Genomic DNA, 57,671 nt, shown 5'->3' on the forward strand with positions numbered 1-57,671 from the left:
TTGAATCACTGCTGGTGCTGAAGAACAACCGCGGTGTCGACGACAACCGTATCCGTCACTTGGACTACGGCGTACAAATCAACAAGCTGATGTATCAACGTTTGATCAAAGGCGAAAACATCACCCTGTTTAGCCCATCAGACGTACCCGGTTTGTACGACGCGTTCTTTGCTGATCAAGCTGAATTTGAACGTTTGTACGTGCAATATGAGCAAGACCCTGCGATTCGCAAACGTACACTGCGTGCGGTGGAACTGTTTTCACTGATGATGCAGGAGCGTGCGTCTACCGGTCGTATCTATATTCAAAACGTCGACCATTGTAATACCCACAGTCCGTTCAACCCACAGGTTGCACCTGTTCGCCAGTCAAACCTGTGCTTGGAAATCGCGCTGCCAACTAAGCCGCTCAATGATGTCAACGACCCTAACGGCGAAATTGCATTGTGTACCTTGTCCGCACTGAACTTAGGTGCAATTTCAGACTTGAATGAAATTGAAGGCTTGTCGGACTTAGCCGTACGCGCATTAGACAGTTTGTTGGATTATCAAGATTATCCAATCCCTGCAGCGCAAACAGCGTCGATGAACCGCCGCACACTGGGGATTGGTGTGATTAACTTTGCTAACTATTTAGCGAAGCATGGTGTGAAATATTCTGATGGCAGTGGCAATAACCTGACCCACAAGACGTTTGAAGCTATTCAGTACTATCTACTGAAAGCGTCAATGAAGTTGGCTAAAGAACAAGGCGCTTGTCCACTATTTAACGAGACCACATACGCGCAGGGTATTTTGCCAATCGACACCTACAAACGCGATTTGGACAAAATCTGTTCTGAACCATTGCACATGGATTGGGAGCAACTGCGTAGCGACATTAAAGAATACGGTCTGCGTAACTCTACGCTGTCAGCGTTGATGCCATCTGAGACTTCGTCGCAGATTTCGAACGCAACCAATGGTATTGAACCACCACGTGGTCTTATCAGCGTTAAAGCGTCAAAAGATGGCCAACTGAAACAAGTGGTACCGGATTTTGAACAGCTACGTGAAAACTACGAACTGCTGTGGCAGATGCCAACGAATGACGGCTATCTGCAATTAGTGGGCATTATGCAGAAATTTATCGACCAGTCGATCTCTGCGAACACCAACTATGACCCTTCTAAGCATGAAAGTGGCAAAGTACCGATGCAGCTGTTGCTGAAAGATCTGTTAACTGCCTACAAGCTTGGCGTGAAGACGCTGTATTACCATAACACCCGCGACGGTGCGTCAGACAAACATGATGACTTTGCCGCAGTCGAGAAAGAAGACGACGGCTGTGCCGGCGGTGCATGTAAGATTTAATTAGTAAGTAACTCATCGGGGCCAAATTGGCCCCGACTGTTTGGATGAATGGACTATGGCTTATTCGATTTTCTGTCAAACGCCGAACGATGCTACCCGCGAACCAATGTTTTTTGGTCAGGCGGTTAACGTAGCGCGTTACGACCAACAAAAATATGAAGTGTTTGAAAAGCTGATTGAAAAACAGCTGTCTTTCTTCTGGCGCCCAGAAGAAGTGGATGTTTCCCGCGATAAAATTGACTTTGCATCGTTACCTGAGCACGAAAAGCACATCTTTTTATCGAACCTCAAGTACCAAACACTTTTGGATTCGATTCAAGGTCGCTCACCTAACGTGGCGTTCCTGCCGCTGGTATCGTTGCCGGAGCTGGAAACCTGGATCGAAACCTGGTCGTTCTCAGAAACCATCCACAGTCGCTCATACACGCACATCATTCGCAATATCGTGAATAATCCATCTGAAGTGTTCGACGATATCGTGGTGAATACTGAGATCCTCAAGCGTGCTGGTGATATCGCCAACTACTACGACCGTTTGATTAATATGACGCAGTATTATCACCTGCATGGTGAAGGTACGCTGTCGTTCAACGGCGAAGAGGTCACGGTAACATTGCGTGAACTGAAAAAGGCACTGTACCTGTGCATGATGTCGGTAAACGCGCTGGAAGCAATTCGCTTTTATGTCAGTTTTGCCTGTTCATTTGCCTTTGCCGAACGCAAGCTGATGGAAGGCAACGCGAAAATCATCCGCTTAATTGCCCGCGATGAAGCGCTGCATTTGAATTCAACCCAGCACATTATCAACTTAATGCAAGCTGGCCGTGATGATCCTGAGATGGGCGAAATCACCAAAGAATGCGAGCAAGAAGCTTACGATATTTTCTATCGCGCCGCCGAACAGGAAAAAGCGTGGGCTCAATATCTGTTCAGAGATGGTTCAATGATCGGCTTGAACGAAGCAATTCTGTGCCACTACGTTGAGTACATCACTAATGAACGGATGAAATCGGTCAACTTAGCGGTTCCATATCAAGAGCGCAGTAACCCGTTACCGTGGATGAAGAACTGGCTGGAAAGTGATTCAGTCCAAGTCGCACCACAGGAAGTGGAAGTGTCTTCTTATCTGGTAGGCCAAATTGATTCGGCCGTTGATGAAAATGAGTTCTCCGACTTTGATCTTTAAAAAGCGCCCGATTGTTTATCTGCAAGGTGAACCGCTGCTGCTATGGAATTGGCAGCAGGAGCAACGCACGTTGCTAGAGATCCTTGAAGATAAAAAAGTGCGTATTTTCTCCGAGTGCCGCAGTGGTTTCTGCGGCGCTTGCCGCACCAAAATTCGTAGTGGCTCGGTACGTTATGTTACCGAACCGTTGGCTGCGTTAGCTGCCGACGAATGCTTGCCCTGCTGTTGTGTTCCAAATGAAGATCTCGATCTGGAACTCTCCAGTGACGGCGCAAACATGCCGCCAGTTTACCAACACAGCTACGGTTGATTAGCTCGCACACATCGTCGGTCTAGACGGTCGCTGCGATAACAAGGAATGTTATTTTTGCTCGTTGTATGAAGGATTCAATAACACCGTTTACCAGTTTATACGCGGCATTCGATCGGTTTCCCCTGCCCAAAGGTGCCTCAACTCATATTCAACAAATGGCAACCACCCTGTTTCAATACAGCGGTGATGGCTTGTTATATGTCGCAGGAGATGATGGTGTTGCCCCTTTCGCCCAAGAAGTCCTTGGCGACGTCGTTGTCACCTTGTTACGCAGCAACACCGCAGGACTGCCGCAAAATGTGTTACTCCGCGCCATGGCTTACGCAGATCAATTGCGCGTATTGCTACATCGCTATGGCCACCAGCTCAATATCGCGCATTTCCGCGATCCATGGGCTGGAGTGCCCCTTATCGATTTTAAACAATCGCAGCGCACGTCACTAAAACTGGTTTATGAAGTCAACGCTTTACCGAGTATCGAACTGCCAATCCATCTGTCGCTTTCCGCTAGCACCTTAGCGCGCATAAAACACTGGGAACAACGCTGTTTAGACAGTGCCGATATTATAGTGACGCCATCTCGACTGACCAAAGCACGACTTGAACGTCTCACGAACACTCCGGTGTACTATCTACCAAATGGCGCCACTGTTGCTTCAGCACAAGAGCTCAGTAACCATCCACAAAGCAACATCCCGTCACTCATCTACTTTGGCGGCGCACAACGCTGGCAGGGACTACACACGTTGCTGCAAGCGCTCGTTATTGTTCGACGGCAGCTGCCGATGAAGTTAGTCATGTGCTTGTCGTTAGATAATCGCCATGCAAAGCAACTTAAACAACAAATTAGGGCTTTGCAGCTTGACGATTGTATTGAACTTTACTTTGGATTATCGCAAGCACAACTAAGAAGCAAAATTATTCAAGCAACCGCATCCATAGCGCCACTTGCCGCCTGTGAACGCAACATGCTGCAAGGTTGTTGCCCTTTGAAAATAATTGAATCAATGGCCTGTGGTACAGCGGTAATTGCATCGGACATTCCGGTCGTACATGAATTGCTCCGCCACAATCAACATGGCCTGTTAGTGCCGCCAGCTCGTCCATCGGTTTTAGCACGCGCTTGCATCGAGCTACTGACACAACCTGATTTTGCGGCCCAACTTGGACGAGCGGGCAAACAGCATATCGCGCAGTATTTTCAATGGCACTCCATTAACCAGCAACTACAACAGCTCTATCAACAATTAGCTTCACCTCATTCATCTTTAACAAGGACTCAAAATGAATGCCTCCTCAGTGAACCTGTTTAACGTTGAGGGACGTTACCGCGCCTTAAAAAAGTTACATGCCAGCCTTACAGATGAGGAGCGACGCTTTGTCCGCACTCAACAGCTTGATGCGGGCCATTCGGCCGCCTACTGGCAAAAATTCTTCCAGCGGTTAATTCAGCTCGATGTATTGGGCTCTGAATTGCGGCGCTTTTATCGCAAGCAGCGTACATGGCTGATTGTGCTCAATATCCTCGGAGTATTTTTTCTGGCTGGCCTAGGTTATACGTCGTTAATGTTGCTGTTATTTGTCGCACTACTCTATAGCTGGATACGCCTGAAATACTGTCGCCTTATGGATGTTGATAACAGTGTGCGTACTGGCCTAGTGAAACTATTTCAGGTGTTGGCGCTGGAAACCCGCTTTATTAAGCTAAAGCTCGATCTTCGCCCCACTACTGCGCGTCAGGTAAGCCGCAGACGCCAACCTGACAGTCGTACTACGCTCGAATTTTTTGATATTCCACTGTTACAACTAAGAGCACAATTTAAAGATGGCAATCAGGTATCCATGCGCATCGATGATGTGCTCTGCAAGCGCACCTGCAAGAAGATTAGTCGTAGTGGTCGACGCAAGACCAAGATTAAATACAAAGGCAGACGCAATATTCGTGTCAGCCTGAATTTAAATGATGCTCGATACATTAAACGCAACGGCAAGCTGGCAGCAGATAGCAAATGTGTCACTCAACATGGACAGCAAAAAATCGTGACCCAATTCAAACTGAAATATGACGGCGAGACTAAGTATGTTGACGCAGAAAACCTACTCAAAACTGTCGCTAAAGCTTATCAACAAACCAAAGTTAAGACATTCGGAGCAGCTGCATGAGCCACTGTGAATTGAAGTATGGTTTTTTCACTATGGCTGATTGCCAAAACCCGGCTATTGCCACCTGCTCAGAATGTCAAAAGTCGGTCTGTCGCGAGCATTGGAATGAACAGCAATCAATATGTTTGTCTTGCGCGGCACAACACATTGCTCCCGAAAGCACGAATGCACTTTCCCAAGGTGCGGATAACTACAACGGATTTGGTATGAAACAATTCTATTTTACTCAGGATTGGTATCAAACCCATAGAACCCATGGCAGCTATACCGGTGAGTTCACTGATGCTGATTACGCCGCGTTTGATTTACCTTTAGTCGATGAAGAAGAGATGAGTGCGGAAGACTATCAATACCGGGATATCTATGACAGCTAAACTAAGGTTGCTGTGGCTCACTCAACATTATCCTCCCGCATCGGGAGGCATGGCGCTTTCTTGTGATCGCATCGTGTCACATCTGCGCCATTTAGGAATCAGTATTACGCTGTACCACTTAAAACGTGACGGTCCGAACAAGCAAACTTACTTTAGTCCTGAACGAGGCACCGACCAACGTTTTGCTCTTGGCGACAATGCAGCGCATAGTCTTAACCTGTTGTGGCTACGAGTGCAACCGCAGCAGTTTGATGCAGTAGTGGGCTATGGTTTTCCATGGGCAATGCACGGCGCTTATGTATTTGCGAAATGGTTACAGCGTCCGCTTGTGACCTTAATCCGTGGCAACGACTTCGACATCAATATTCTCGACCCACGTCGCAGTACGATGCTCATGACCGTACTGCAAGCCAGTAACGCCATTTTGACCGTCAGCCAAGATAAAGCGCTTCGAATTAATGCCCTGCTACCAACTGCTTATACACAAAATATCGGCAATGGAATCGATTTACAGCAATGGCGCATATTGCCTTTTGATCAACAGCAAGCTACAAAATGGCGCCGCGACAAAGGATTGCCCCCCTCTTGCCGGGTAATAGGCCTTATTGGCCATCTCAAAGCCAAGAAAGGTATTCCCTTTTTCATTGAAACGTTAGCGAGACAACAACACCTTCAACACCAGGTGCATTTATTATTAGTTGGAGAGTTAGATAACGACACGCAACAGCTACTCGCCACCTTGCCCGCCGGCTGCTGGAGCCATGAAGTAATGCTAGACCGCTATGAATTGCCAGCGCGTTATCTCGCCTGCGATCTGGTGGCGATCACTTCATTTTACGATGGTACGCCCAATGTGCTGCTCGAGGCAGCAAGTCTTGGACGTCCGGTGCTGGGAGCGCATTGTGGTGGAATGGCCGATCTGCTGAACGAGAATACAGGCTGGGTTTTCGATGCCGCGGATAACGCATCATTGACGGCCAATTTACAACACTGGTTAAATAGCAACGAGGAACTCGTTGCAGAGCGAGCGCAACGTCTGCAACAACTCGTCGTCAATGAATATAACGCTGAACAGGAAGCGCAGCGGTACTTAGGCGCTATTGAACAAACCGTATTGCAGTCTCGCAAGGAGCAGCGCTGAATTGACCATTCTTTATTACGCCCCCGGCGGCGGTTTAGGGCATCTTAGCCGCGCACTTAAAGTCATGCGTTATATCGGTGCTTCGGGCATAGTCGTTACCAGTCCCCTCACCTTAACACCGCCATTACCAGACCATATTCAGCACCTGCCAATTGAAGATAACTGCACAGATCTTGGATCTTTGGCCGGCTGGCTGACTAAAGTACTGCGAAACTACGCTGTCAGTAGTCTCATTGTCGACAGTTTTCCCGCTGGCATTATGGGCGAACTGGGACATATTAGCCTACCCGCCAATCGCGTTTATGTATCGAGATTACTTAACTGGCAGGTGTATCAACGAGGTATTAACGCGATACCGAGTTATCGTCAGACTTGGTATTGTGAATGGCCGGCAGAAGATCAGGAATTCGCCCTTGCTCATCTCACCGGCGTACGCTACTGGTTGCCTTTGCTTGGTACACCGCCGGAGGCGAGTACCGCTGTTACTGAGCCGGGGGTGTTGATCATTCATTCAGATATCGGTGAGCTTGCTGAGCTTATGCCAAGCAATACAGATATACCAATCACCTTAATCACGGCGCCGTTGACTGATATTGAACAGCAGCGACTTCAACAGCAATGGCCACAAGTTACGCTGAAACATCAGTTTCCCGCATATGCGATCGGCTGGCAGTATCAACAGCTACGCTGTGCTGGCGGTTTTAACCTTGTCAGTGAATACCTGCAGCATCCCGGCGTAAAATTTACGCCGCTGGCACGGACGCTGGATTTACAACAACTGCGATTAAGCCGAGGCATACGAGGCATGTTGCCACCATCCGGCATGCCATTGTTGGCAGCCGGACAGCAAAGCGAGCATGATAAATAGCGCACCTTATATTTTTGCGGCTAATAAGGCAGCGTCTCTTATCGCGCGTTTGGCATCGAGCTCCGCTGCGACTTTGACACCGCCAATCAGGTGCACAGGCTTGCGGCAATGTTGCAATTCATCGACTAACTGACGGTTCGACTCCTGCCCGGCACAAATCACCACACTATCCACCTCAAGGCATTTGCTTTGTCCATCGTGTTGAATATGGAACCCCGCATCATCAATAGCCTGATACTCGACACCAGAGAACATCTTTACCTGATGCAATTTAAGCATCGCCCGATGGATCCATCCCGTTGTTTTCCCGAGACCTTTTCCGATAGCCGAAGTTTTACGTTGCAACAGATAGAGTGTGCGTTGCTCATCCTCCGCTTCGCATTTTGATTGAGCGTGAGTTAAGCCGCCAGCATACTGGTATTGTTTGTCGATGCCCCAACGAGCATACCACCTATCAGGGGCAAGTGTGGCTGAATGCGTTTCAGCCAGAAAATGCGCAACGTCGATACCTATGCCTCCGGCGCCAACTATCGCTACTTTAGTGCCAGCCTGTTTCTCGCCTCGCAGCAACTGCTGATAACTGATCACTTTCGCATGATCGATACCCGGAATCGACAGTTGCCGCGGCACAACACCCGCAGCAACAACCAGCTCATCAAAACCCTTCACCTCATTGGCATCAAAGCGCGTATTGAGCTTCACATTCACGTTAAGCCGCGCCAGTTGAGCATTAAAGTAGCGCAAGGTCTCATGGAATTCTTCTTTGCCGGGAATGCTTTTCGCGAGGTTAAATTGCCCGCCAATCTCATCGCGTGCTTCAAACAGCGTTACCTGATGCCCCCGCTGCGCTGCGTATACTGCAAATGCTAACCCCGCAGGCCCCGCACCAATTACGGCAAGATGCTTAGGATTTGTTGTTAACGGGAAATTCAATTCTGTTTCATAAGCTGCTCTGGGGTTTACCAGACATGTGGCACGCTGCAGCTTAAATGTATGATCAAGACATGCCTGATTACAGCCAATACAGGTATTAATGAGCTCGCGATGTCCTGCCGCTGCTTTTTGCACAAATTCAGGGTCCGCTAACAACGGCCGCGCCATCGACACCATATCGGCTTGCCCCGTGCGTAAAATCTGCTCTATCACTTCGACAGTATTGATACGGTTCGTAGCTATCAATGGCACACTGACCTCATGGCGAAGTTTCTCCGTTACCCACGTAAAAGCAGCCCGGGGCACACTCGTCGCAATTGTTGGAATACGCGCTTCGTGCCAACCAATCCCCGTATTAATAAGATTCACGTCTTGCTGCTCTAAAGCTTTGGCAAGTTGCACGACTTCATCCCAACTGGAACCATCATCAATCAGATCCAACATCGACAAGCGGAAGATGATAATAAACTCGTCACCGACGGCGGCGCGTATAGCATTCACCACCTCAATGGCAAACCGCATACGGTTTGCAAAACTACCGCCATAGTCATCATCGCGCTGATTAGTGTGTCGACTAATAAATTGGTTGATCAGGTATCCTTCTGATCCCATCACTTCAACTCCGTCATAACCCGCTTTTTGCGCAAGTTTGGCGGAACGGGCAAAATCTTTAATGGTACCTTTCACCTGTCGAACAGACATTGCCTTAGGCGTAAACGGCGTAATGGGCGACTTGAGCGCAGAAGGTGCTAACGAAAACGGATGGTAAGCATAGCGTCCAGCATGCAGCAATTGCATACAAATCTTGCCGCCATCGGCATGAACGGCTTTGGTGACAATCCGATGTTTAGCCACTTGCCATGGAAAGCTTAATTGGGTGGCGCCCGGCGTTAGACGGCCGCGAAAGTTTGGCGAGATACCGCCGGTAACAATTAAGCCAACGCCGCCACGCACCCGTTCTTGATAGAAGACAGCAAGCTTTTCAAAGCCGTGCTTTTCCTCTTCTAAACCAGTATGCATCGACCCCATCACCACGCGATTTTTCAACTGACAAAAGCCCAAATCAAGTGGCTGCAACATTGCTAAATTTGGTGTCATCACTCACCTATTCAAACGATTGTTTGAATCAAGCATAGCGGTAATGCCCTAGCTTCTCAATGCCACCTAAGGTGTAGATTTCATTGATTATGAAAACTTCAATGGCGATAAATTGATTTACAAATCAAATTCCCTCGATAGCCACATTTCAGTTAGCATTAGAGCAATGAAAAATGCTAGGAACTGCTATGTCTGCAAAACCGCTAACAACCAAGAACACCTTGATTCTGATATGGAATGTCATCAATTTCGTTCGTAAGTTAATCCTTAACATCATCTTTTTCCCAATTTTCTTCATTGTGTTGATCGCCGTTATCGTGGCGCTGTCGACCGACAAAGAAGTTCAGGTGGATGATGGTTCAGCGCTGCTGCTTAACCTAGCAGGCAAAATTGTCGAACAGAAAACCGAGATTGATCCGTTTGAAGCCTTAATGAAACAAGGCAATAAGCGCGATGAAAATGGTGAAATCCTGCTGAGCGAGATCCTCGACACTATCGATAGTGCGGCACAAGATAATCGCATCAAAGCCCTCGTGCTGGACGTAGGTGATATGGAATCTGGCGGTTTAACTAAGCTCGAAGCTATCGGGCGCCATATCAATGACTTTAAAAAGAGTGGTAAGCCGGTGTTAGCAATGGCCAACGGCTATACCCAGTACCAATACTTATTGGCGAGTTTTGCTGACACCATCTACCTCAATGAGCAAGGAATGGTGACCATCGATGGTTTGGGTAATTATCGCATGTACTATAAGTCGGCATTGGATAAGCTGAAGATTAACGCCCACGTATTTAGAGTCGGCACCTTTAAGTCTGCAGTTGAACCCTATATTCGCGATGACATGTCCGATGCCGCCAAAGAAGCTAATCGCAAGTGGATGAATGATGTTTGGCAGGTCTATGCCGATACCGTCGCTCAAAACCGCGGATTGTCTGCTGACGATTTTCGAATGAACGGTGCTGACTATCTAACGGCACTAAAAGCTGCCAATGGTGACGCTGCCGCTATGGCGCTCAATCTGAAATGGGTCGATAAGTTGGTGACCGAAGAAGGTTTCCGCAAAGTTATGCTGGAGTTAGTCGGTAAAGCCAGCACAGGCCATAGCTTTAAACATATCGACTATTACGATTATGCGGCGTTGATTGCACCACCACCGACTATTTTGCCTACAGAAGGTGTCGGCATTATTGTCGCCAAAGGCAACATCCTCAACGGCGATCAACCTGCGGGTACCATTGGCGGCCAAAGTACCGCTAACTTGCTGAAGAAAGCCCGTTTTGATGACAAGATCAAAGCAGTTGTGTTACGCGTAGATAGCCCTGGCGGTAGCGCGTTCGCATCGGAACAGATACGTCAGCAAGTACTGGCGCTAAAGGCGGCAGGTAAACCCGTTGTTGTAAGCATGAGTAGCTTAGCGGCCTCTGGTGGTTACTGGATTTCTGCCTCCGCAGATTATATCTATGCGAATCCGGCCACCCTCACTGGCTCGATTGGTATTTTTGGCATGATCACCACGTTTGAAGATTCGCTTGAAGCACTGGGGATTCATACCGATGGTGTCGCGACAAGTGATATGGCAGGTATTTCACTGGTGCGTCCGTTGCCAGAAGATTTCAAAACCGCCATTCAGATGCATATTGAACGTGGTTACCATAATTTCATCTCTATGGTGGCTGAATCACGCCATATGACGCTGGAGCAAGTCGACGAAATCGCTCAAGGGCGCGTTTGGTCGGGTATTGAAGCGAAAAAGCTTGGTTTAGTTGACGAACTTGGTGACATGGATGCAGCCATTAGCAAGGCGGCCGAGTTAGCGTCATTGACCCACTATGACGTGCGCGTAATTGAAAAAAACTTATCACCTGAACAAAAAATGTTGCAGGCGGTACTTGGTTCAGCCTCCGCCTATCTGCCACAGGGCTTAACCAAAGTGAGTGCTACTGATAAATTGCTCCAGCAAGTAAGCCAAGTCGCCGAAGAGTTTGCCTCCTTTGACGATCCGCAAAACATGTATATGTACTGTGGTGCGTGCAGTTATTAAGCAACCTACACTAACAAGCCCGGAACATTCCGGGCTTTTTTATTGGCCTTTGTTATAATCCGTTCAACTAGCAGCAAGTCACAATAACAATGAATAAGAAGTCGATTTATATCGCCTACACTGGCGGTACTATCGGGATGCAGAAAACCGAAAATGGTTTTGTCCCTGTCGCCGGTTACTTGACCGATTGTTTAAACGGTATGCCGGAGTTTTTCCGCGACGAGATGCCGGAATTCGTATTACATGAATATTCGCCGCTGATCGACTCTTCAGATATGAGCCCGTCGCACTGGCAGATGATCGCCGACGATATTGCGGCAAATTATGATAAGTACGATGGCTTTGTGATTCTTCATGGTACTGACACCATGGCGTTTACCGCCTCTGCACTGTCGTTCATGTTGCAAGATCTGTCTAAACCCGTGATCGTCACTGGCTCGCAAATTCCATTGTCAGAACTTCGCTCTGATGGCCAGACCAATCTGCTTAACGCGCTTTATATCGCGGCAAACTATCCAGTTGCAGAAGTATGTTTATTTTTTAATAACAAACTGTTCCGTGGCAATCGTACCTCAAAAGTACATGCAGAAGGCTTTGATGCGTTCGCTTCCCCCAACTATCCGCTGTTGTTGGAAGCCGGAATTCAGATCCGTATGCGAGCAGGCAGTTTAGCGAGCGGCGAGATTAAACCATTGCGCGTCCAGCAACTGGCATCGCAACCGATCGGTGTGGTGACCCTCTACCCAGGCATCTCCAACGAGATCTTTAAAAATATTCTGCAGCAACCGGTAAAAGCACTAATTTTATTGACCTATGGCGTCGGCAATGCGCCGCAGCAGCCGGCACTTCTGCAAACACTGAAACAAGCGCATGATAATGGCATTGTGCTGGTTAATTTAACACAATGTTTGCAAGGGCGAGTGAATATGGGCGGATATGCCACTGGTAATGCATTGGCACATGCAGGCGTGATTAGCGGCTTTGATATGACTACGGAAGCGGCACTAACAAAACTGCATTATCTGCTGTCAATGAACTTATCCGCGGATGAAGTTCGTGAAAAAATGCAGCAGAATTTGTTTGGTGAGCTGACCTCCAATTAAGTAGAAAGCCCCGCAATTGCGGGGCTTAATTTTACAGTTCTTTTTCATCAAATGAGGCAATGGTATCGCCTTTAAACCGTCTTTTTAGTTCAGCTTTAGACAGCTCAATCACACTGCCGTCTTTAGCAATAGTGAAATGCTCATTTTGATCTAAGCGTCTGGCCTGAAACAACATCACTAATTGTAATGTTGATTCCTTTTGCTCTTCTGACAGTTCTGAACCATCTTCCCACTTACCTATCTCGGCAGCAGTACGTAAACGCTCAAACACTTCCATTGGCATATCATCAATGACTTTCAACAGTTCGTCATTCATCAGCTTTTCCTTTTATGCAATACGATGCGTACTCGGGTAATCAGGTAGCCAGCAAAGCCAAATACAAAGCATACGGCGCCAACGAGCGCTTGTTTACCTTCAGCGACTTCACCGCCCCAGAACCAAATCACCACCCCCGCGATAAACAGGGTTAAGGCTAAAAAGCTGTGTGTTTGCAGTTGGGTCGATTTTTGGATGCTATTGATGCGCGCGGCAGACTCGCTTTCTTCGCCCACAGAAATATTACAGCTTGGACAACGCGTCGCTTTACTCGACATACGTTTCTTACATACGGGACATTCAATCAACGCCATATTGCTTACCTCAGAGAATCTACAACGGCTAACATCGCCGTTAGCGATGCTTCACCAAAATGAATGCAACGTTGTGGCGACCAGCCTTCCATAGGATCAGCTAAATTATGATTATCTTTGAATGGCATTTCTAGGGTGTTTGAAAGGCATTTAAAGGTATTAGCAACCCAATTTGATGCAATAGTAAGATTCGCTTTGCCGGGCTCATCTTTGCCGTACCCAAATTCTGTTTGGAAATCAGGGCTAACTAATAACAAGGCTTGTTCAAATGTCGTCTGCAGGCATTGTAAACGTTCATCCCAATGCGGTATGCCTTCACAACCCGCTAGGAATACATAAGGTAACCCTTCATCGCCGTGGACATCATAAAAGAGGTCAACACCAGTGGCCTGCATCTTATTAACCACATAATAGACTTCGGGGCTTTTTTCTAACGACGGTGTTTGCCATTCGCGATTGAGATTTATCCCAACAGCATTGGTGCGCAGATGTCCACGGGCACTGCCATCTGGGTTCATGTTCGGGACAACGTAGAAGTTGGCTTTATCTAACAACTGCTTAGCGACCGGATCGTCAGAGTCCAATAATCGATATAGTAAGCCTTCGACTAACCATTCTGCCATGGTTTCACCGGGATGTTGCCGAGCCGTGATCCAGATATTTTTCTTGTGCTCAGCACCATCACCAATTTTCACCAAGGTCATATCACGGCCGTCAAGCGTAAGACCCAAGTGTTCTAATGAGACTTCTGGATGTACCTGAACAGCACTAAGGAGGTCTAAATGACGTTCATAACTGTATGGCGCGAAATAGGCAATCTGAATCGCATCAGCATCAAGTTCTAAATCAATCACCAGTTGCTGGCCGTCGAAATGGGTAGGCAAACGAAACCAGTGCTGACGATCGTAACTGCCTACCGCTTGATAATCTTGCCAACCTTTGGTGTACGAAGACTCGCCAGCATTGACTATTTTTAGGCAATATTGATTACCAACGTGTCCTTCAAAACGGAAATTAAACCACTGGAAAAATTCGTTACCGACATCAGGACGGATTGCTAGGCGAATATCATCTTTATTCGCAATATCGAGTACGTCGATATTGCCACCATCGAAATTGGCTGTGACTCTCATTCAATATCCTTAACACGCAACAGGCGGAAAATACCTGTGAAAATTTGCGCCCTAGGATAAACCAATTTCAACCTTGGTTAAACGTGATCACGCCGATTCAGCTTGGCAACGTGCCAATAGCTCCTGATTGAAACTATATCCGCGGCCACGTACCGTCAAAATCATGTTGCGCGCTATCCCTGCTTGCTGCAGTTTCTTACGAATATTGGCAATGTGCATATCTAGATTGCGATCAAATTGCCCATAATCACGCTGTAAAACTTGCTGTTGCATCTCTTGCTTGCTTACAGCATTGCCCTCTTGTTGATGAAGAAAGCGAAAAATCTTCAGCTCGGTATCGGTCAGCAAGACTAAACGTTTGCCAATACATACTTGCCCTTTGCGCTGGCTATAGCTGATAAATGGTTTTGCCGTGTATTCATTGAGTACGGGTGCAATATCAGCATCAATCGACGCTGGTGAAGAATAGATAAAAGGCAGCTTTTCAAAGACAGCCAGTTGCTGGTGCTCTGAAGGTTTTGTAAAGCGGCGCGATAGCACTACCACCACATCCGGTGACAGTTGCGGTGGTAACTGGGGGTCATTTAGTGAGTGCAGAGCAAAATTATGCGATGTTGTTTGCTCCTTGGTTGCAATCCAAGAAACTAATGCAAGTTGCCACTGTTCATCATCCGTTACTACTAGAAAATTCATAGCGCAAAAAACTAATATTGCAAATTATTATCATTTGCATAGTTAAATACATTTGTAATACGAATGTCAATACAGAATTTACACTAAGGTGATGATCAACAAAGAAAAGCCTCTTATGAAACTTTTCTTTGCTGAACGAGATGTGACTATTTCAACATCAACTGACGAATGTACATCACAGGTGCACTACCATAACTGAGGAATTGTTCGTGAAATTGCTTGAGGTTGAAGTTATTGCCTTGCTTGGCTTTTAGTTCATCTCGCAGATCGTAGATAGCACGATAACCGGCATAGTAGCTGGTTAACTGCACTTGACTGAGTGTTGCTCGGCGCCACTTCCCTTCGGCTTCTGCGGTTTGTTGGAAAGCCTCTTTGGTCATCAACGCAATCGCTTCATCATGGGTCATACCTTTCACTTGAATGCTGTAATCCAAAATGGTGTTACAGATAGTGCGTAGGTTCCACTTGTAGTACATCAACCATAGCTCTGGCTCGAAATCCCCATAGCCTTCTTCAAGCATCATACGCTCAGAGTAAACTGCCCAACCTTCAATCATGGCGCCATTACCAAACAAACTTTTCACCAAGCTTGGTGACTTGTTGGCGTAGACGAGTTGAGCATAATGGCCCGGGATCGCTTCATGGATATTGAGGATCTGTAACATCCAGTGGTTGTACTCGCGCAAATAGCTTTCTGCAGATACGTCACTCATGCCATCAAGCGGCGTCACGTTGTAATAAGTATTACCGCCGTTATCGTACGGGCCTGGAGCACTAACGGAAGCCCCGGCAAAACCACGCATATATTCCGGCGTCTCGCGCACCACCAAAGGTTTATTAGGGTCAAGTTCTACCAGATCGTGGCTTTTCACAAAGTTAATCAGCTTAGGCAGTAGTTTCTTCACTTCTGGAACAAATTGATCGCGCTGTACATGGTTAAGCGACAACTTATCGATCATCATACGGATGGCAATCTTTTCATCTGCGGGCTTGTCCTCAGTGAAATATTTACGCCATAACTGGTCCGTCAGTTTGGCCATTTCCCCCTGCACTTTTGCCTTATCCGCCAGCGCTTTTTGATACAACTGTTTAGCGGTCATGCCGGATTGAATATCAAATGCAAACTTCTGTTCGTACAACGCTTCGCCAATGCGAAAACTTCGTGCACCTTTTTGTTTAAGTGTGGCTTCTTCGGCTTTAAGAAAATCGATATAACCATTTATGGCCGCTTTGGCGTTCGCCAGTCGACTCCTAAACAGCTGCTTTTCTTGACTGCTTAAACTTGATGCATCGACTTTCGCCAGCAATTCATCATTAAGGACTGAAAACGCCCCCTGATTCTGCAAAATAGCTAATTGGGTATGTTCTAACGTTGGGTTGTCGATATTGGCTTTTGCCGCTTCATAGTAAGCAGGCACATTCGTTAAACGCCCCAAAGCACTGCGCAGGCGTTCAGCTTCAGGCGCATAATTACCATTAACGATTTCAGCAAAACTGCCGGCGACGTTATATGAGGACGGATCCCACTGCCAAGCATTAAAGGTGGTGATATCCCAGCGAATACTGGCCAGAAGGTTTTCCAGCAAACGGTAGTCAATGAGATGACTTGCAGAGAGTGATGCTGGGGTAATGGTCTTTAATCGCGCTTGATACTCAGCCACAAATGCCAGCGTTTTATTGCGGCTCGCGACATTAGGGATTTCAAGTGTGGCATCGTATTTGTGGTAACCACTATACAAAGCATAAGTCGGCATTACCTGCCAAAAAGCTTCAATAAATTGTTCACTAAATTGCGCAAATTGCTGATCGGCCGTTTTAGCGGTAGTAGTTGCGCTGGTGCTTACTGAATCTTGCGGTGTAGAGGTACTTTGGCAGGCAGTCAAACCGCCGCACAAGGCAGCGGTGATAAGCAGTGACAACGGGAGCTTTTTCATTTTGTTGGTTCCATGGTCATTCAAACTTTTATCCAAGTCTGAGTTAACCATTGCCACTCAAAAATGTCAGCAATAAATCCGGTTGTCACATAGCTTGTTACAGTTTTTCGTTATTTGGTAACTGGCTTAAATACCGTTGAAAGATCCAATTTCCAACCGCCCACTTGCTCGGAAGATTTCGGCTGTGGGACGCCAGTAACTAAGGTGCCATCCGCTCTTAGTTGATAAACGAGTGGACGAGGCTGTGTTTTATCATCCCAATATAAAGTCAACAACACGGCTTCAGCACCATCGACGGTTTTCAAATGTTCATCCGATACTTCGGCATAAGCACTGCCGCGATACTCACTGATGGTTTCACCAACGCAATTGAGTCCGTTATATAACTTAGCCACGCTGTGATAAGTGTTCTTGCTAAAACTCATGCTAAAGTTTTTGCTGTTGTCGCCTTCAGCAACGCAACCGGTACTCCATTCGCCGCTGATCGGTAATGTTGGCTTTTCAGAATGGCGGTACCCAAAGTAGCCCAACACCACGATAGCGATGACCAAGAGTACGCCATATACCGCTTTTGACATAATTTCCCCACTCGATGCCAATAATATTATCAGGGGTGACAATACCACAGTTTTGGTTAGACTGACGTCATAGATTGATTCACTTTTGTCTATATATCAGCCAGATAATTCAGGGAGCCGTGTTAGATGAAACCGGATTTTCGCAAGCGTTTTAGCCTCAAACGTCCTTTTAGTCATGCAACCAGTGACGACTGCAACGACGATATTCGCGCTTTGCAACGTGCGTACGAAAGTGATCGCGGCCGTATCATCAATTCGGCAGCTATTCGCCGTTTACAACAAAAGACCCAAGTATTTGCTCTGGAGCGCAACGCTGCCGTTCGCAGTCGGCTTACCCATTCTTTGGAGGTACAACAAACGGGTCGCTTTATTGTGCAACGTATTTATGAATTACTCGGCGACCAAGCGGTAGATTATGGGTTGGCGGCCTTTGAGCGTTGTATGGAGACGTTGGTGGAAATGGCGTGCCTGATGCACGATGTTGGCAATCCACCTTTTGGACACTTCGGCGAGGCCGCTATCAGTGATTGGTTTGAAGAGCATATCCAGACACTAAATCCTGAATTTTGTCTGCAATACGCCCCGCTTCGGAATGACGCTTGTCATTTTGAAGGTAATGCTCAAGCTATCCGGTTAATGCATTCGTTATTGGCACTCAATCTTACCTATAGTCAAATAGCGGGCATATTAAAATACACTCGAGCAGGTGACGTAGCGAAAGCCGACGCGCCTCAACACAAACACTATTTGATGAAAAAGGTGGGTTATTACGCGTCAGAGCGTACCTTTGTGCAGCAACTGTGGCAGCAACTTAATATTGACGCAGGCAATCGTCATCCGGTGAGTTACATTATGGAAGCTGCTGACGATATTTCCTATTGTCTGGCAGACATTGAAGATGCGGTTGAGAAAGGCGTCATTAGCCTGACCGAATTGCAGCAAGCCCTGTGTGATGAATATCAACGACAAGCAATCACCCATACACTGCCGACAAAGCACCTGCAACGTATGCAAGACGCTGTAACCTATGCCCAGACGCAATCATCGCGCATCAATATCAATCATACGAGTCAGTTTTTTACTTTCCTCAGAGTTAAATTGATCCATCCGCTCGTCAGTCACGCAGCGCAAGCTTTTATTGAGAATATTCAAGCGGTATACCGAGGTGACCTTAATCGGGCACTACTGGAAGATGGCAGTTTTTGTCACGCCATCGCTGCGGCGTTAAAACAGGTGGCCATTGACCGGGTGTTCAGTCACCGCGAAGTCGAAAAGCTCGAGCTGCAAGGGTATCGCATTATTACGGCGTTATTGGATAGCTATGCGCCATTATTGGCGCTATCGAGCGAAGATTTTCTGGCCTTGGTTGCTGGCACATCGCGTAAGCCGCTAATCGCTGCTAGGCTGTTGCACCGTCTGCCTCAAAAACATCTCGCCACTTATAAAAACGCCATAAAAAACGGCAACCTAGATGAACTACCTGAGTTCTATCATCGTTGCCGTTTAGTACAAGATTATATTAGCGGTATGACAGACCAGTTCGCACAAGATGAGTACCGCTTAATGCAGGCATTAGATTAACAACGCTTGATACGCACCACTTTCATGGTTTCAAATTCCATACCCGCCACCAACGTGGTTTGCGGATAGTAATCGACATTGACGCGGGAACCTTTGAGGCTGCGGTATTTTTTACTACGTCTGAACCGGAAGGGAGTTTCGTTGTTTTCTAGCATCAGTGTATGTTGAACCCATTCCCCTTCATCACGCTGAGTGTGAGAAAGTACTGTGCAGTGGTCTTGGTGTTGCATGTTGGGATGTTGTTGTTCAATAAAGATGTCAGAAATACTCATTACTCAGTACCTCCTGCAGTTTGGTTCTGACGAATAATCGGTCCAGTTGGGCCTCGTATAGCCTGCCCCTTATCCGATAAATCCGTACCAATTGCTGCCATCGAGTGATGACCATTCCAATGCTAACGCGTAAGGGGAAGACCAAAATGTGGCTGAGTACGCGACTACAACACTAAGGTTGCAGCAGTTCAGCGAAGGTTCATTGTAGCAAAAATAACCAGTACTGGGGGCGAGATTAAGAAATTTTATTGAAAGAATCGATGACAGCAGCCAAATCGACATTTGAGCGGCAAACAATACCGCTCACGTTGATGGTGAATCACTAGTCGTTTGGCAGTAATAAGCTTATCGGTTGATAACGCTATTCAAAATTACCTTGCTGAGTTCGCTGTCCAAACGATTACCAAGGAATAAGATTGCCTTTGAAATCATAAAAGTGGCCACTTTGCTCAGCACTTAGGTTATCGAGTACAGATTTAATGCCCGTTGAAGAGGTTTCAGTATCAATAAGTCCATGGGGCCCGCCCATGTCAGTTCGCACCCAACCTGGATGGATAACGACCGCTTTAATGCCATCAACGGCAAGATCCTGAGCAAGACTTTTGGTGACTGCATTTAGTGCAGCTTTCGACGAACGATAAAAATAGGAACCGCCGCTACAGTTATCCGTCATGCTGCCCATTTTCGAGCTGATATTGGCCACAGTTCCCCGAGCTAGTTTTAAGTGTGGTAAAAACGCTTCAACAACTTTCATAGGCGCAATCGCGTTGATTTCCATCACTTGACGCCACTCTTCGACATCAGTATCGCCTATCGCAATATTGTATGGCCCGTAATAACCGGCATTATTGATCAGCAGTGAGATTGGTCGGTCGGCGAGTTCCTGCGCTAATTCGCGCACCGCATCATAGTCTGTCACATCGAGTTGGTACACTTCTAATCCTGGATTATCACTAATCAGGTAAAGCAAATCGTCCGCTTGCGCTGGATTACGGCAACAAGCAACCACATCCCAGCCGGCCTTAAGATATAGCTTGGTTAACGCGAGTCCAATACCTCGGTTAGCGCCGGTGATAAAAACTTGCGACATAGTTACTCCTTGGTTTTGATGTTGCCGTCATTTCGATGTTGTTGCCAATGTGCTTTTAGCGACACGATAAATTCATCTGTTGCAGATTGATCCGCTGGTAGTCGAAATACCAGATGCGAACCGTCCTGCCGTACAACGGTGATTTCAGTTTTTCTTAGCAACGGCTTTAGCGACTCCACCTGAATGTCAGTCACCTGATTAAAGTCTGCCTGCTGCATTGTTGATTTTCCTTGATCATGACGGTAGCTGAAAATAGTGGAGCGGCTAAAACCCACTCCTTGATCACGAAAATCAAAGTAACTGCTGCTATAAAAGTAATCGGCTGACTCATTGGCTGCAATCAACTGCTGCTGTTGCAGATATTGGTTATAGCTGGGCCATAACTTGTTGCCTGTGACCGGTACATCTTGCGGCAACAACCAAAGGCTTTTTGCCAACATAACGAGATAAAGCGGCACTACCGCCAATGCAAGCAGCCAATGATAGCGCTGCCACTGTGATGCGACGGCAATCCCCTGGCGCCAGTTAATCCGATTTATCAGCAGCACTGCGGGTAACATGACAAGTGCTGGCACACACCACCAAACGCTAATTGAATAGTTGACTAGCTTCACCATGCTAACAATTAGCAGCGCCGCCATTAGTGCAGATACCGCTATAAATAGCCACTTAAGCCAATTTTTCGCAAACACATTAGGGTGACTTCGATAGATGGCGAGCACTAGCGGAAAGTAACTGAAGGGTGCTAAAAGTGACCACCAAATCGGTGATAATTGTGTCTTATCCTGCTGCGCTAGATACTGTCCATTGCGGTAACTCCAATAGAATAAATAACCGCCAAAAGTGAGCAGCGTCAGTAGTACCACTTGGTACCAAGGAACCGCGAAAAACACCGTTTGACGCTGTGGTGTTTTCACTGATTGCCAAAATGCAATAACAAAACCAATTAATACCAGCGCCAATAGTAGGTAGCTGAGAATAATAATCGCGTCCTTGTTGAATCTTTCCTTGAGTGCTTGTTGCCGCTTAGCTTGACTGCTGTAACTGACAATACCGTAACTATCAAAATTCTTTATCCGCTTTAATGCTTGAATATAAGCATTAAAATCCGTCTGTTTCACATAAGGCACTAGTGATTGGTAGCGATAACTCAACATGACCTGCTTGGTATTCACATCAAATTTAACGTCAAACTGGTAGTCAAAAAAAGCATTTTGCTCTCGATGGTGTTCAGACTTTAAATCCCAATGGTGAGTATCAAACAGCTTCAACGTAATGTTACCCGAGACGGTCAATGGATAATTGAGTGCGTACGGTCTGTCATCCAAATTACTCGGGAGCTCGATATATGAACTCACCTGATTTTCATTGGTGAAAAATTGCTGATCTCCATCAGCATCCTGCTGCCACGGATTATGCAGCTGGTAACTTTCGTTAATCGTGACACCTTTAGCCGAATCGTCTATTACTAAGGGTTCCGCGTCCAATTCTCCATATAGTTGAACGAAAAAATCACGATAGGATTTCCCCAATTGCGCCGCGCCTTCAGAGGCTAAACGCTCCCGCATGCGCTCGGCTTCTTGACCAGCATAAAGTGTTGTCACTTTGTACTCTGCTGCTTTGGCATCGCCTTCTGTAAGGTCAAACACTTCGGAGTAGTGAATTTCGGCGCCGCTATGTTGTTGCGGCATACTTTCCAGCCCTTGACTGTCGGACTCAAGCACTAACGCGTAGCCGTAATATGGTTGGGTACGTTCACTAAGAGGACCTTTTTGAAAGCTAATGGTGGGATCCACAAAGTAGCTTTGTTGGCCTAACCAAAGTTTTACGATGGCGTGATTAAAAGCCTTTGCGGACGGCAAACGCTTATTAAGTCCTTCCCCTACTTCGGTATTCACCAATACCGGTGAAGCCCGTAATCCCATCTCTTTCAGTAAGGCAACTAACAGCACCGCCTTATCTTTGCAGTCACCGAATCGATGCAGTAATGTCTGCTGTGGCGTTGCGGGTAAATGACTATTTACCCCCATTTCTAACCCTAGATAGCGAATTTGCTGTTGGACAAAATCGAGAGCCGCCTCCGCCTTTGCAGCCTGATCATCTAATCCCCAACTCAGCTCACGTGCCTGTTGTTTTACATCAGTTGTTAACCTGATTTTAGGCGCAAATAGCTGCCATCCCCATTTGGCTACTGTGGACCAATCATCAAAATCGGAGAAACTGATACCCAATCGAGGGTCGTACCAATCAGGAGTATCAACAGGGACAGTGATCCCGTCTGTATGATGCAAGCTAATTTCATAAATCTTATCTTGCCCAAGTTGCTCCACTGCCACAGACTGCTCTGCCGTAGCATTATTTAAATGCCATTGCAGCGTTGATGCGCGGCGCCACACGACCCTTATATATTGCTGATCGATTGGCACATTCCATTGCAGCGGACGACGATGATAAAAGTGGCCGTCGAATACCGGATTTGTTCCTGTCACTGTGTAGGCATATTCGAGGGTGTCGCCAACGCGAATATCCGACAATATCAACCTTAGGTTCACGCTACTATCGACAATCTGCGATGACCGATTTGCCCGCTCTAAGCTATGGCTGGCGTCCACCAATTTATCAATCTTCTGGCCATTCCGATAAACAGTGACATGGTGCAGCGCTAGCCGCTCATAACTCGGGTCAAACTGCAGATTCAGCTGGGAGTTATCTTCCAGTGCTTTGGTGTTGGTAATTTGCAGGGCAAAGTGGCGATACTGTTGTTCTTGATTATCTTGTTCGGCTAAAAACTGGAAATCAGACAGCAGATAGTAAACCCCATCTTGAATTTGTAGTTGCGGAACATGCGCTAGAGGGTCAAAGCTTTTGGGTACCACCCAGTTTGGTGTCGCCACGAGGCTGACACCAGTTAGCGTGGAAATATTGCTACCCGTCGCTAATGCTTGCCTTTGCAGTGGTAAATACTCAGCAGCCAAAACAACATGGCTGACCAAAGAAGCGAACAACAACATGGCTATTCTAGCTAAACAGCGACGAACAAGGGCTTTCATCTACAGCATTTCCATTGCAAAAAATCGGGTTATAGGTAGGAAGCGAGACATTGAAAGTACTGTTGTAATGCTTTCAAAATCGATTTCCTATGTTCAATATCTGGATACGCCAGCAGGCTACGCTCATCGGTACGCCGCGTACCTTCGACTAAGTAGCGATTGGTGATGTCTTCAGCACTCTCTATCGCCGCCTCAAATGCCCTCGCGCCCATTTCGGTCGGCATCGCAAAATAGTATCGATTAATCTGCTGATCTAACGCCACAGCATTTTTCACGAATGCGGTTGAATCTTCCCCCTCAGCGCTAAGAAATATCACGCTGAGCAATTGGTGTAATTTATGGTTCAGCGGGTGTTGTCGCAAGCAGGAATCGTGTAACCAAAGCTCCGAAGCAAAGCAAATTTTGTTTGCGTGTAGCGCAGAATCAACAAACGCTGTGGTAGCTAAATGATGATCAAGCGCATGCCAAAATTCGTGAGCTAACGCCCCTGCACCTGCATTTTTTGCTAGCGCCAACGTTTTAGTTTGTGGCGCATAGTGGGCCTGTACGCCCTGTTGGCCACCGATACCAAAATCTAAATTGAGTTTTTGTCTTAACCCTAAGGTTTCCGGCGGAACATTGAGGATATACGCCAAATCAGCGAGCGCATCAAATAACAGGTTTGCCGCTTTTTGCGCCTCTTCATCCGTGACCCATTTGCCAATACGTACAGCAGCAAAACCAAAAGTATCGCGAATTTGAACAAAACTGGCAGGTTCATCGAAACGGTAATCAGGGCCGTATCGAAGATAATAAGAATTTGCGAGCAAGCGAAATCAACATTAATCCATTTACAGCCATGATGACATAAAGGTCACACATTAAAAAAGCTCCCGAAGGAGCCTTTTTAAGCAATCAAAAACTTAGCGGCTAAAGCGGCGAACAACCTCCAAGAGATTATTCGCAATCGATTGCAGCGTATCTATCCGCTGTGACGCCTCGCCGGCATTTTGCTGGCTGCTAAATGCAAGGTTGGAAATGTTACTAATTTGACGGTTAATATCTTCAGAAACATGTGCTTGCTCTTCAACAGCTGAGGCCATTTGCGTCGCCATATCGGCAATATTGCCTAATTCATCCGATATACCGACAAGCAGTTGCTCACTTTGTTTGACGCGTTCCATACCGAGCTCAGCACCGCCCTGGCCTTGTTCAGCTACCATTACCGCTTTAGATGCCCGGTCACCTAACTCCTTGATAATCTCGTGGATCTCTTTCGTTGACTCCTGTGTGCGGCTGGCCAAAGAACGTACCTCATCCGCCACGACAGCAAAGCCGCGACCTTGCTCGCCTGCGCGAGCGGCTTCAATCGCCGCGTTTAGCGCGAGCAAATTCGTTTGTTCAGCAATTTGCTGGATCATCTGTGCCACAGTTGCAATTTTATCTGTTTGCTCAGAAACACTTGCTACAGACTGACTAATATCGTCAACAGTTACGCGCAACTGCGAGATAGCATCACTGGTTGAACACGCCACATCCTTCACCTGTGCGGCCAATTCTGTCGATTTATTCACGCGTAACGACGTTTCGCTAACATGACGTGAAACTTCGGTAATGGTCGTCGTCATCTGGTTCATTGCAGTGGCAACTTGCTCTGTCTCCGCATGCTGAGATTCCAACTGAGAATGAGATTGTCTGGTGAGTTCAACTGATGATGTGGTCTCGGTGACCATTGATGATGCAGCGTATTCCATGCGTGTAAGCACAGTGTTCAGGTGCGCTCTTTCACTTAATATGGCAACCTTAATAGCCCCCAGAAGATGACGATCATCAGTAAAGCTTTGGATGGCTAACGGGTCTTTAAAACTTCCATCCAATAGCTGCAGCAAATCGCGATAAACAATACGTTTCGCTTGCGAACTCCAAATGGCGTAAATAACAAATGCAGCAATTAGCAGCACTTCAGATAAGAAATCATGCCCCAACATGAATGTACTAAGCGAAATTAGTAGCCCAATGGCGAGAAAGATGTTTTCTGGGCTAACGAGGCGTGGCTTTTTGAGAGACTTACCACTATTAAGATGGGCATATAATTTTTCACAACGTTCGACATCTTGGCGTTGTGGCAACACGCGTACAGATTGATAGCCAACCACTTTGCCGTTGTCTGTCATTGGCGTCACATAGGCATTGACCCAATAATAGTCCCCATTCTTACAGCGATTTTTGACAATGCCCATCCATGGTTTGCCCGCCTTCAAGTATTCCCACATATTGCGAAAAGCCGCAGGCGGCATATCCGGATGACGAATCAAATTATGTGGCTGCCCGACTAACTCATCCTTGGTAAATCCACTGATGTTGACAAAGGCATCATTACAATCAAGGATTTTCCCTTCGGTATCCGTAACCGAAATCAACTTCTCTTCGGGGCGAAACGTTCTTTCTCTGTCCGTGACGGGTAAGTTCTTTCGCATAATAGTATTGGTCCATGCAAACTCGTTATATTCCCTGCGACATCGGTAACCAAGTTACCGCAGCGGTTTAAGTATTAGTGATCATTGTCAACTTTCAATGTATTACCGAAAAAAACCCTTGCGTTTTTGTTTCAGCACACCTGATTAACACCGGGGCAGAAGGATATAGAAGGCGAAACGGGCTGCATACTACCAAAAGGTATGGCTTTTATTTCATGGGATTATAAACGAGTGAACGCTGTACACCCGCATGGGGGGCATCTTAGGAAAACGCAAAGAAATGCGCTTTTATGAAATTACAGGCATAAAAAAAGAGTTCAGCTTTTATGCTTAACCTCTTGATTTCATTACTCGATGAAATGGTCGAGGCCTGTATTGAATAGATATAGTAACCTCATGTTTTTATTGAAGTGCACAGTCGCTAATAATGAAATATACCCCCAAAAATACCCCCAAATGCTTCATGCTACGTGACACCGTTTAGTTAAAAATAGGGCTGTCTAAGAGGATTTCATAATTACTTGAACATAAATATTTATGGGAGATTAATGTAATAGTAAAGATAGTTACCTGCTACACCAGCGAATACTGCACCAATGAACGATAATAACTTGAGGGTAAATGAGCTTTTCTTCTTAGCTAAATACTTATCCCTACGCACACGATCATTCACAGTAACCACAATGAACGACTTTTGGTTTCGTTCGAAAAATATCACAGTAAAAATAGACAGAGCGAATCCAGCAATGAAAGACATTATACGGAACCATACATCCACATTCTGTATATTGTTATTAGGATCCAACAACTTCAACGCTAGGTTCAGTTTCTCATTCATATCAAGGTCTAATATTGTCATTCCGTCCGGGACGAAACTGGCATAAAGAGCCGTTAACTGCTGTTCCCTAATGAGCTGTTCAATGTATTCAGGTACTAGCAATCCAGCAGCGAAAAAGCCCATCATCAATAAGATAGATGTAATAAATACCAGTTTCAGATACCACGGTTCTTTATCGATCACATTTTCAATTTCATTAGATAAAAGTCCTTGAATATCATCACCCCACGTCCGTTCAGTATGACTAATAACATAGCTGATTATTCCCTTACCAGAGATAGCATTTCTAATTACACTAGATCTACCTACAGTAACTACTTCAGCCAATTCTGTTATAAGTTCCAAAGTGATTTCTTGCTTCTCTGGTGCTGCTTTATTTGGAAAGTTAACTAGGTACGTCCATGTAATTTCGACACTTTTTGTGCAAACCATTTTAGCTTCATTGAAATTAAGAAAACCTCCAATGGTAGTAATTTTACGTTCAGTTCCAGATTCAAATTTAAAGACGGCAGAAAAGTCCACTAACTCAGCATAGTTTTGCTGGTTAATTCTTTGGTCTAGTAGGTGATGAATATGAATGAGCCACTCAAAATTGATTTCGTATGTACCGCTTTTACTATCGCGGATTTTTTCTGGCTGTCCCAAGAGATTTGTAATGAAATCTCCAAAATCCTTCTTTTTAATGGGAACTTGAACGTAAGAATTTCCATCATCATTTCCAGATACAAGTAGACTTAGATCATTATTCATAACTTTCCTTTTTTTATTTTAGCCTCTTCCAATGTGTAGGAGGAACTTTAGTGTGTAACATCATGATTCACAGGACATTTGTGTCACAACTGTAAAAAATACATCTTGGGATTATCTTGGTCTGAATGACAATGGAACTTAAGAACAATTGTTCGCTAACGCGACTTTTCTCGCTTCTGACCTGCTTAATGATGCCCCGAGATCTAACCAATGAATAACGTTGTAATATCGATACTTTTCACCGCTGATGTACTCATAAAGAATTGCCTTTATTCTCTTTGCCGAGAATGCTTTTACTGCCATAAGAGCAGCAGCCTTCCGAACACTGTCCGCTTCATGATTAAACAGGTGTAGCAATGTATCGTTTGATATCTGAGAAAACCTAGATTCCGAGCAGACATCAATTGTCTTTGTTAAAATATGAGGAGGGATATCAAGAGCTAAAAAGTCCGAAATTGATCGTCCCTTCGCAATTGAAGTAATAGCTTTAGCTACCAACGTCCGATACTCATCATCACCACCAGACAGGCCTAATAAGCTATTTCCTGTCGTTGGTTGCTTAGCATTCGCAAGGATTTGAATATCAATCCATTCTCCGAACTTTCCTAGATACAATGCATCGAGATTCGATGCCTCCGTATATCCATCTCTTAGATTTGCTCTAATTCGGTGTAAATCCTCCGCCTTCATAGATGTACACAGAAGGTTCAATCCTTTTCTCGTTAAGCACTTGCGCCAATATTCCTCAAGGTTTCGAGTATCCTTGACAAGATCTTTATGTAAGTTCCCATCACCCAACATGGATTCCACCCTTCGAATACCTTCCCCGAAATACTTGCAAAATCTATCGTCAACATTTCGACGCAATTCACTTGAATGTTTTTTAAAGTACTTCTCGGTTAGAGCAAAATAAGGTGCATCGTCGAAAAGTGTACTGGTTTCTATGACCTTTATTAATTCTGCTTCAGCTAGAGATTTCAACATTTCATATCTGTATTTCTCAAAATATTTTTCCCCTAAAGTATCGGCATCAACGCGACTTGTTGTACCTAAAAGTACGTTATTATTTTTTTCTCGAGGTTTTATAAGTATTCTTTTGACATCATCTTCAGAAAATCTTTTTCCTAGTTTCGAAAGTTCAGACAGAGCCTGTTCTCTAACCAATGCATTACTATCAGTCAGTAAGCGCTCCAATAATCCGACATCCAATAAATTTTTACTAGATAATGATTTAATTGCGGTAAGCCGTACTTGGGGGTTTCTATGTTCTATGCCTAATAGTAGCTCGTCTGCTTCTAAACCTTCAAAACCTGATAATGCAGCATTTAGCAATTCAAAATTTAACGTTTCGAATTGTGATTTCAGGATACGTCGCTGAGTTTCCTTAATTTTTCCATTTCTAAGTAGAATTTCAACCAGACACTCTAATGCTTCACGGGATGTGCCGTAATCACTTTTGTCGTATTCCTTATTTACTACATCAATATCATTCAAATTGCCGCACTTTGCTAAGTATCGAAGGGCGGCAGTGCGCACTCTGCTAGATGATTTTTCAGAGAACCAACTATTGACTAGCTTTTCTCTATTTATTAATTGGTTATCTATAGGTAGTTCAATCTCTAATACTGTTAAAACTGAAATTGCACCGACCTTACAATTGTCATTAACCTCTATATATGCAGATATGATAGCGGGGTTTAATTTCAAACCTGACACTTCAGAATACCAGCGCCATATGGGTACGTTTTCAGTAGCTAAATGTTGAAACCCTAAACGCAATAAAATTTGTATTTCCCGGCGCCCTAGTTCTAATCCTTCTGAACATGCAGTAAATAATATATTGATATCATGAACACCCAAATTAATTTCATCATTCCCCTGCTTAGATAAAGTATTTGCTAGCAATCTAAATCTTGCGATATCACTCGATTGCAATTCGTTTAAGGAATCGTGACTTTCTATTCTTTCTATTAGTTTTTTTAGAAATGCAAACCCCTCGACTGACAATAGAGATGGCTCCCGGTCCTTATTAACATCTCCCTCACCAACAACAGAACAAGTTCCAGGATTTTTTGATTTAAGTTCATCAGGTTCAGACAACTGAACTTCGTCCTTAACGCGAATCACATAGGAGGTTATGCTCTTCCTAGTTAGTTGTTCAATACCCTGCTGATGTAAAAACACCTGATAAAGTATTTTCTTATTGCTAATTATTTTTTCCTTAAAACTAATAACTTTCTTAAGGTCTTCCCCTGGATCTGACATGAATTCATCAGGTATCTCTTTAAAAAAAAGGGAAATTTCTGGGCTACCTGTTCGCTCGCGTCTATCCATAGTACGAGAAAATTCCTCTTCAAAACCGGACGAGAATTTTCCATGAGTGTCTGGTGGTGTACCCCACCTTTTCCAAATCATACCAATAAATAAGTCACATCGATCAAGATCTTGGTTAATGAGCTCCTGAGGTCTACCAAACCCAGCGACAGTTTCTTCCCAGCCTATAAGCTCCACCTGATATCCAAGCGCATCAGCCCACGAATCATTAAATTCATTAACAACCTCTCTAATAGCTTTCCTTTCATCTTGAAGATCACCTGGTGACGCTAAAAATGCTCGGATTATTTTACGTGTACTGGCCATAGCTTGTGATAACTCGCTTAGATATACGGTAACAATTATTGGAATCACCCTTAAAAACCCAATTTTAAGGAATGTCTACAAACCAGCCTGATTAATCCAATGCTCTTCGGTAACAATGGCTAGCGGAATGCCGTCCTCACGGTAAGCCATGGCCTTCTCAATCTTCCGACCAAATGACTCATGTGCCCAGCTATCAGTAACGTAAGAGCCGAGGACAAGGTAATCGAGTGACTTGGTAACGCCACCAGCCAAACGTCCACCTAGCTTTAAAATGGCATCTTCACACTGACGGCGAGTACCAAAGGCACATGTACCGGTAAACAGAAATACATGGTTCTCAAATATCAAATTCGGCTGTGGGGTATTAACTGGTAAGTTGGAGGTCTTAGCGAGTTCTCCTAGCTCTGATGATTCCCCGGTGAGTTGCTTAAGAAGCTGGAATAGTTCAGCAGACTCAGTAGCATCGAGAACACCATCGCTAAGCATTGAGGTAACTTTATCGAGCAGGTTTTTGATGATTGGGTTTTCGTTGAAGCTGTTTTGCACAAGCCAAGCTTGTAGGAATTCAGCCTCTGCTTGAACTAGCACGCCATCGGCCATCAGCCCCTTACACATGCCTATAAGGGTATCCATCTGTCGGTCTTGAACGTTCTTGCTGTTAAACCTTAGGAATAAGTCCATTTAAACACTCCAGTTAACAATGTATCAGTTTGTCTAATTCATCATTAAATGGATGACGGCGTTCTGTCCACCTATGCCGTTCATAAAGTGACCTATACGACAAAATCAAGCCGCTATGGACTTATTTGGTGCGTATTCATCACTTATGTATCTGTAGGTATCAGTGAAATATATCCACCTACCCGTAAAAAGCGGGCTTTTACCCTCCCCACCCTATACCACTTGCTGAAACACTTGGTATGACTGGGCTAGAGGTGGTATTCGGTTATTTTTCTACCTACTACCACCGCCGCGACCCAATACCACGGAACAAAGGTCTCTTAATCAATTCGGCTGACGATACACTAAGGTGTAACCATTTGATTTACCGTAGTGCCTTTGGCATACAATGTTAGCTAAACAATTCATCAGCACTATGGCCGAATATTGCTGCGAACTCTCGGCGCATATCCACCAGCGGCGGGAATTCGTAGAACACTTGCCCGTTGCCACGATCTGTACGTCCAATCTTTTTAACCCCAATGCGGGTTAAGGTCTTACCTAAACTAGAGGCGGCTTGGGGTTTAGATAAGCTGTCCCCGTTGTTATGAGCCCAATCAATAAACACGCCAATTAACAGCTCCGTCTCAATGCGTGGTGCATCAGTGAACGGCTTAGGCTGAGTCAGTTGCTCGAGTACATAGGTATTCGCCAACGAGAGATTAGCTAGCTTCTCTTCTATGAGTGCTTTAGTCACTGGTGCGCGCCGCGGGTCAAACTCACTGATATCTAACTGCTGCAGATAATCCAGTAACGCCTCAGCACCACCATTGTCAGCCCAATCGTGTAACGCATCAAAATAGGCTTTGTTTTGTGCCTTTTCGCTACTTGGTTCGAGTAACAGATAACGCCGCTCGCGAACGCCGGCTAAAATGATGTGCTCGCCATTGCCAGCGAAGATAAAACGCGCGTAATTTGGTACCTGCTGTGCATCTATGCCCTTAAACTCGACCGTCACCGATGTTTCCGATATGAGACCTTTTAGCCGGTTAGCACTTCGTTTATCGGTAAGCTCCACTTCATCACCAAACACCAACAGCTTGTTGGCCACCAGCGAATTAAACTTACCGGTGATCTGTTCGGCGCCATTCACTTGAACAGCCATACCACCCAGAATGGTCTTTAACGGTTTAAATAACGTACCCTTTCCGGTTCCCTCTACTGATTTCAGTACGACAGCTACAGAAGGTTTTTCCTCAGGCCGTTGGATGATATGAGCCAACCACTGGACCAGATAGCTAAATACTTTTTCATCTCCTCGGCAAAGCACAACGCGTAAGTGCTCCAGAAACAACGCACAGTCGCCCTGCTTTGGTTCAATAGCGAAACCTTGGTACAGATTGAACACAGACTCTGGGCAATCGCTTTGGTTGGGGTATACACCAATACCACCTTGCTTAAAGTTCTTGCCCGGCCAATCGAACCACGCGGCACCAGGTCTTTTATTACCGATCTTTGTCTTATTGGTGAACTGCTGCCGAAACTCCTCTGGCATTTCAAATACGAAGGTCTTGCCATTAATTGGGCAAGGCTTTTCAGAAACAATACGGTTTTTGCCACTGGCCACCACATGGGTGTAACGCTGATTCATTTCGCGCAGTCGTTTAAGGTCTGCTTCGCTGTATGGGTTGTTATCAGCGTCTACACCATCCCAATCAGGCTGCCTAGCGTGGTAACTGACCACATTGTCAGGCTGTGCACTCATGCTGCCCCCTGCTTACTGTTTAACTTCTTACAAATCCACGCTTCACCAGCTGTGGAAAATAGTGCCTGAGAGTATCCCAGTTCTGTTTGCCGCAACTTGCCCAGCCCGCGCTCAACAAACCATGTACTAAACTGGCGCCCGCGCTTTACCGACTTGTTGTAGACACCTAAGTCATCAAGAAGCTTATTAAGGCGATAAGCCGACATACCATGCTTCTGTGCGACCTGTCCGGCATTCATCAACGTATCGCGATCAACCAACTTGTCGAAGAACTCCACCTTTGGCGCCTGTTCTTCCAACAATTTGGCCTGATTAGCTGCCAGTTGTAATGCTTCCGCGAATGACTGAGGAATCTGAGGGTAAGGCCGTTTCGCTTGCAGAGTCTCAAGCTCTTGCCAGCGGTCCACTAAACGGGCGGTAAACTCCGGGGACAACTGAGCGACAACGACAATGCTGTCACGCTTACCTTGCTCCCCCGAAAACAGGTATTCGACAGATGGACGGCCTGCTGTGGGCTTTTCCTCAATTTGAGGAGAAGTAATAACCCCCGATTCAATCAGCTTATCAATCGTGCGTTTAACGTTGTCGTGACGCTTCGCGGTAAGCTCAGCTATTTCACGGCTGCTCATTGTGGGTTCAATCTGTGCAATAGCGTTCATGCTGCCCCCTCTTGCGAGTTCTGGTAGTCGTTCCAATCAGTTAAACCGGCTTCGCGTTGCGCGGCGGTAAATGGTGGAGTAGAAACTTTGCCGCCAACCATTCGAGCCGCCTGCAGTGCTTTTTCTTGTCCCGGGTTAATGCCCTTATCTAACTCAGTGAGGTAGTCATCATCTGCCGCGATCACTATCTCAACCTGTGGCCAAAGCTGTTTAGCAAGTTGCGCTACGTGGGTAAGGTTATTCGCATTCATTGCCGCGAGCGTTGGTCGTAAGGTTAGCTGACTAACCGTTACGGCCGTTGCCACGCCTTCGGCAATGTAAACCTCGCCGGCACCATTGAAGCCGCTTAAACCAATCGGGAAGCAAGTACCCTGAACTCTGCCACCGGCTATAAAGCGCTTTTGCCCATTGGCGGCAATCTGCTGGATATTTACTAGCGCGTCATTACCTACGCTTAAGTCGTATAGTGGCACTAGCAACAACCCACTATGGCTACGTAATCCATTTACCTGGCTTATCCGCTTATCAATTAGATAGGGATGACTAATCACATCCATGGCGCCGCTATAAATACGATTGGCTTGCTCAGTAGCTGCGCTTTGACGCTTCCGTCTTAGTTGCGTAATTTGAGTGGTAATTTGCCGTTGCTGCTCAATACTTTCGGAAGTCACAGAGCCATTACCCTTGAAGATATCTTGCTGACCAGTTTGCCAGTCGCCAACCATCAGAAACGGCGGCTGCTCAAAACCAAGATACCAACCGTTGCGGCTTCTTGGTTTCGAGGTAGTCCCCGTTCTGTGGATCACACCATCAAGAATAAGTTGCTCAGTTAACAGACCAAAAGCACGGGCAAATGCCAGTTGCTCTTGGTATGTCATGCTATGCCTGCCTTACTGGAACGTTTAACACTGCTTCCAATGCTACTGACTGTAGAAACTGATCATGTGATAGCGTGCTTAGCGTCCGGCTTAAGTAACTCGACTGCTTATTATCAAGTTCGGTGGTGAGCACCAATCCAATCTCTTGGCAAGTTCCGAGCGTTAGGTTAATTAAATCAATCGGGACAGCACCAAAACTTACGTCAACATGCTTAAGCAACTGTATTAACAGCGCTGGCAGTGAGTCCTCTGGGTTCTCAATGTGGATTTTAGGCTTGTTCTGTTGGGCGATATTGCCGCTATTGACGATCGATAGGCTCATAATTCACCCCCAAGCTGTTCAAGCTCGCGAGCTTTGTTCATATGGCGGTTATAGCGGTTCAAACGAACACTGAGACTTGAATCGGCGTTTAGGGCGGCCAAGGCCATAGCCTTGTGTGCAGATATACGCTTACGTAACGTAAACGCTAGAGGTGAAGGTAACTTCATAGATGTAGCTCCTTTGTGATGTTCAGAGCTACCGCAATTCGCTGCTAATCGAATGGTGGTAGCTGTACGCGGGTTAGCAGACCGGACACAAAGGAACCCGGCACACCCGAAGGTGTCCCGCGCACAGCTGCCATAGATACAACAGCCAGGCACAAAAAAAGCGCCTGCTATCTGATTGGCGCCTATGCGCCTTTGTGTGTTCGACCTGCTAAAGTCGGTTACCGATTTTGCGGCAACAACGAAAGAATACAGATTGCTGGTGGACGTTGCAACAGAATGCATAAACATTACGCCACCTCCCTTAGGTTGAAGTAGCTAGCCAAAGGTAAGAGCGTTAATTGTGACCAATAGATAGGGTCAGCACCGCGTTTCGAGCGCCAATGGTCGATAAGCAACTTGGCTTTATCTAGCTGATCCTCAGCCAAACGATAGCGGTTTAACGTACACACTTGCTTGGCGTACCCTCTAACCTTTTCAGGCTGCCTGAGAACTGTTAGCGTCATTCGATTACTCAACTCACTAACAACACTATTAAGGTGACGAGCATAAATGGGCGCCCTTTCGGCTTCTTGAGCCGTGATGCTGCCGGTGTACATCATGGCTAATAACACACGCTCTTGTTGGTAAGCTGGCTTTGGCGGTTGCCCATCGTTAGCGGCTGGCGTATGCTTCATTTGGTCTTTGAGGTCGCCTTTCGGGGCGGCTTTTTTCATATCCATAGCGTTAATCCTCGATGGTCCCGAATTTGTCTCTATTGCCAAATGCCGTTGCATTAGACGTAGCGCGTTGATCTTCGGTATAAATGCCTGCGCTAATAATCGCACCACCGACTTTACGCTTGCCGTAGCCAACTGGGACTGGGTTACCTGCGGCAGAAGTGTTTACCGCGCCGCCAAAGGCGTAGCTGGTACCGGAATCTTCGGAATCTGACATGGAAAGGTTTTGTGGTGACAGCATCTGAACAACACCGCCAGCCATCATTGATACGCCAGCAGCGATAACCGAACCGCTGTAATCGCCAAATATCGTAGTAAAAACGCCTACAACAACTAACACCGCACCAATAATGGTCTGCAGCACTCCGGCGCGCTTACTTCCTTGAATTACCGGTACAATGCGAAGTTCTTGGGTACCAGCTAAAGCGAATTCATCTTCGCCAACGTTCTTGCCGTTACGGAATATCGCATAGCGCATTCCATACTTAGCCTGCTCGATGATGAATTGCTCGAAGCCTTTCAGTGTGTGTTTTAAAGCGCTAAAAGCCTCTCGAGTACTTCCACTGTCGAGGTAACGCACATGTGTTCTGCCGAATTTAGCTGCGAGAGATCCAGACAACTTGATGACTGTTCGTTGTGCTTCCATTACTCCCCCTTATGCAGCTTCATGGCCAGCAGCTGACAGCCGCGACTCAATCCATTGATCAATATCTGACTCAAGCCATGCTACACGGCCGCCGCCGATGCTAACGGGCTTAGGGAAGTCTCCGGAGTTAATGCGGTTGTAAACACTCGCCTTACACAGGCCAATGCGTTGGGTAACCTCATTCATGCGAATAAGGCGTGGTTTTGCTGGTGGGTTCGTATAGTCCATCATTACCTCGTTTTGTCTGCTTTCGACTACGTGGTAATGATGTGATGACTAAAAAATTAGCTCACGAAATTAACGGGATATTTTTAAAATAGTTAATATTCAGTTAGTTATGTATCTTAGAAAATAAGAGACTACGTCTTAATTTCTTACTTGGTACCTATCACTTAAGCCAGTTGCTAATTGTTTTTTCGGAAAATGGATCATCAGCCATATCTGGAAAATCTTTCAATTCATTATCAATTATCTGCTTTACCTTTTTAGCATCAGTTAAGTCACGTTCGTCAAGACCAAACTTGGCTCTAAGAGCCAAGCGGATAAATAGAGCATGCCTAGAACTAACCCTTTCGGTTGGACGGTTTTTGATCCTTTCTACTGCAGCAGCTCTCAACAGTGCGTTGTTATACCGGTTAGGTAGTGGTTCACCATTTTTAGTTGAATCAAATATATTCTTTAGATCTGCGCGCAAGATTATTAGCTTTGTAGCTAAGGTATCATCTAGATCTAGCGACAAACGTATCAAAATTGTTTTTGTTAATTTGCAGTCAGTGCCACTTTCAACTGATGTTTCTAACAATACGTTTTGCTTATCAATAAGGCTTAGTGAATCGCTGTTATCTATGTCGTAGTCCTGACTCAATGCCCAAATGCCGTCAACAAAATACGCCGGAGATCTAACATCTGCCTCCCCATTTTGTACTACGGTAACATTTTCGGTAGTTCTAAAAATTTCTGCATATCTATTTGGAAATGCTTGTTCAAATAGTCCATTGAATTGGTGCCATTGAAGTGAATTGTCTGAGAATTCAATAGCTTTTATTGGAATCATGCCTTCCAACTTTACGCAGAATTGAATAGCACCAATTTCACGCATGTGCCATAGATCTTCTTCTTCACACTCAAAAAACTTCGCAGCTCTTTGAATTGAAAAATATTCCACAGGTAGCGAAAAATGATGTGGTTTCTGATGTGACTTGTCAGCCATAACACGCCCTCGTGTCGTTCACGCGCTAGGCACACGACCGCCACGCGTCAACACGCCCCCACTGTGTTGGGCGCCAAGGCGGGGTGTAGAGGGCTACACACCCTTTTCGGTAGCGATCCTAGCCTTGGCAATGCTGCTCAGCGTAAATCTGAACAGATCACTAGCATAACGCTAAACACGCTTTCTATGTCACTGTTTAACCACATTTAAACCCTATACCAGTTGAAAACCAGATAACAAAAGGCCTTTTTCTCTACTGGTATTAGGTGGTAGTTGGTAGGTAAAGGGTAATAAAAAACCTATTACCGCTTTAAACCCAGCTATATCAAGGGTTCTGGCTGGTGGTAGTAGGTGGTAATAGGTCTAAACGCAATTTCTCAAAGGTGGCAATTTGCGCTAAGTAAATTTTTAATTTCGCGGCGATAAAAATCCACCTAAGCGCACGGTGTCCGGCATAAGGGGCTGTAGGGATTTTACCCGCCCCTCCCCAGTGGTGGTAAATGACTTGGTTTTAGCCCCTAGCGAAGTTGGCGCTGATGACGTTACCCACTTCTGCCTGGGCCTTGAGCTCTTCCAAGTAATCAGCCCAACGTTGCATCATTTCGAAGCGCTGCGCCAAATGCTTGGTGCGGTTATAAGCTCGGCCATTGGCATCTTTAACCGCGTGCGCCAGCTGCTGCTCAATCCATTCAATGCGGTAACCCAACACTTCATCCAGTAACGTCCGTGCCATTGCTCTAAAACCATGAGGGGTCATATCTTCATTGGCATAGCCCATGGTCCTTAGTGCAGTCCTGACAGCATTCTCAGACATTGGACGGCTAGCGCCTCGAGCGCTGGGAAAGACGTACTTAGAGCGGCTATTAATGGCATACAACTCCTGCAGTAGCTCAACAGCTTGATCACATAGCGGGATCATGTGGGATTCACGCATCTTCATCTTTTCAGCAGGGATTTCGATTACCTTCTCTTTCCAATTCACTTCTGACCATTCCAATTGGCGTAATTCACCTGGTCTGCAGAAGAACAATGCCGAAAGCTTAAGGGCATGCTTAACGGTTGTGGTACCGTCGAATGAATCAATACGTACCATCAAGCGGCCGGCATCGGCTGGAGTAATAATCGCTGCGCGGTGGTTCACTTGTCTTGTGGTTAATGCACCTCTGAGGTCAGATGCCGGGTCCCGTTCTGCCAAGCCACAGGCGATCGCATAACGAAATATCAGGCTGATGTAGTTTTTAAGCTTATGAGCTGTTTCGAGCGCGCCGCGTTTTTCAACCAAGCGCAATACAGCAAGTAGTTTGGGGGCGTTAATCTCAGCGATGGGCAGTTTGCCAAGTGTGGGGAATACGTCGAGTTCAAGCGCTCTTTGTACTCTTGTTTGATAGCTAGCCGACTTATCTGCAGATCTAACCTTCAGCCAATCAAGCGCGACAGCTTCAAGCGAGTTGGCGGCCGACATCATTGCTTGTTGCTTTGCCTGCTGCTTTGATTCGTTTGGGTCGATATCTTGGCCAAGTAGCTTGCGTGCTTCATCGCGCGAGGCTCTCGCATCCTTTAAAGACACATCAGGGTATACACCTATCGCCAAGATTTTCTCTTTCCCCAAATACCGGTACTTCATACGCCAGTATTTACGGCCAGTCTTTTTGACTAGCAGATAAAGTCCTTTTTCATCGGATAGTTTGTAGTCTTTGTCTTTAGGCTGAGCGGTTGCCGCCTCTTTAGCTGTCATTGCTGCCATGCTGTTACTCCACCAATTTGGGGGTACCGATTTTGGGGGTATCTCGATGTACCCCCAGAAGTACCCCCAGAGATGGGGGTATTTGCCTAGACAGTTATAGACTATTTTGGAAAGGCAGAAAACAAAAAACCCGCTTAATATGCGGGTTCTGTGGAAGGTCTTAGACCGTATTACTCGATGAAATGGTACCCGAGGCCGGACTTGAACCGGCACGCTGTAACCAGCGAGGGATTTTAAATCCCTTGTGTCTACCAATTCCACCACTCGGGCATCGAGTAATGGAGGCGCGACCCGGAGTCGAACCGAGATCGACGGATTTGCAATCCGCAGCATAGCCATTCTGCCATCGCGCCATCTTTGGAGCGACATATCGGGTTCGAACCGATGACCTATACCTTGGCAAGGTATCGCTCTACCAACTGAGCTAATGTCGCGTTGCAGTTAAGAAAGTTCTCGTTGACTGCGGGATGGAATTCTACTGATTTGGATGGTGGAGTCAATCAATGATTTAGGAAAATATGCCAATTTCGTGCTGTATGCTGTCTATTTGCACAATCTTCAAAAAATCATCCATTATTTGAGCAATTTCAGCAGGTTGATGAGGTTGTAGTGGATAAAACTCAGCCACTACAACCTTAATCAAATTATTCAGATAGCGGCAGGCTCATAAAGTTAAGCCCCAACATTTTTTGCATGACACCAACAACCTGGCAGCTATAGCCGTATTCATTGTCATACCACACATAAATATTGGCACGATTATCTTCAGCAATTGTGGCTTGTGAGTCCACAACACCGGCATATCTTGAGCCAACCAAGTCGCTCGACACTATCTCGGTCGAATCGGTGTAGTCGATTTGATTCTGCAACTCCGAATGCAATGCGACATCTTTGAGGAAATCATTAATGTCATCTTTGCTGGTGGTTTTGTTCAGATTCAAGCTCAAAATCGCCAAAGAAACGTTCGGTGTAGGTACACGAATCGCGTTACCAGTCAGTTTACCCGCTAATACAGGCAACGCCTTTGCGACAGCTTTTGCTGCACCCGTTTCGGTAATCACCATATTTAAGGGTGCACTGCGTCCACGACGATCAGCTTTATGATAGTTATCAATCAAGTTTTGATCGTTGGTATATGAGTGGATAGTTTCCACGTGACCGCTGCTGATACCATAACCGTCATTGATCGCCTTAAGCACCGGCGTAATCGCGTTAGTGGTACAGCTTGCAGCAGAAACAATAATATCTTCTTCTGTAATGTCGCTATCGTTAACACCGTATACGATGTTTTTAATGGCGCCCTTAGCAGGAGCGGTTAACAATACTTTTGCAGCACCTGGACATTGCAGATGTTGACCTAACCCAGCCTCATCCTTCCAGATACCTGTGTTATCAACGACTAAAGCGTTTTCGATACCGTATTTAGTGTAATCCACTTCACTCGGCGAATTTGCATAGATTACTTGGATATAAGTACCGTTGGCGATAATGGCATTATTTTCGACATCGACTTCAACTGAACCGTTGAAAGGACCATGCACTGAATCGCGACGTAACAAACTCGCACGTTTTTCCAAATCGCCATCGCGTCCGCCACGCAAAACAATTGCTTTCAAACAAAGCTTGTTGCTTTGCCCAGTCTTCGCAATCAGTAAACGCGCTAACAAGCGACCAATACGGCCAAATCCATAGAGCACAACGTCTCGAGGTTGTACTTCATCTTTACAAGCAATCGCTGCCGCTAACTCTTGCTGCATATAAGCTTCGATAGCGTCTGTATTGGTATGCTCTTTCCAGTACTTGACCGCCAACTTGCCGATATCAACTTTGCATTGACGTACAGGCAACTTACTCAGCGCCTCAAGGAAAGGGAAACTCTCTCTTAATCGCAGCTTGTCTCCCACAAAACGACGTACCAAACGGTGTGCTTTGATAATGTCGATAGTGGATGCATTAAGCAGTGGTCGACCATATACCACAACTTCAACGCCTTGATTTCGATAGAGCTTACCAAGAATTGGCTGCATTACTTCAGCCAGTTCAAAACGTTCTTGCCAACTTTTCAGGTGTTTGTCCGCGCTCATTAACTGATCCTTTACGCTCATTTCCGAATATTTGATCGGAATTGATTGAGTAAACAGAAGAAACAACCAATAATCGATGGGTACTCTAACGGTATTAACGATTACGGTTGGCGACATTTTAATGAAAGACGCCAATAGTGACCAGTAATTAATTTTTCGTAACCATGTAATTTTATTGCACTTTTTTCTTTATCGGAGGCGTTTTGAGACGGTTTTTCGTAATAATTACGTCATTTTGTTTCATATCACTCCTCCAAGGCTGTGATCGGCTCACTCCAACCGAGCGGATCTGTAAAAATAATCCTGAAATTTGTGAAGATTTGCATACTGATGGTTGGTGCAGAACCGAACGGGCGATATTGGTTGATAATCGACTGACCGTAAAAGAGTCCGACGAAAAGCCGTCTGATAAACAGCTCTACGATTTATTGATTAGTTTAGAGCAGTATAATAAATGTATGTGGCGCGCTTCAGGCGTGCAGCATATTAACAATCCAGAACGCACCAATGTTCGAGCTCGTGCTTACGCGTTAAGCGCTCAATCGCTCGCTGAGCTGCAAGACTCAATAAAGAGTGCGAACACCCCTTACCTCTCCTATTACCAATGGACGCATTTAGGTGATGAAAATGCGCTTTATAAACTCATTGAAGCGGAGAAAAAACATCCAATAGAGGACCCTACCATTCTTACTGCGCTTGCTGGCCACTATCTTAAGTTTGATGCGCCAAGAGCACTTTCACTTTATTTAGCAGCTATTCACTATGCGGATGAGTCAGAGTTCAAACCTGATTGGTTACTTGGCATGGCGCGCGCTTATGAAATTTTGGATCTCCCTGAAGAACACTATCTGTTAGAAAAAACAAACCTCTTACTAACGCAACGCAACGTCAACGCCCAACAGTTAGAAGCAATCATAGGTGCTAAACCTGCCTTGCTTAAGCAATTGAATAACGAAGCAGAAGACTTAGCTGATGCGTTGGAGTCTGGAGACTTTAACGACTCTAACTGGCCTAAACGACTGGCTTATTCAAAGTAGCAATCTGAAAAAACCATCACTATTGAGCCCTAAATGCTGGCATTTTGTTCATAAAACCACCACATTTAAATGCCATAGTTTATTTGACTACAGGCTCATTTTGTCATACAAATAACCTGCCAACATTGTTATGGTTTCTTAATTATTTTTCAGCTTTGGGAAGAAAGCAAAATAATAGCACTTAGGTTGGCCAGATTTCCGGATTTAAAGTCAATTCAGCTTGACTAAATCATGCATTTTTGTAATTTTATTACCAGTTTATATTAAGTATATCTGAGGGATATGAAATGACTATCCGCGTAGCAATTAACGGCTATGGCCGTATCGGACGCAATGTTTTGCGAGCGCTTTATGAAAGCGAAAAGAACTACCCAATTCAAATCGTTGCGATCAATGATTTGGGTGATGCCACCACAAATGCTCATCTAACTAAGTATGATTCTGTTCATGGTCGCTTTAATGCATCTGTTGAACACGATGATGAAGCTATCTATGTTAATGGCGACAAAATCCTTACCTATTCTGAACGTGATCCATCTAAGTTGCCTTGGGGTGAACTTAAGGTTGACGTAGTATTTGAATGTACTGGTATCTTCACTTCTAAAGAAACTGCTCAACCTCACCTAGATGCTGGCGCGAAGAAAGTTATTATCTCTGCACCTGGTAAGAATGTTGATGCAACAGTTGTTTACGGTGTAAACAACAATGTATTGACCTCTGATATGACGGTTATCTCAAATGCTTCTTGCACCACCAACTGTCTAGCACCTATCGCTAAGCCGCTAAACGAAGAGCTGGGTATCGAATCTGGTTTGATGACCACGATTCACGCATACACCAACGACCAAGTGCTGTCTGACGTTTATCACAAAGACTTACGTCGTGCGCGTGCTGCAGCCTTGTCGATGATCCCAACCAAAACTGGCGCGGCTGCAGCTGTAGGTTTGGTTGTTCCAGAATTGCAAGGTAAGTTCGATGGTTTGGCTGTTCGCGTGCCAACCGCTAACGTATCTCTGGTTGATCTGTCATTTATCGCTTCTCGTGACACCACTGTTGAAGAAGTCAATGCAATCATCACTAAAGCAGCGCAATCTGCACCGATGAGTGAAGTATTGGGCATCAACGAAGAGCCTTTAGTTTCTATCGACTTCAACCACAATGCCTTCTCGTCAAACTTTGATGCGACCCAAACCCGTGTTAACGGTCGTTTGGTAAAAGTGATGTCTTGGTATGATAACGAATGGGGTTTCAGTAACCGTATGTTGGATAACGCGGTTGCATTAATGAACGCTAAGTAATTCATCGTTATCGAGAAAAAAGCGCTCTTATGAGCGCTTTTTTATTGCCCTAAATTTAGCCCTATAAAGGTTAAAGTCGCATCTAAACGTTTACGACTTACTCCTTTGCAAAGGCATCAGTAAACTACGCTCAAAAATATCCAAACAAAACGATACAAAGAAATTTAAGCAATAAAAAAGGGACCCTAAGGTCCCCTTCTTACAACTCTTGGCACTAATAAATTAGTTAGCCAGAGCTTCTTTTGCTTTTTCAACCAAAGTTGCAAAAACAACTTTGTCGAATACTGCGATATCAGCCAGGATCTTACGATCGATCTCGATAGAGGCTTTCTTCAGACCGTTTATGAAACGGCTATAAGACAGACCATTTTGACGAGATGCCGCATTGATACGTGCAATCCACAGTTGACGGAATTGACGTTTTTTCTGACGACGGTCACGGTAAGCATACTGACCAGCTTTGATTACTGCTTGTACCGCTACACGATAAGTACGTGAACGAGCACCGTAATAACCTTTGGCAAGCTTAAGAACTTTCTTGTGACGAGCACGTGCAGTTACACCACGCTTAACTCTTGGCATTTTTCAATCTCCTATTAAGCGTATGGTAGTTGGCGTGCAATCATAGGCACGTCAGCTTTGGCAACTAGACACTTAGCACGCAGATGACGCTTACGCTTAGTGCTTTTCTTGGTCAGGATGTGACGCAGGTGAGCTTGCTTACGTTTGAAACCATTAGCGGTTTTCTTAAAACGCTTAGCTACACCGCGGTCAGTTTTCATTTTTGGCATTACAAAAACTCCGCATTGGGATAATTAATAAAACGCAAGGCGAGAAGCAGATAACTGATGTCATCTGCTAGCTACTTTTGGTGCCTTACTATTTTTTCTTGGGGGCTAGCACCATCACAGCTTGGCGGCCTTCCATTTTTGGAAATGACTCAACCACTGCAACTTCGTCCAAATCGGCTTTGATACGGTTCAATAGATCCATACCTAACCCTTGGTGCGCTAGCTCGCGCCCACGGAAACGCAGCGTAACTTTCGCTTTGTCCCCATCTTCTAGAAAACGAATCAGGTTGCGTAGTTTTACCTGATAGTCGTTTTCATCAGTACCAGGGCGGAATTTAACTTCCTTCACCTGGACCTGTTTCTGCTTCTTCTTCTGTTCTTTTTGGGCCTTAGCCTTATCGAACAAAAATTTACCGTAGTCCATGATACGGCATACAGGCGGCTCAGCATTTGGACTAATTTCAACTAAGTCCAAACCCTGTTCATCTGCCTGTTGTTGGGCATCTCTAATGCCAACAACACCAACAGGTTCACCGTCGGCACCGACTAAACGTACTTGTGATAAGCCGGTGATTTCTTCGTTAATTCTGTTTGCGGCCGCCTGACGGCCCGATGTCTTCTTGATCTTTATGACCTAATCCTCCATCAACTCTAGACTACGGAGCGAAATTCTTTCAGTTACTAATGCAGTGAAATCCTCAACAGGCATTTTGCCCAAATCCACTCCGTCCCTGGTTCGTACCGCTACTTCACGGTTTTCAACTTCTTGATCACCTACGACCAGAAGGAAAGGAACTCGCTTCAGCGTGTGCTCGCGTATTTTAAAGCCTATTTTTTCATTCCTCAAGTCCGTACAGGCTCTAATTCCCTGTTGTTGGAATGAATTCACTATCTCTTCAGCATAAGATTGCTGTTTATCGGTAATATTCATCACTACCACTTGTGTTGGCGACAACCAAGCGGGGAATTTACCAGCATACTCTTCGATCAAAATACCGATGAAGCGTTCCAGTGAACCGAGGATTGCACGGTGGATCATCACCGGTACTTGGCGACTATTGTCTTCGGCAACATAAGCGGCGCCTAAACGGCCAGGCAATGCATAATCTAACTGCACTGTGCCACACTGCCAGGCGCGGTCTAAGCAATCGTGCAAAGTGAATTCGATCTTCGGACCGTAGAAGGCGCCTTCACCCGGCAGAATTTCATATTCAATGCCGTTATTGGTCAGCGCTTCTTTCAGTGCACCTTCTGCACGATCCCACATTGCATCGTCACCGATACGTTTTTCAGGGCGAGTCGACAGTTTTACTACGATATTTTTAAAGCCGAATGTTTCGTAGGTGTCGTATACCATTTTGATACAGCTACTAACTTCAGCCTGCACTTGTTCTTCAGTACAGAAGATATGCGCATCGTCTTGAGTAAAGCCACGCACACGCATCAAACCATGTAATGCGCCTGACGGTTCATTACGGTGGCAGCTACCAAATTCTGCCATGCGCAATGGCAGATCACGGTATGACTTTAAGCCTTGGTTGAAGATCTGCACATGGCCTGGGCAGTTCATTGGCTTGATGGCATATTCACGGTTTTCGCTACTGGTGGTAAACATGGCATCGGCATATTTATCCCAGTGACCAGAACGTTCCCACAGCACGCGGTCCATCATGAATGGACCTTTCACTTCCTGATAATCGTACTCTTTCAGCTTACCACGAATGAAGCGTTCCAACTCGAGGAAGATGCTCCAACCGTCGTTATGCCAGAACACCATACCCGGTGCTTCTTCTTGCATGTGGTACAAATCGAGTTGCTTACCAATTTTACGATGGTCACGCTTAGCAGCTTCTTCCAAGCGAACCAAGTGCGCTTTAAGGGCTTTCTTATCGCCCCAAGCAGTACCGTAGATACGTTGCAGCATTTTGTTGTCTGAATTACCACGCCAGTAAGCTCCAGCAACATTCATCAGTTTAAAAAACTGACAGAAACGCATATTAGGTACATGAGGACCACGACACATGTCGGTGTACTCTTCGTGGTGATACAGCGCTGGATGATCATCTTTGCTGATATTTTCATCCAAAATTGCCATTTTGTATGGCTCACCACGCTGTTCAAACGTGTCACGTGCTTCTTGCCAGGTCACGACTTTTTTGACAACGTCGTAATTGGTTTTGGCCAATTCCATCATGCGCGCTTCGAGTTTGGCGATGTCTTCTTCGGTCAGTTTATGTTCCAGATCAACGTCATAATAGAAGCCGTTATCAATTACTGGACCGATCGCCATTTTGGTTTCAGGCCAAAGTTGCTTAATGGCATGACCGAGCAAGTGAGCGCATGAGTGACGCGCAATTTCCAGACCTTCTTGATCTTTAATGGTGATGATTGCCAGTTCTGCATCATCAGCGATCAGATCACAGGCATCCTTCAATTCACCGTTAACACGGCCAGCGATACAGGCTTTCGCCAGACCTGGACCGATATCAGCAGCAACATCAAGAGTAGAAACTGGTTGAGCAAATTCACGTTTGCTCCCGTCAGGGAGAGTTATAACAGGCATGAGTAATCCTTAATCCAGTGGTGACCCACACGTAGGGCCACTTGGTCATCATGTTAAAATTAGAGTCGTTACGCGCTGCGACATCACCATACAGTGGCGATGTAACCCGCACGCGAAGGGCGAATTTTACGGTAGGAGCTCATGCTGAAGCAAGCCTAAATGACGGTTTTTACTTAGGTTAGGCCGATATCTAAAAATGAGGGCAAATATTTGTTGAAATTCATGCCTCACAATCCACTTCAAGCCATCAAAACAGCTTCTATACTGATTTAAGAGAAGGTGAATTAGGAGACGTCAACATGAAACGCCAGACTATCTGTTGCCCCCATTGTGGTCATCACCAAGCTGTGGAAATTGACACAACTCAAGGCGATCAAGACTTCTACAATGACTGCCATATTTGCTGCAATCCGATCCACGTGAGAATGCATATCGATCATCAGCATCAAACAATTAAACTTCACGTAGATGCCGATGATGAACAGTATTACTAGATGAAAACGGCTAGATGCCGTTTTCTGCGCGTTGTGCCATCACCCGTTCGACAGTATCGACGATGGTTTGCGTTTGGCTGTCTATTTCTAGGTTCAACTTCATCCCGACGTTATAATCCGCCAAATTGGTCAGACGTAGCGTTTCAGGAATAAGGTGCAGCCAGAAACGCCCTTCTGCAACTTCCCCCACGGTTAAACTACAACCGTTAACGCCGATAAACCCCTTATAAAAGATATATTTTTGCCAAGCCGGATCAAAAGACAGTTGTAAGTTATAGTGACTTTCCGTCAAATCAACCTGCGCCACTGTTGCTTGTGTGTGAACATGTCCCGAGAGAATATGGCCGCCGATCTCTTTGCCAAATGTCAATGAACGTTCAATATTCACCTGCGTGCCAATTTGAACTTCGGCAAGATTGGTGAGTGCTAATGTTTCTTCCATCACATCGAAAAACACCCTATCATCCGCCACAGCTGTCACGGTTAGACAAACGCCGTTATTCGCAACACTCGCACCTATTTGCAGATCTGACCGTAACGCTTGGGGAATAGCGACACCAAGCGTATGAAGTCCCACTTTTTTATCAATACTTCGGACTTCACATTTTGCCTGCACAATACCTGTAAACATAGTTAACTCGCTTTTGGATACATCATGGAACACGCTGGTTTTCACGCCAAACGGATCTTACAACTTGCCTTTCCCGTGCTGATTGCGCAAGTCACACAAACCCTGATGGGATTTATCGACACAGTAATGGCTGGACGTGTGAGCGCTGCCGATATGGCAGCTGTCGCGGTTGGCACCAGCATCTGGTTACCGGCGATACTGTTTTTTCAAGGCATGCTCATGGCGATTACGCCACTGATGTCACATCATCACGGTGCCAGTGAGTCCAACAAAATCGGCCCGTTGGCAATTCAGGCCACGTATATTGCCATAGTCGGCGGCTTGGTGGTGATGTTAATCCTACATTTTTCTAATCTGCTGATTAGCCAGATGCAGTTAGAGCCCGCACTAGAAGATATTTCAACCCGCTATATCAGCGCCATTTTATGGGGTGCTCCCGGGATGTTGTTGTATCAGGTTGTAAGAAGCTGTGGTGAGGGAATTTCCTACACTAAACCGGCGATGTTTATCGGTTTTATTGGCCTTGCCATTAATATTCCTGCCAATTTCATTTTTATTCATGGCTACTTTGGACTGCCGGCCATGGGCGGAGCAGGCTGTGGCGTCGCAACTGCTATTGTTTTCTGGGCCATGTTCCTTTCGATGTTGCTTTACATCTACCTCAGCCGCAAATTCGACGAAATAAGTTTGTTTCAGCATTGGGCCAAACCGGATTGGCAAACTATCACTGGTTTAGTTCGTTTGGGATTTCCGGTCGCCCTTGCACTCTTTTTTGAAGTAAGCATCTTTGCGGTAATCGCGCTGCTGTTGGCGCCATTGGGCGCAGATGTTGTCGCAAGCCACCAAATCGCGCTTAATTTCTCGTCCATTGTGTTTATGGTGCCTCTGTCTATTGGTGTCGCAGTTTCGATTCGCGTGGGCTATTACCTAGGTCGCCATCAAACAACACAAAGTGCTTTAGTCGCAAAAACAGGGATTCAACTCGGGTTAGCGTTAGCCAGCATAACCGCAGTCATTACCGTGGTGTTTAGGGCGAATATCGCCGCGCTTTATAACGACTCGCCCGACGTTATCGAACTGGCTTCGGGCCTTATGTTGATGGCAGCGGTTTACCAACTATCAGATTCGGTGCAGGTCATTTCATCCGGCGCCCTGCGCGGATTTAAAGATACCAAAAGCGCATTCTATATTACCTTTATCGCCTACTGGCTGATTGGAATGCCGCTAGGATATACCTTAGCCCGCACCGATATTATCGTACCGCATATAGGCGCTTACGGATTTTGGACAGGCCTAATCGCAGGATTGTCATCAGCAGCATTGATGTTTTCTCTTCGACTAAGGATCATTAAACGACGGGCTATTGGTTACGAATTGGCTTAATAAGGCGATGTAAGCGACTAAATATCAGCGAGTTGACCAGCAAATCACCATTTAGTCATTTTTTTGATATTTTCGCTTGCCAGTGTAACTCGGTCGACTTTAATATAGCGTCCGTTCCCGCTAGTAACTATTACTAGCAACGATACACCCGTAGCTCAGCTGGTTAGAGCACTACCTTGACATGGTAGGGGTCGGTGGTTCGAGTCCACTCGGGTGTACCAAATTGAACAACTCTTCTTTACACCCGTAGCTCAGCTGGTTAGAGCACTACCTTGACATGGTAGGGGTCGGTGGTTCGAGTCCACTCGGGTGTACCAAACATCATAAAATCAACGCGTTAAGGTTTTAAAAATCCTACCAAAACGCGATATTCTGACCATTGTCATATATTTTTCTTAAATTTTTATAATTGTTTATTCTTTAATCAAAAATAAAGCGACTCATATCACGATGGCCACAATCGGTCACGAATGTGACCACTGTGTGACCACCACTCGGTGATCACATTCAAAGTGATTCTCAACTAGAAAGCTTTTGGACATAAACGAGATAGACACTTTGCTCTAATTAGTCTCTTTCGGATTAAAATTTCTATGGATTAACGCTCAATTAAGGGGCCGAAATAGCGAAGCTATTAAGGTCCCAGCCCGCTTGCGGGCGAACCTTAATTTTTTGTTAGGCGCTTCAATAAGTTACGCCCCAACTCCGAATCAACTGTTTCACCGTCCCTAAATATAGAGCCTATTACTTCTATCCAGTGTTCTTTTTCGGAAACATCATAGTGGCTTGCACCATAAAATGAGGCCTCTTTAGCTTGACCTATGATGAATTTCTCCCGAGCCATTTCAGCAAATACTGACGCCAAGTTATCCTTTGTGCATTGAACATGTAGAGACTCAGGAAGACCTTCCACAGAGCAATACAGACGTAGGCAAAGCTGAACCGCGTTGTTATATGACAACCCTTCTGGAAATGAGCCTTCTAGATAACTTTTCAAAACCATTTTTCGCCTAACGACCAAAGCAGCGGCGCGTGTTAGCGCGTCCAGCCCAAAGGGCGATGCTGCCTTTGCTTGTTATATGTTTTGCACTCATATCTTTGCTACGGAATCGATTGTTATAGTGCAGTCAAAGTAGTCAGTCACGTATGCAGCCAGACAATCGCCGAATTCATCTAATGTTGCTTTGCCATCATCGTCAAAGTCATTCTCGACTGTAAGAATCAGTTTTTCACCGTCCCATGTGAATATCGGGTTCTTGTGCCAATCCCTATGCTCCCTAAATTCTTGAGCTATATCGTCTGAGGCTTCTTTACCTTCATTTGACGATAAGCCTTCGCAAATTATCGTGACTCTATACATACATATAACATTTTATTAGTGCGCATGCGCGTTTACCTCGTTGGACGAGAAAAACGCACACAGCTAACTATCGGTATGGGAAGTGACGTTTTGCCTCTTCCCCTGTGTAGGAGGAAACATAGCGCGTAACCACCTGAACAACAATCCATTTTCGTCACATCCCCAAAACACGATCTTGGGATTATCTTGATCTCAGGTAGTTTCCTTTGAAGTTCTTCTCTAGAGAAGAACGGTGTTATTACAGATCTAATAAAAACGGCCTTCAAGTTTCTGAAGACCGTTTTTGTGTCCACAACATTGTGTAATCAATATGGGAAATTATTCACTATCGCAGTGGTTGTCTTCATTGAATGCTGTCACTGCCTCAACCAACTTAGAATACATGGCTCTGTCAGCTTTACTTACAGGGTCATCGAAGCCTTTTCCATCTAAAAAGGCTTCAGCCGTATTGAGTAAATCTACTGTATAGGAGTTACTGGTATTGAGTTTGGCTGCAATTAATTGGGCATAGAGCATGCTGTATGTCTTTCCTTTTGCACGCCAAAGCATCCCATCATAAGGCTTATCTCCTTCGGCCTTAGTCCCAAAACGCCCAATTACTTCAGTAATAGCGAATTCATCACTCATGTCATTTATAGTGACGCTAGCTCCCAGCCAGGAATGGTTTTTCCAGTATCCAATAGTTTTGCTACACATCACTAACGGACCAGTAGTCATATCCCCACCTAGGTTGTGCTCAAAAAGTCCGCCATTTAGATACATAGGATATGAAACGATGAGTGAACCATCTACCACACTGAGTTCATTGAAGGAATTGTTTCCCTTATTGGAGCCAATTAGATTACCCACTCCACCTACGCGAAACGCCAAACCTGTATAGCCTTCGTCAACCCCACCAATTTCAACGGCATTAACAGGAGCTGGCGGAGAACCTGGTAACGTCAAATCGTACAGAGATGTTTGGTTCAATAAATAAAGAGAACCAAACTGATCAAAAGCAATATCCCCACCATTTGTTAGAGCTCCATTTACATCTCCAACCAATGTGGCCTTGGCGTTTGAAGTATCAATGGTATATAGATGGTGTACAACTTTTTTGGTGACATAAAGTGTACCATCCGGAGCTACCGTGGCCTGATCGATATCGCCTTTTTCATCTGCTATTGGCCATTCTATAACTCCCACTGACATCAAGGTTGCACTGTCAACTTCATATTTAATCAGCTCGCTCACAACATCTTCGCGCGAGTTAATTAACCAAAGAATTTTGCCATCGGGAGACGCGGCTAGCGCATCGATGTGATCATATGGAACAATCCCATCAGCTGGTACTAAATCGGTGGGCAGAGGTATTAGGTTTGCGTGACTACTAATAGGATCAATTTCCACTCTATAAATTGCAGAAATTAAATCATTCTTTTGCAACGTATCAGAAAAATATGTTACATCATCAACAGCAAATGCTGATACAGAACTAAACATTAACATCGCAGCGGTTAGCTTACGAATATTACACATATAAACCTCCATGTTTTCCGTTTTTAGAAGGTTTAATAAATCCTGGACAAACAAAAAGCCAGGTGTCGTTTTAAATATCATTCGACAACCCGGCTATCTTGAAGAAGACCCGTGGCTTTGCGTCCCTGCATTTCTACAAGTTTGCCTTTTCGTCAAGAAGGTATAGCACTTAATGGTTAAAAAGCAACTTCTTAACATCCACTAGCAGATGAATTAATTGGAAGGTAATTGGTAATATATTGAAGATTTATAGTTCTATTAAAAATAGCCATTACAAAATAATTATGCGCAGGTGAAAATCATATTCCCTTTAATTAGTATCGATTAATATTTAGTTTTAAGTTGCGAGAGTTGCGAGAATACAATACCGGTTCAAGATCATCGGGGACCGAGTTAAACCAGAAGTCCACATCGTTTGGGCTTACTAGCAAAGGCATTCTGGAATGGTATTGGCGGCTTGTTCGGTTGCGGCTGAAGTTAACGTGACTAGCTGATGGCCGCGTTCTGATGGAAACAAGATACCAGCCATCAATGCTGGTTCGCCGTCGGGTAATCCAAAAGCGTAGTTCTGCTTGCGCGCTTCTTCTTGGCACCATTCATACCAACTCGATCAAGGCACGAGAACACGGTGATGTTTGAAGACCGAAGCAAAGGTTTTCTTCTCCCGGACGGTTTCTGCTTTAGCGTTGATAAGCAACTAATTAGACCATTCGGGTTTAATCCCCCAAAACATTCTATGACATTTATTCCCTCGCACATTTTGTGGCTAACTCAACATCATCACATTGTTTGAACGCGTGAATTGGCTATGTCCCTTATTGTTATTAGGCATCATGGGGTCAATTAAATACGAGCCATTCCAAAGTATAAGGCAGGTGCAACTCAGTCATGTTTCAAACGTGTTGCAACTGCCTCAATAAAATGTCGATAAATTATTTGCGGAAATGTCGGGAAGCATTTTTAGTAAATAATTTGTTCAATTACTTTACGTGTTTTTCAGCGTGGCAGTACCTCCTCTGAACGCAATGAACCTATTAGTCTCATTCATCAATAAACCTCAGAGATGAATCAGCCTACAAACTGTAGGCTGATCCTAGGGGGTGTCGGTTAGACTAGCGGAGGCTTTTCACCGTGAAAGTGCAGCGGCTTATTACCTGTGAGTTTACGCAACACCACGTAAAACACTGGAGTAAGAAAGAGTCCGAAGAAGGTCACGCCTAGCATGCCACTAAACACTGCAATGCCCATCGCTTGACGCATTTCTGCGCCCGCACCAGATGACAGCACCAGCGGTACTACGCCCATAATGAAGGCAATTGACGTCATCAGAATTGGCCGTAAACGTAACTTACAGGCTTCGATTGCCGCTTGCACTGGCGTCTTACCGCTAAATTCCAACTCGCGAGCGAACTCGACAATCAGAATAGCGTTTTTCGCCGAGAGCCCCACCAACACCATCAAACCAATTTGGGTAAAGATGTTATTGTCGCCATTCGTCAGCCAGATACCGACCATCGCAGCCAATACACTCATGGGCACAATCAATACAATCGCCAGCGGTAGCATTAAGCTTTCGTATTGTGCGGCCAGTACCAAGAACACCAACAGAATAGTCAACGGGAACAACCACACTGCTGAGTTACCGGCCAAAATCTGCTGATAGGTCAGCTCAGTCCATTCAAACTCCATTCCTTGCGGTAGTGTTTCTGCCGCAATACGTTCAATTGCAGCCTGTGCTTGACCAGAGGAATATCCAGCGGCAGGTGCACCATTAATATCAGCAGTTAAAAAGCCGTTATACCGCATCACCCGCTCAGGGCCATAGCTGTAATCGACCTTCATTACCGATGCCAGCGGCACCATGTCGCCGTTGTTGGAACGTACTTTGAGCTTGCCGATGTCTTCAGGATGGGCGCGATATTTTGCATCCGCTTGCACCCGTACCGTGTAAGTGCGACCAAAGGCATTAAAATCATTAACGTATACCGAGCCAAGATAGATCGATAGTGTGTTAAAGATATCGGTCAGTGGAACGCCCAACTGTTGCGCTTTGGTACGATCAACATCGGCAAATAATTGCGGTACATTAAGCTTCCAATTGCTGTAGACGCCTTGTAACTCAGGCGCCTGTGATGCTTTTGCCACAAAATCATTTACGGCTTTATCCATCGCATCAAAACCAAGCGACGCACGATCTTCCAGCTGCAATTTAAATCCACCAGTCGTGCCTAAACCTTGCACTGGTGGAGGCGGAAACATTGCAATAAATGCGTCCTGAATGCCACCAAATGCTTGATTCAACTGCCCTGCTACTGCAGCCCCAGATTGATCAGCACGCTGACGCTCTTCAAACGGTTTCAACACCACAAAAATAATGCCGGAGTTGGGGCTATTGGTAAAACCACTGATAGACAAGCCCGGGAATGCCAACGTGTCTTGCACGTTAGGATTAGTAGCCGCGATTTCACCCATACGGCGGATCACTTCTTCAGTGCGATCTAAGGTTGCGCCATCTGGCAGTTGCGCAAAGCCCACGAGATACTGTTTATCCTGCGCAGGTACATAGCCTGTAGGCACTGTTTTCAACAGCCCGCCGGTGACTGCGCCTAAGCCGACAAAAAGCACTAACATTAACCCTTTGTGCGACAGCACGCGGTTTACGCCACCTTGGTAACGTTCGCTACCACGATGGAACACACGGTTAAACTGCTTGAAGAAACGCCCGAACAGTTTGTCCATCAAGCGGGTTAAGCCATCTTTGGGAGCGTCATGGCCGCGCAATAAAATCGCCGATAATGCCGGAGATAAGGTCAAAGAGTTGAACGCTGAAATCACCGTCGAAATCGCAATCGTGACCGCAAACTGACGATAGAATTGACCAGTCAATCCGCTGAAGAATGCCAACGGAACAAATACCGCCACCAGCACTAAGGCAATGGCAATAATCGGCCCCGAGACTTCACGCATCGCTTTGTAAGTTGCTTCGCGAGCCGACAAGCCTGACTCGATATTCCGCTCAACGTTTTCCACCACCACAATGGCATCATCCACCACAATACCAATGGCAAGAACCAAGCCGAATAAACTTAGCGCGTTAATTGAAAGGCCCATCAAGTTAAGTACCGCAAAGGTGCCGACAATCGAAATGGGGACAGCCAACAATGGAATAATCGACGCCCGCCAAGTTTGCAAGAACAACACCACCACTAGGACTACCAGCATAATCGCTTCAAGTAGGGTGTGGATTACCGACTCAATCGAAGCCCGCACAAACTGCGTTGGATCATAAGCAATGCGATAGCCAACACCTTCTGGCATCTGCTTTTCAGCCTGCGCCATTACCGCTCGCACTTGCTCAGAGATCTCCAGCGCGTTGGAACCTGGCGCCTGATGAATACCAATACCGACCGCAGGATTATTGTTGAGCAACGAACGCAATGAGTAATCTGCTGCGCCCAGTTCAATACGTGCCAGATCTTTCAGGCGAGTGACAGCGCCTGTATCTGAAGTTTGAACTATGATGTCGCCAAACTCTTCAGGGGTAGACAGTCGCCCTTTAGCATTGACTGATAGTTGTAGCTGCACGCCTGGTAGATTGGGGCTGGCACCTACCGTACCCGCCGCCGCTTGAATGTTTTGCGCGTTGATCGCTGCGACGACATCACTGGCGGAGATATGTTGTTGCGCCAATTTTTCTGGATCGAGCCATACCCGCATCGCGTATTCGCCACCACCAAAAATCGCCACATCGCCTACCCCCTTAATGCGGGCCAGATTGTCACGCAGGTGCAATAACGCATAGTTACGCAGATAATCCATGCCATACCGATTATTAGGTGATTGCAGATGCACCACCATGGTCAAATCCGGCGATGCCTTGGTAGTTGACACGCCTAAACGCTGAACTTCTTCAGGCAAGCGAGCTTCAGCTTGAGCCACACGGTTTTGCACTAACTGCTGCGCTTTATCGGGATCGGTGCCAAGAGCAAAAATCACATTGAGCGTCATCGCACCATCGGTAGTGGCTTGGCTGTTCATATACAGCATGCCTTCAACGCCGTTGATCTGTTCCTCTAATGGCGCAGCCACAGTTTCAGCAATGACTTCTGGGTTAGCACCTGGGTAGCTGGCTTTGACCACAACAGTTGGAGGTACAACTTCGGGATACTCAGAAATTGGCAGCTGCGGCAATGACACCACACCCGCCAAAAATATCAGCACCGACAGTACCCCTGCAAAAATGGGGCGGTCGATAAAAAAGCGTGAAATATTCATAGATTAAGCGCCCTCTTTTACGGTCGCAGCAGTATTGTCTTGGGCAATAGTCACCGCCACCGTGACACCGGGCCTTACTCGTTGCAGGCCGCTGACAATCACTCGATCGCCATCATTCAAACCTGAGGTGATAACTCGCTTTCCCGCTACAATGCTGCCTAATGTAACGTTACGATATTCCACCTGATTTTGTGGGTTCACAACGAAGACATATTTCTTGTCCTGATCCGTGCCGATTGCGCTTTCGGTGAGCAATACACCTTTGCTAGGCTGAGCCTGACCGAGACTGACACGCACAAACTGTCCTGGCAGTAACTGGCCATTACTGTTGTCGAACACGGCACGCATATTCAGCGTGCCGCTACCAGCATCAACCATGTTGTTCACTAATTTAAGTGTGCCTTTCGAAGCGGAATTAGCGCCATTGCTGACTGCTTTTACTGGTACCTGATTTAAGCGCATCAACTGTTCACGTCCATTGCCCAATTGCGCTAAAACATCAGTAGCGATTGAACTTTCAACGTCAAAGTTGACATAAATTGGTGACATAGAAACAATGCTGGTAATGGGCGCTGCGCCGTTGCCAGCAGCAACTAAGTTGCCCGGTGTAAACGCCAATTTGCCAATGCGGCCCGACACCGGCGCTTTGACTTGGGTATAAGACAGGTTTAACCGTGCCAGCGCCAAATCAGCCTGAGCGGCTTGCAGATTGGCTTTAGCGGCATTGGCGGTGTTTTGCAGTTGTTCCATGTCATTTTCGGCAATTAATTTCTTCTCCCACAAACGCTTAGCACGCTGATATTCCAGATGTGCCTGTGCACTTTGTGCAGCTGCAGCAGCGACAGTTGCTGCTGCTTTTTGCTCTTCTGCGCGGTACGGCGCAGGGTCAATGGTCAACAATAGCTGGCCTTTTTCGACATAAGAGCCTTCCTCAAAGTGAACACTTTGCAGCATGCCCGCAACTCGAGCACGAACATTCACCTGGTCAATTGCTTCAACGCTGCCAGAGTATTCATGCCAAGGCATAAAGCTTTGTTGATGAACATTCACTGCTGTGACTTGCACCGCTGCTGGTAGCGCCTGAGTATCCGCCATTGCTTGTTCGCTTTTGAGTGGCAAGGTGGCGATGACACCGTATCCAAACAAAGCCGCTGTCGCTACAGCAAGAAAACGATGGCGTTTAACAAATATTGTCGCGTTCATCTGTTTGATTCTCCTGAGATGAAGACAAAAAATCCCCCCTGCTGTTGGC

Annotated in this window: 49 protein-coding genes, 5 tRNA genes and 1 riboswitch (1 of these 55 only partly in view); of the genes, 17 read left to right on the forward strand and 37 right to left on the reverse strand. The window is 45.8% G+C overall.

The features are described from left to right. The 8 genes from nrdA to HR45_RS02805 all read left to right on the forward strand — a co-directional run. Positions 1-1,352, forward strand: the 3' portion of a protein-coding gene (gene nrdA, locus HR45_RS02770) for a class 1a ribonucleoside-diphosphate reductase subunit alpha (RefSeq protein ID WP_037439569.1). The gene continues 937 nt to the left of window position 1, outside the view; only the last 1,352 of its 2,289 coding nucleotides appear in the window; its start codon lies off the left edge, out of view; its stop codon occupies positions 1,350-1,352. A 55-nt stretch (positions 1,353-1,407) separates the two neighbouring features. Beyond that, positions 1,408-2,538 carry a class Ia ribonucleoside-diphosphate reductase subunit beta gene (gene nrdB / locus HR45_RS02775; RefSeq protein WP_037439570.1) on the forward strand — a complete coding sequence of 377 codons (1,131 nt, stop codon included), beginning with the start codon at positions 1,408-1,410 and terminating at the stop codon, positions 2,536-2,538. Then, complete coding sequence (yfaE, locus tag HR45_RS02780) at positions 2,507-2,848, forward strand: class I ribonucleotide reductase maintenance protein YfaE (protein ID WP_052074440.1); 342 nt, start codon at positions 2,507-2,509, stop codon at positions 2,846-2,848. Before nrdB ends, yfaE begins: the two co-directional genes overlap by 32 nt. Before the next feature lie 68 nt (positions 2,849-2,916). Beyond that, a complete protein-coding gene (locus tag HR45_RS02785; protein WP_052074441.1) occupies positions 2,917-4,164 on the forward strand; it encodes a glycosyltransferase family 4 protein in 1,248 nt (415 codons plus the stop codon). Further along, a complete protein-coding gene (locus HR45_RS02790) occupies positions 4,136-5,014 on the forward strand; it encodes a hypothetical protein (RefSeq protein ID WP_037439572.1) in 879 nt (292 codons plus the stop codon). The genes HR45_RS02785 and HR45_RS02790 overlap by 29 nt, the downstream gene beginning before the upstream one ends. 206 nt (positions 5,015-5,220) lie before the next feature. Further along, entirely contained in the window at positions 5,221-5,388 is a 168-nt protein-coding gene (locus HR45_RS19360; protein WP_156103993.1) for a hypothetical protein, read from the forward strand. Further along, a complete protein-coding gene (locus HR45_RS02800) occupies positions 5,378-6,529 on the forward strand; it encodes a glycosyltransferase family 4 protein (RefSeq protein WP_081933365.1) in 1,152 nt (383 codons plus the stop codon). The genes HR45_RS19360 and HR45_RS02800 overlap by 11 nt, the downstream gene beginning before the upstream one ends. 1 nt (position 6,530) lies before the next feature. After that, on the forward strand, positions 6,531-7,397 hold the full coding sequence (locus HR45_RS02805) for a hypothetical protein (protein WP_037439574.1): 867 nt from the start codon (positions 6,531-6,533) through the stop codon (positions 7,395-7,397). A gap of 6 nt (positions 7,398-7,403) precedes the next feature. Here the strand turns inward: HR45_RS02805 and HR45_RS02810 are convergent, their stop codons facing one another. After that, positions 7,404-9,428, reverse strand: coding sequence for an NADPH-dependent 2,4-dienoyl-CoA reductase (locus HR45_RS02810; RefSeq protein ID WP_037439575.1), 2,025 nt, complete (start codon positions 9,426-9,428; stop codon positions 7,404-7,406). Positions 9,429-9,616: 188 nt separating this feature from the next. On the opposite strand from HR45_RS02810, the gene sppA reads away from it, so the two are divergent. Together sppA and ansA are read left to right on the forward strand one after the other, a co-directional pair. After that, positions 9,617-11,470, forward strand: coding sequence for a signal peptide peptidase SppA (gene sppA, locus HR45_RS02815; protein ID WP_037439576.1), 1,854 nt, complete (start codon positions 9,617-9,619; stop codon positions 11,468-11,470). An 89-nt stretch (positions 11,471-11,559) separates the two neighbouring features. Further along, positions 11,560-12,573: an asparaginase gene (gene ansA / locus HR45_RS02820; protein WP_037439578.1), complete on the forward strand. Its 1,014-nt coding sequence runs from the start codon at positions 11,560-11,562 to the stop codon at positions 12,571-12,573. 31 nt (positions 12,574-12,604) lie between these two features. Here ansA and HR45_RS02825 read toward each other — a convergent pair whose 3' ends face one another. The 6 genes from HR45_RS02825 to HR45_RS02850 form a co-directional block, all read right to left on the reverse strand. Beyond that, positions 12,605-12,889: a YeaC family protein gene (locus tag HR45_RS02825; RefSeq protein WP_037439579.1), complete on the reverse strand. Its 285-nt coding sequence runs from the start codon at positions 12,887-12,889 to the stop codon at positions 12,605-12,607. Then, positions 12,889-13,203: a hypothetical protein gene (locus HR45_RS02830; RefSeq protein ID WP_037439581.1), complete on the reverse strand. Its 315-nt coding sequence runs from the start codon at positions 13,201-13,203 to the stop codon at positions 12,889-12,891. The genes HR45_RS02825 and HR45_RS02830 overlap by 1 nt, the downstream gene beginning before the upstream one ends. A 5-nt stretch (positions 13,204-13,208) precedes the next feature. Further along, entirely contained in the window at positions 13,209-14,336 is a 1,128-nt protein-coding gene (locus HR45_RS02835) for a M14 family metallopeptidase (protein ID WP_037439583.1), read from the reverse strand. 87 nt (positions 14,337-14,423) lie between these two features. Continuing rightward, positions 14,424-15,029: a winged helix-turn-helix domain-containing protein gene (locus HR45_RS18970; protein WP_052074443.1), complete on the reverse strand. Its 606-nt coding sequence runs from the start codon at positions 15,027-15,029 to the stop codon at positions 14,424-14,426. A gap of 146 nt (positions 15,030-15,175) precedes the next feature. Beyond that, positions 15,176-16,963: a DUF885 domain-containing protein gene (locus HR45_RS02845; protein WP_037440286.1), complete on the reverse strand. Its 1,788-nt coding sequence runs from the start codon at positions 16,961-16,963 to the stop codon at positions 15,176-15,178. A 110-nt stretch (positions 16,964-17,073) separates the two neighbouring features. Further along, complete coding sequence (locus HR45_RS02850) at positions 17,074-17,541, reverse strand: hypothetical protein (protein ID WP_037439585.1); 468 nt, start codon at positions 17,539-17,541, stop codon at positions 17,074-17,076. 126 nt (positions 17,542-17,667) lie between these two features. On the opposite strand from HR45_RS02850, the gene dgt reads away from it, so the two are divergent. Continuing rightward, the gene (gene dgt / locus HR45_RS02855) at positions 17,668-19,122 is read left to right on the forward strand and encodes a dGTPase (RefSeq protein ID WP_037439586.1); all 1,455 of its coding nucleotides are present in this window, start codon (positions 17,668-17,670) and stop codon (positions 19,120-19,122) included. Here dgt and HR45_RS02860 read toward each other — a convergent pair. The 21 genes from HR45_RS02860 to HR45_RS02960 all read right to left on the reverse strand — a co-directional run bounded on the left by HR45_RS02860 (position 19,119) and on the right by HR45_RS02960 (position 41,069). Next, entirely contained in the window at positions 19,119-19,352 is a 234-nt protein-coding gene (locus HR45_RS02860) for a hypothetical protein (RefSeq protein ID WP_241461057.1), read from the reverse strand. The two genes, dgt and HR45_RS02860, sit on opposite strands and share 4 nt — an antisense overlap. Before the next feature lie 442 nt (positions 19,353-19,794). Then, positions 19,795-20,484 carry an SDR family oxidoreductase gene (locus HR45_RS02865; protein ID WP_037439590.1) on the reverse strand — a complete coding sequence of 230 codons (690 nt, stop codon included), beginning with the start codon at positions 20,482-20,484 and terminating at the stop codon, positions 19,795-19,797. Between the two features lie 2 nt (positions 20,485-20,486). Then, entirely contained in the window at positions 20,487-23,534 is a 3,048-nt protein-coding gene (locus HR45_RS02870) for a DUF3857 domain-containing transglutaminase family protein (RefSeq protein WP_081933366.1), read from the reverse strand. Between the two features lie 29 nt (positions 23,535-23,563). Continuing rightward, entirely contained in the window at positions 23,564-24,343 is a 780-nt protein-coding gene (locus HR45_RS02875) for a CLCA_X family protein (protein ID WP_037439594.1), read from the reverse strand. Between the two features lie 93 nt (positions 24,344-24,436). Next, positions 24,437-25,990 (reverse strand): methyl-accepting chemotaxis protein, encoded by a 1,554-nt coding sequence (locus tag HR45_RS02880; RefSeq protein ID WP_037439597.1) that lies wholly within the window; start codon positions 25,988-25,990, stop codon positions 24,437-24,439. Positions 25,991-26,525: 535 nt separating this feature from the next. Next, positions 26,526-27,578: a hypothetical protein gene (locus HR45_RS02885; protein WP_037439599.1), complete on the reverse strand. Its 1,053-nt coding sequence runs from the start codon at positions 27,576-27,578 to the stop codon at positions 26,526-26,528. Positions 27,579-27,716: 138 nt separating this feature from the next. Further along, positions 27,717-30,218 carry a DUF4062 domain-containing protein gene (locus HR45_RS18975; protein ID WP_052074444.1) on the reverse strand — a complete coding sequence of 834 codons (2,502 nt, stop codon included), beginning with the start codon at positions 30,216-30,218 and terminating at the stop codon, positions 27,717-27,719. A 75-nt stretch (positions 30,219-30,293) separates the two neighbouring features. Beyond that, positions 30,294-30,851 (reverse strand): BRCT domain-containing protein, encoded by a 558-nt coding sequence (locus tag HR45_RS02895; RefSeq protein ID WP_241461044.1) that lies wholly within the window; start codon positions 30,849-30,851, stop codon positions 30,294-30,296. A 439-nt stretch (positions 30,852-31,290) separates the two neighbouring features. After that, a complete protein-coding gene (locus HR45_RS02900; protein ID WP_052074445.1) occupies positions 31,291-32,643 on the reverse strand; it encodes a DUF5906 domain-containing protein in 1,353 nt (450 codons plus the stop codon). Further along, positions 32,640-33,302, reverse strand: coding sequence for a Rha family transcriptional regulator (locus HR45_RS02905; RefSeq protein WP_037439603.1), 663 nt, complete (start codon positions 33,300-33,302; stop codon positions 32,640-32,642). Before HR45_RS02905 ends, HR45_RS02900 begins: the two co-directional genes overlap by 4 nt. Further along, the gene (locus HR45_RS02910) at positions 33,299-34,180 is read right to left on the reverse strand and encodes a toprim domain-containing protein (protein ID WP_037439605.1); all 882 of its coding nucleotides are present in this window, start codon (positions 34,178-34,180) and stop codon (positions 33,299-33,301) included. Before HR45_RS02910 ends, HR45_RS02905 begins: the two co-directional genes overlap by 4 nt. A gap of 1 nt (position 34,181) precedes the next feature. After that, complete coding sequence (locus HR45_RS02915) at positions 34,182-34,502, reverse strand: hypothetical protein (RefSeq protein ID WP_037439607.1); 321 nt, start codon at positions 34,500-34,502, stop codon at positions 34,182-34,184. A gap of 454 nt (positions 34,503-34,956) precedes the next feature. Beyond that, the gene (locus HR45_RS02920) at positions 34,957-35,388 is read right to left on the reverse strand and encodes a hypothetical protein (protein ID WP_052074446.1); all 432 of its coding nucleotides are present in this window, start codon (positions 35,386-35,388) and stop codon (positions 34,957-34,959) included. Between the two features lie 4 nt (positions 35,389-35,392). Next, on the reverse strand, positions 35,393-36,031 hold the full coding sequence (locus HR45_RS02925; RefSeq protein ID WP_081933367.1) for a tail assembly protein: 639 nt from the start codon (positions 36,029-36,031) through the stop codon (positions 35,393-35,395). A 9-nt stretch (positions 36,032-36,040) separates the two neighbouring features. Next, on the reverse strand, positions 36,041-36,259 hold the full coding sequence (locus HR45_RS02930) for a helix-turn-helix transcriptional regulator (protein ID WP_052074516.1): 219 nt from the start codon (positions 36,257-36,259) through the stop codon (positions 36,041-36,043). 160 nt (positions 36,260-36,419) lie between these two features. After that, entirely contained in the window at positions 36,420-37,241 is an 822-nt protein-coding gene (locus HR45_RS02935) for a hypothetical protein (RefSeq protein WP_037439610.1), read from the reverse strand. Positions 37,242-37,752: 511 nt separating this feature from the next. Continuing rightward, the gene (locus HR45_RS02940; protein WP_037439612.1) at positions 37,753-38,985 is read right to left on the reverse strand and encodes a tyrosine-type recombinase/integrase; all 1,233 of its coding nucleotides are present in this window, start codon (positions 38,983-38,985) and stop codon (positions 37,753-37,755) included. A gap of 183 nt (positions 38,986-39,168) precedes the next feature. Beyond that, a tRNA-Leu gene (locus HR45_RS02945) sits at positions 39,169-39,255 on the reverse strand. A gap of 9 nt (positions 39,256-39,264) precedes the next feature. Then, positions 39,265-39,338, reverse strand: a tRNA-Cys gene (locus tag HR45_RS02950). 5 nt (positions 39,339-39,343) lie between these two features. Then, positions 39,344-39,419 (reverse strand) — tRNA-Gly (locus HR45_RS02955). A 210-nt stretch (positions 39,420-39,629) separates the two neighbouring features. After that, positions 39,630-41,069: a glyceraldehyde-3-phosphate dehydrogenase gene (locus tag HR45_RS02960; protein ID WP_037439615.1), complete on the reverse strand. Its 1,440-nt coding sequence runs from the start codon at positions 41,067-41,069 to the stop codon at positions 39,630-39,632. A 203-nt stretch (positions 41,070-41,272) separates the two neighbouring features. Here HR45_RS02960 and HR45_RS02965 point away from each other — a divergent pair, with 203 nt between their 5' ends. Both HR45_RS02965 and gap read left to right on the forward strand, forming a co-directional pair. After that, on the forward strand, positions 41,273-42,106 hold the full coding sequence (locus HR45_RS02965) for a DUF2989 domain-containing protein (RefSeq protein ID WP_037439617.1): 834 nt from the start codon (positions 41,273-41,275) through the stop codon (positions 42,104-42,106). Between the two features lie 287 nt (positions 42,107-42,393). Next, positions 42,394-43,404, forward strand: a complete 1,011-nt coding sequence (gene gap, locus HR45_RS02970) for a type I glyceraldehyde-3-phosphate dehydrogenase (protein ID WP_037439618.1) — start codon at positions 42,394-42,396, stop codon at positions 43,402-43,404. Between the two features lie 222 nt (positions 43,405-43,626). Here the strand turns inward: gap and rplT are convergent, their stop codons facing one another. From rplT to thrS, 4 genes are all read right to left on the reverse strand, one after another. Beyond that, positions 43,627-43,986 (reverse strand): 50S ribosomal protein L20, encoded by a 360-nt coding sequence (gene rplT, locus HR45_RS02975; RefSeq protein ID WP_037439620.1) that lies wholly within the window; start codon positions 43,984-43,986, stop codon positions 43,627-43,629. A 14-nt stretch (positions 43,987-44,000) separates the two neighbouring features. Continuing rightward, a complete protein-coding gene (gene rpmI, locus HR45_RS02980; RefSeq protein WP_037439621.1) occupies positions 44,001-44,195 on the reverse strand; it encodes a 50S ribosomal protein L35 in 195 nt (64 codons plus the stop codon). Positions 44,196-44,283: 88 nt separating this feature from the next. Beyond that, positions 44,284-44,826 carry a translation initiation factor IF-3 gene (gene infC, locus HR45_RS02985; protein ID WP_037439623.1) on the reverse strand — a complete coding sequence of 181 codons (543 nt, stop codon included), beginning with the start codon at positions 44,824-44,826 and terminating at the stop codon, positions 44,284-44,286. A gap of 3 nt (positions 44,827-44,829) precedes the next feature. Next, positions 44,830-46,758 (reverse strand): threonine--tRNA ligase, encoded by a 1,929-nt coding sequence (thrS, locus tag HR45_RS02990; protein ID WP_037439625.1) that lies wholly within the window; start codon positions 46,756-46,758, stop codon positions 44,830-44,832. A 299-nt stretch (positions 46,759-47,057) separates the two neighbouring features. Between thrS and HR45_RS02995 the strand changes: the two genes are divergently transcribed. Further along, entirely contained in the window at positions 47,058-47,252 is a 195-nt protein-coding gene (locus HR45_RS02995; RefSeq protein ID WP_037439627.1) for a CPXCG motif-containing cysteine-rich protein, read from the forward strand. 10 nt (positions 47,253-47,262) lie between these two features. On the opposite strand, the gene HR45_RS03000 is transcribed toward HR45_RS02995, so the two are convergent. Next, a complete protein-coding gene (locus HR45_RS03000; RefSeq protein WP_037439629.1) occupies positions 47,263-47,883 on the reverse strand; it encodes a riboflavin synthase in 621 nt (206 codons plus the stop codon). A gap of 24 nt (positions 47,884-47,907) precedes the next feature. On the opposite strand from HR45_RS03000, the gene HR45_RS03005 reads away from it, so the two are divergent. The 3 genes from HR45_RS03005 (at position 47,908) to HR45_RS03015 (ending at position 49,583) form a co-directional block, all read left to right on the forward strand. Then, entirely contained in the window at positions 47,908-49,266 is a 1,359-nt protein-coding gene (locus HR45_RS03005; protein ID WP_037439631.1) for an MATE family efflux transporter, read from the forward strand. A gap of 144 nt (positions 49,267-49,410) precedes the next feature. Further along, positions 49,411-49,487, forward strand: a tRNA-Val gene (locus HR45_RS03010). A 19-nt stretch (positions 49,488-49,506) separates the two neighbouring features. After that, positions 49,507-49,583: transfer RNA gene (locus HR45_RS03015), tRNA-Val, on the forward strand. A gap of 347 nt (positions 49,584-49,930) precedes the next feature. Here the strand turns inward: HR45_RS03015 and HR45_RS03020 are convergent. From HR45_RS03020 to HR45_RS03040, 4 genes are all read right to left on the reverse strand, one after another. Next, positions 49,931-50,269: a hypothetical protein gene (locus tag HR45_RS03020; RefSeq protein ID WP_037439633.1), complete on the reverse strand. Its 339-nt coding sequence runs from the start codon at positions 50,267-50,269 to the stop codon at positions 49,931-49,933. A 675-nt stretch (positions 50,270-50,944) separates the two neighbouring features. After that, positions 50,945-52,225 (reverse strand): NHL repeat-containing protein, encoded by a 1,281-nt coding sequence (locus HR45_RS03030; protein WP_156103995.1) that lies wholly within the window; start codon positions 52,223-52,225, stop codon positions 50,945-50,947. Then, a riboswitch (cyclic di-GMP riboswitch) is annotated at positions 52,225-52,300 on the reverse strand. Its footprint overlaps the gene before it by 1 nt. 951 nt (positions 52,301-53,251) lie before the next feature. Beyond that, entirely contained in the window at positions 53,252-56,419 is a 3,168-nt protein-coding gene (locus HR45_RS03035; RefSeq protein ID WP_052074448.1) for an efflux RND transporter permease subunit, read from the reverse strand. A gap of 3 nt (positions 56,420-56,422) precedes the next feature. Then, positions 56,423-57,622, reverse strand: coding sequence for an efflux RND transporter periplasmic adaptor subunit (locus HR45_RS03040; protein ID WP_052074449.1), 1,200 nt, complete (start codon positions 57,620-57,622; stop codon positions 56,423-56,425). Positions 57,623-57,671 lie beyond the last annotated feature (49 nt).

Source organism: Shewanella mangrovi (genome assembly GCF_000753795.1).
In the GTDB taxonomy this organism is placed as follows: Bacteria; Pseudomonadota; Gammaproteobacteria; order Enterobacterales; family Shewanellaceae; genus Shewanella; species Shewanella mangrovi.

Bases quoted from the DNA above. Each gene is read 5' to 3' on its own strand.
- rpmI (WP_037439621.1), bottom strand. From the start codon at position 44,195: ATGCCAAAAATGAAAACTGACCGCGGTGTAGCTAAGCGTTTTAAGAAA.
- HR45_RS02870 (WP_081933366.1), bottom strand. From the start codon at position 23,534: ATGAAAGCCCTTGTTCGTCGCTGTTTAGCTAGAATAGCCATGTTGTTG.
- HR45_RS02850 (WP_037439585.1), bottom strand. From the start codon at position 17,541: ATGTCAAAAGCGGTATATGGCGTACTCTTGGTCATCGCTATCGTGGTG.
- dgt (WP_037439586.1), top strand. From the start codon at position 17,668: ATGAAACCGGATTTTCGCAAGCGTTTTAGCCTCAAACGTCCTTTTAGT.
- HR45_RS02925 (WP_081933367.1), bottom strand. From the start codon at position 36,031: ATGGAAGCACAACGAACAGTCATCAAGTTGTCTGGATCTCTCGCAGCT.
- HR45_RS03030 (WP_156103995.1), bottom strand. From the start codon at position 52,225: ATGATATTTAAAACGACACCTGGCTTTTTGTTTGTCCAGGATTTATTA.
- HR45_RS02860 (WP_241461057.1), bottom strand. From the start codon at position 19,352: ATGCAACACCAAGACCACTGCACAGTACTTTCTCACACTCAGCGTGAT.
- HR45_RS02940 (WP_037439612.1), bottom strand. From the start codon at position 38,985: ATGGCAGCAATGACAGCTAAAGAGGCGGCAACCGCTCAGCCTAAAGAC.
- HR45_RS02880 (WP_037439597.1), bottom strand. From the start codon at position 25,990: ATGCGAAAGAACTTACCCGTCACGGACAGAGAAAGAACGTTTCGCCCC.
- yfaE (WP_052074440.1), top strand. From the start codon at position 2,507: ATGAAAATGAGTTCTCCGACTTTGATCTTTAAAAAGCGCCCGATTGTT.
- HR45_RS18975 (WP_052074444.1), bottom strand. From the start codon at position 30,218: ATGGCCAGTACACGTAAAATAATCCGAGCATTTTTAGCGTCACCAGGT.
- ansA (WP_037439578.1), top strand. From the start codon at position 11,560: ATGAATAAGAAGTCGATTTATATCGCCTACACTGGCGGTACTATCGGG.
- HR45_RS02800 (WP_081933365.1), top strand. From the start codon at position 5,378: ATGACAGCTAAACTAAGGTTGCTGTGGCTCACTCAACATTATCCTCCC.
- HR45_RS03005 (WP_037439631.1), top strand. From the start codon at position 47,908: ATGGAACACGCTGGTTTTCACGCCAAACGGATCTTACAACTTGCCTTT.
- HR45_RS02790 (WP_037439572.1), top strand. From the start codon at position 4,136: ATGAATGCCTCCTCAGTGAACCTGTTTAACGTTGAGGGACGTTACCGC.
- HR45_RS02865 (WP_037439590.1), bottom strand. From the start codon at position 20,484: ATGTCGCAAGTTTTTATCACCGGCGCTAACCGAGGTATTGGACTCGCG.
- nrdB (WP_037439570.1), top strand. From the start codon at position 1,408: ATGGCTTATTCGATTTTCTGTCAAACGCCGAACGATGCTACCCGCGAA.
- HR45_RS02920 (WP_052074446.1), bottom strand. From the start codon at position 35,388: ATGGATATGAAAAAAGCCGCCCCGAAAGGCGACCTCAAAGACCAAATG.
- HR45_RS19360 (WP_156103993.1), top strand. From the start codon at position 5,221: ATGAAACAATTCTATTTTACTCAGGATTGGTATCAAACCCATAGAACC.
- HR45_RS03035 (WP_052074448.1), bottom strand. From the start codon at position 56,419: ATGAATATTTCACGCTTTTTTATCGACCGCCCCATTTTTGCAGGGGTA.
- rplT (WP_037439620.1), bottom strand. From the start codon at position 43,986: ATGCCAAGAGTTAAGCGTGGTGTAACTGCACGTGCTCGTCACAAGAAA.
- HR45_RS02785 (WP_052074441.1), top strand. From the start codon at position 2,917: ATGAAGGATTCAATAACACCGTTTACCAGTTTATACGCGGCATTCGAT.
- HR45_RS02915 (WP_037439607.1), bottom strand. From the start codon at position 34,502: ATGAGCCTATCGATCGTCAATAGCGGCAATATCGCCCAACAGAACAAG.
- HR45_RS02905 (WP_037439603.1), bottom strand. From the start codon at position 33,302: ATGAACGCTATTGCACAGATTGAACCCACAATGAGCAGCCGTGAAATA.
- HR45_RS02835 (WP_037439583.1), bottom strand. From the start codon at position 14,336: ATGAGAGTCACAGCCAATTTCGATGGTGGCAATATCGACGTACTCGAT.
- HR45_RS02810 (WP_037439575.1), bottom strand. From the start codon at position 9,428: ATGACACCAAATTTAGCAATGTTGCAGCCACTTGATTTGGGCTTTTGT.
- thrS (WP_037439625.1), bottom strand. From the start codon at position 46,758: ATGCCTGTTATAACTCTCCCTGACGGGAGCAAACGTGAATTTGCTCAA.
- HR45_RS02910 (WP_037439605.1), bottom strand. From the start codon at position 34,180: ATGACATACCAAGAGCAACTGGCATTTGCCCGTGCTTTTGGTCTGTTA.
- HR45_RS03000 (WP_037439629.1), bottom strand. From the start codon at position 47,883: ATGTTTACAGGTATTGTGCAGGCAAAATGTGAAGTCCGAAGTATTGAT.
- HR45_RS02895 (WP_241461044.1), bottom strand. From the start codon at position 30,851: ATGGATACCCTTATAGGCATGTGTAAGGGGCTGATGGCCGATGGCGTG.
- HR45_RS02885 (WP_037439599.1), bottom strand. From the start codon at position 27,578: ATGAATAATGATCTAAGTCTACTTGTATCTGGAAATGATGATGGAAAT.
- HR45_RS02930 (WP_052074516.1), bottom strand. From the start codon at position 36,259: ATGGACTATACGAACCCACCAGCAAAACCACGCCTTATTCGCATGAAT.
- HR45_RS03020 (WP_037439633.1), bottom strand. From the start codon at position 50,269: ATGGTTTTGAAAAGTTATCTAGAAGGCTCATTTCCAGAAGGGTTGTCA.
- HR45_RS02830 (WP_037439581.1), bottom strand. From the start codon at position 13,203: ATGGCGTTGATTGAATGTCCCGTATGTAAGAAACGTATGTCGAGTAAA.
- HR45_RS02845 (WP_037440286.1), bottom strand. From the start codon at position 16,963: ATGAAAAAGCTCCCGTTGTCACTGCTTATCACCGCTGCCTTGTGCGGC.
- gap (WP_037439618.1), top strand. From the start codon at position 42,394: ATGACTATCCGCGTAGCAATTAACGGCTATGGCCGTATCGGACGCAAT.
- HR45_RS02960 (WP_037439615.1), bottom strand. From the start codon at position 41,069: ATGAGCGCGGACAAACACCTGAAAAGTTGGCAAGAACGTTTTGAACTG.
- HR45_RS02825 (WP_037439579.1), bottom strand. From the start codon at position 12,889: ATGAATGACGAACTGTTGAAAGTCATTGATGATATGCCAATGGAAGTG.
- HR45_RS02900 (WP_052074445.1), bottom strand. From the start codon at position 32,643: ATGAGTGCACAGCCTGACAATGTGGTCAGTTACCACGCTAGGCAGCCT.
- HR45_RS03040 (WP_052074449.1), bottom strand. From the start codon at position 57,622: ATGAACGCGACAATATTTGTTAAACGCCATCGTTTTCTTGCTGTAGCG.
- sppA (WP_037439576.1), top strand. From the start codon at position 9,617: ATGTCTGCAAAACCGCTAACAACCAAGAACACCTTGATTCTGATATGG.
- HR45_RS02995 (WP_037439627.1), top strand. From the start codon at position 47,058: ATGAAACGCCAGACTATCTGTTGCCCCCATTGTGGTCATCACCAAGCT.
- HR45_RS18970 (WP_052074443.1), bottom strand. From the start codon at position 15,029: ATGAATTTTCTAGTAGTAACGGATGATGAACAGTGGCAACTTGCATTA.
- HR45_RS02935 (WP_037439610.1), bottom strand. From the start codon at position 37,241: ATGGCTGACAAGTCACATCAGAAACCACATCATTTTTCGCTACCTGTG.